Source organism: Jiella mangrovi, from assembly GCF_017815135.1.
GTDB classification, from domain to species: Bacteria; Pseudomonadota; Alphaproteobacteria; order Rhizobiales; family Rhizobiaceae; genus Jiella; species Jiella mangrovi.
Genome location: NZ_JAGJCF010000023.1, coordinates 1 through 56889, shown reverse-complemented (window position 1 = coordinate 56889; position 56889 = coordinate 1). Strand labels below are relative to the sequence as shown.

53 protein-coding genes (1 of these 53 only partly in view) are annotated in these 56889 nt (G+C 65.4%); 22 read left to right on the top strand and 31 right to left on the bottom strand.

Translation table 11 applies throughout. The annotated features are described in order from the left end of the window. The 3 genes in view from J6595_RS20765 to J6595_RS20755 are tightly spaced (each overlapping or abutting the next) and all read left to right on the top strand, a layout consistent with a single transcriptional unit that may run on beyond the window. Positions 1-150: the 3' portion of an NAD-dependent succinate-semialdehyde dehydrogenase gene (locus J6595_RS20765; protein ID WP_209597349.1), read on the top strand. Its footprint begins 1311 nt before the window's first position; the window shows 150 of its 1461 coding nt (coding positions 1312-1461); its start codon lies off the left edge, out of view; it ends in the stop codon at positions 148-150. Further along, a complete protein-coding gene (locus J6595_RS20760; RefSeq protein ID WP_209597347.1) occupies positions 147-1082 on the top strand; it encodes a PfkB family carbohydrate kinase in 936 nt (311 codons plus the stop codon). The genes J6595_RS20765 and J6595_RS20760 overlap by 4 nt, the downstream gene beginning before the upstream one ends. Continuing rightward, positions 1079-2119, top strand: a complete 1041-nt coding sequence (locus J6595_RS20755) for a tagatose 1,6-diphosphate aldolase (protein WP_209597345.1) — start codon at positions 1079-1081, stop codon at positions 2117-2119. The genes J6595_RS20760 and J6595_RS20755 overlap by 4 nt, the downstream gene beginning before the upstream one ends. A 343-nt stretch (positions 2120-2462) precedes the next feature. Here J6595_RS20755 and J6595_RS20750 read toward each other — a convergent pair whose 3' ends face one another. Next, positions 2463-2729 (bottom strand): hypothetical protein, encoded by a 267-nt coding sequence (locus J6595_RS20750; RefSeq protein ID WP_209597343.1) that lies wholly within the window; start codon positions 2727-2729, stop codon positions 2463-2465. 211 nt (positions 2730-2940) lie between these two features. On the opposite strand from J6595_RS20750, the gene hemF reads away from it, so the two are divergent. Together hemF and J6595_RS20740 are read left to right on the top strand one after the other, a co-directional pair. Further along, complete coding sequence (gene hemF, locus J6595_RS20745; protein ID WP_209597341.1) at positions 2941-3849, top strand: oxygen-dependent coproporphyrinogen oxidase; 909 nt, start codon at positions 2941-2943, stop codon at positions 3847-3849. Between the two features lie 104 nt (positions 3850-3953). Further along, positions 3954-4148, top strand: coding sequence for a DUF1059 domain-containing protein (locus J6595_RS20740; RefSeq protein WP_209597339.1), 195 nt, complete (start codon positions 3954-3956; stop codon positions 4146-4148). Positions 4149-4270: 122 nt separating this feature from the next. Here J6595_RS20740 and J6595_RS20735 read toward each other — a convergent pair whose 3' ends face one another. The 3 genes from J6595_RS20735 to J6595_RS20725 are packed head-to-tail and all read right to left on the bottom strand — an operon-like array spanning position 4271 to position 6749. Then, complete coding sequence (locus tag J6595_RS20735; RefSeq protein WP_209597337.1) at positions 4271-5527, bottom strand: CCA tRNA nucleotidyltransferase; 1257 nt, start codon at positions 5525-5527, stop codon at positions 4271-4273. Continuing rightward, positions 5524-6174, bottom strand: a complete 651-nt coding sequence (locus tag J6595_RS20730; RefSeq protein ID WP_425342194.1) for a CoA pyrophosphatase — start codon at positions 6172-6174, stop codon at positions 5524-5526. Before J6595_RS20730 ends, J6595_RS20735 begins: the two co-directional genes overlap by 4 nt. Before the next feature lie 5 nt (positions 6175-6179). Further along, positions 6180-6749, bottom strand: a complete 570-nt coding sequence (locus tag J6595_RS20725) for a DUF1285 domain-containing protein (protein ID WP_245198957.1) — start codon at positions 6747-6749, stop codon at positions 6180-6182. A gap of 213 nt (positions 6750-6962) precedes the next feature. On the opposite strand from J6595_RS20725, the gene J6595_RS20720 reads away from it, so the two are divergent. The 4 genes from J6595_RS20720 to J6595_RS20705 are packed head-to-tail and all read left to right on the top strand — an operon-like array spanning position 6963 to position 13831. After that, positions 6963-7970, top strand: a complete 1008-nt coding sequence (locus tag J6595_RS20720) for an AAA family ATPase (RefSeq protein ID WP_209597333.1) — start codon at positions 6963-6965, stop codon at positions 7968-7970. A gap of 13 nt (positions 7971-7983) precedes the next feature. Then, positions 7984-8898 carry a DUF58 domain-containing protein gene (locus tag J6595_RS20715; protein ID WP_425342191.1) on the top strand — a complete coding sequence of 305 codons (915 nt, stop codon included), beginning with the start codon at positions 7984-7986 and terminating at the stop codon, positions 8896-8898. Then, positions 8898-11750 carry a DUF4159 domain-containing protein gene (locus tag J6595_RS20710; protein WP_209597381.1) on the top strand — a complete coding sequence of 951 codons (2853 nt, stop codon included), beginning with the start codon at positions 8898-8900 and terminating at the stop codon, positions 11748-11750. The genes J6595_RS20715 and J6595_RS20710 overlap by 1 nt, the downstream gene beginning before the upstream one ends. Further along, positions 11747-13831 carry a hypothetical protein gene (locus J6595_RS20705; RefSeq protein WP_209597329.1) on the top strand — a complete coding sequence of 695 codons (2085 nt, stop codon included), beginning with the start codon at positions 11747-11749 and terminating at the stop codon, positions 13829-13831. Before J6595_RS20710 ends, J6595_RS20705 begins: the two co-directional genes overlap by 4 nt. Before the next feature lie 9 nt (positions 13832-13840). Here J6595_RS20705 and J6595_RS20700 read toward each other — a convergent pair whose 3' ends face one another. Further along, on the bottom strand, positions 13841-14344 hold the full coding sequence (locus J6595_RS20700; protein ID WP_209597327.1) for a GNAT family N-acetyltransferase: 504 nt from the start codon (positions 14342-14344) through the stop codon (positions 13841-13843). Between the two features lie 356 nt (positions 14345-14700). Here J6595_RS20700 and J6595_RS20695 point away from each other — a divergent pair, with 356 nt between their 5' ends. Next, on the top strand, positions 14701-15693 hold the full coding sequence (locus J6595_RS20695) for a glutathione S-transferase family protein (RefSeq protein ID WP_209597325.1): 993 nt from the start codon (positions 14701-14703) through the stop codon (positions 15691-15693). Between the two features lie 37 nt (positions 15694-15730). Here J6595_RS20695 and J6595_RS20690 read toward each other — a convergent pair whose 3' ends face one another. After that, the gene (locus J6595_RS20690) at positions 15731-16813 is read right to left on the bottom strand and encodes a helix-turn-helix domain-containing protein (protein WP_209597323.1); all 1083 of its coding nucleotides are present in this window, start codon (positions 16811-16813) and stop codon (positions 15731-15733) included. 149 nt (positions 16814-16962) lie between these two features. On the opposite strand from J6595_RS20690, the gene J6595_RS20685 reads away from it, so the two are divergent. After that, positions 16963-18063, top strand: coding sequence for an alpha/beta hydrolase family protein (locus J6595_RS20685; RefSeq protein WP_209597321.1), 1101 nt, complete (start codon positions 16963-16965; stop codon positions 18061-18063). On the opposite strand, the gene J6595_RS20680 is transcribed toward J6595_RS20685, so the two are convergent. Further along, positions 18054-18515, bottom strand: a complete 462-nt coding sequence (locus tag J6595_RS20680) for an NUDIX domain-containing protein (RefSeq protein WP_342453257.1) — start codon at positions 18513-18515, stop codon at positions 18054-18056. The two genes, J6595_RS20685 and J6595_RS20680, sit on opposite strands and share 10 nt — an antisense overlap. A 149-nt stretch (positions 18516-18664) precedes the next feature. Between J6595_RS20680 and J6595_RS20675 the strand changes: the two genes are divergently transcribed. Further along, positions 18665-19615, top strand: a complete 951-nt coding sequence (locus J6595_RS20675) for a metallophosphoesterase family protein (protein WP_209597319.1) — start codon at positions 18665-18667, stop codon at positions 19613-19615. A gap of 94 nt (positions 19616-19709) precedes the next feature. Here the strand turns inward: J6595_RS20675 and J6595_RS20670 are convergent, their stop codons facing one another. From J6595_RS20670 to J6595_RS20630, 9 genes are all read right to left on the bottom strand, one after another. Next, positions 19710-20480, bottom strand: coding sequence for a polysaccharide deacetylase family protein (locus J6595_RS20670; RefSeq protein ID WP_209597317.1), 771 nt, complete (start codon positions 20478-20480; stop codon positions 19710-19712). Between the two features lie 213 nt (positions 20481-20693). Continuing rightward, positions 20694-20960 (bottom strand): formate dehydrogenase subunit delta, encoded by a 267-nt coding sequence (locus tag J6595_RS20665; RefSeq protein WP_342453256.1) that lies wholly within the window; start codon positions 20958-20960, stop codon positions 20694-20696. Continuing rightward, entirely contained in the window at positions 20950-21849 is a 900-nt protein-coding gene (gene fdhD / locus J6595_RS20660) for a formate dehydrogenase accessory sulfurtransferase FdhD (protein WP_209597315.1), read from the bottom strand. The genes J6595_RS20665 and fdhD overlap by 11 nt, the downstream gene beginning before the upstream one ends. A 282-nt stretch (positions 21850-22131) precedes the next feature. Then, the gene (fdhF, locus tag J6595_RS20655) at positions 22132-24993 is read right to left on the bottom strand and encodes a formate dehydrogenase subunit alpha (protein ID WP_209597313.1); all 2862 of its coding nucleotides are present in this window, start codon (positions 24991-24993) and stop codon (positions 22132-22134) included. A 79-nt stretch (positions 24994-25072) separates the two neighbouring features. Then, entirely contained in the window at positions 25073-25336 is a 264-nt protein-coding gene (locus tag J6595_RS20650; RefSeq protein WP_209597311.1) for a CopG family antitoxin, read from the bottom strand. After that, complete coding sequence (locus J6595_RS20645) at positions 25323-25616, bottom strand: BrnT family toxin (protein WP_209597309.1); 294 nt, start codon at positions 25614-25616, stop codon at positions 25323-25325. Before J6595_RS20645 ends, J6595_RS20650 begins: the two co-directional genes overlap by 14 nt. 10 nt (positions 25617-25626) lie before the next feature. Further along, positions 25627-27180, bottom strand: coding sequence for a formate dehydrogenase beta subunit (locus J6595_RS20640; protein ID WP_209597308.1), 1554 nt, complete (start codon positions 27178-27180; stop codon positions 25627-25629). Then, positions 27177-27650, bottom strand: coding sequence for a formate dehydrogenase subunit gamma (locus tag J6595_RS20635; RefSeq protein WP_209597306.1), 474 nt, complete (start codon positions 27648-27650; stop codon positions 27177-27179). The genes J6595_RS20640 and J6595_RS20635 overlap by 4 nt, the downstream gene beginning before the upstream one ends. A gap of 188 nt (positions 27651-27838) precedes the next feature. Next, a complete protein-coding gene (locus J6595_RS20630) occupies positions 27839-28723 on the bottom strand; it encodes a LysR family transcriptional regulator (protein WP_209597304.1) in 885 nt (294 codons plus the stop codon). Positions 28724-28902: 179 nt separating this feature from the next. Between J6595_RS20630 and queF the strand changes: the two genes are divergently transcribed. Together queF and ribB are read left to right on the top strand one after the other, a co-directional pair. After that, a complete protein-coding gene (gene queF, locus J6595_RS20625) occupies positions 28903-29361 on the top strand; it encodes a preQ(1) synthase (protein WP_209597302.1) in 459 nt (152 codons plus the stop codon). Between the two features lie 119 nt (positions 29362-29480). Next, positions 29481-30614: a 3,4-dihydroxy-2-butanone-4-phosphate synthase gene (ribB, locus tag J6595_RS20620; protein WP_209597300.1), complete on the top strand. Its 1134-nt coding sequence runs from the start codon at positions 29481-29483 to the stop codon at positions 30612-30614. Positions 30615-30709: 95 nt separating this feature from the next. Here the strand turns inward: ribB and pcaQ are convergent, their stop codons facing one another. Continuing rightward, positions 30710-31633: a pca operon transcription factor PcaQ gene (pcaQ, locus tag J6595_RS20615; protein WP_209597298.1), complete on the bottom strand. Its 924-nt coding sequence runs from the start codon at positions 31631-31633 to the stop codon at positions 30710-30712. A gap of 91 nt (positions 31634-31724) precedes the next feature. Between pcaQ and pcaC the strand changes: the two genes are divergently transcribed. The 4 genes from pcaC (at position 31725) to pobA (ending at position 34750) form a co-directional block, all read left to right on the top strand. Beyond that, a complete protein-coding gene (gene pcaC / locus J6595_RS20610; RefSeq protein ID WP_209597296.1) occupies positions 31725-32129 on the top strand; it encodes a 4-carboxymuconolactone decarboxylase in 405 nt (134 codons plus the stop codon). Continuing rightward, on the top strand, positions 32126-32848 hold the full coding sequence (gene pcaH / locus J6595_RS20605; protein ID WP_209597294.1) for a protocatechuate 3,4-dioxygenase subunit beta: 723 nt from the start codon (positions 32126-32128) through the stop codon (positions 32846-32848). The genes pcaC and pcaH overlap by 4 nt, the downstream gene beginning before the upstream one ends. After that, entirely contained in the window at positions 32848-33474 is a 627-nt protein-coding gene (gene pcaG, locus J6595_RS20600; RefSeq protein ID WP_209597292.1) for a protocatechuate 3,4-dioxygenase subunit alpha, read from the top strand. The genes pcaH and pcaG overlap by 1 nt, the downstream gene beginning before the upstream one ends. A 67-nt stretch (positions 33475-33541) precedes the next feature. After that, a complete protein-coding gene (gene pobA, locus J6595_RS20595; protein ID WP_209597290.1) occupies positions 33542-34750 on the top strand; it encodes a 4-hydroxybenzoate 3-monooxygenase in 1209 nt (402 codons plus the stop codon). A 106-nt stretch (positions 34751-34856) separates the two neighbouring features. Here pobA and J6595_RS20590 read toward each other — a convergent pair whose 3' ends face one another. The 14 genes from J6595_RS20590 to J6595_RS20525 form a co-directional block, all read right to left on the bottom strand. Further along, positions 34857-35795, bottom strand: coding sequence for a divergent polysaccharide deacetylase family protein (locus tag J6595_RS20590; protein ID WP_245198951.1), 939 nt, complete (start codon positions 35793-35795; stop codon positions 34857-34859). A 354-nt stretch (positions 35796-36149) separates the two neighbouring features. After that, complete coding sequence (locus tag J6595_RS20585; protein ID WP_209597286.1) at positions 36150-37526, bottom strand: S41 family peptidase; 1377 nt, start codon at positions 37524-37526, stop codon at positions 36150-36152. Further along, positions 37516-39312: a murein hydrolase activator EnvC family protein gene (locus tag J6595_RS22895; protein ID WP_209597284.1), complete on the bottom strand. Its 1797-nt coding sequence runs from the start codon at positions 39310-39312 to the stop codon at positions 37516-37518. The genes J6595_RS20585 and J6595_RS22895 overlap by 11 nt, the downstream gene beginning before the upstream one ends. Positions 39313-39606: 294 nt before the next feature. Then, positions 39607-40089: a 23S rRNA (pseudouridine(1915)-N(3))-methyltransferase RlmH gene (gene rlmH, locus J6595_RS20575; protein WP_209597282.1), complete on the bottom strand. Its 483-nt coding sequence runs from the start codon at positions 40087-40089 to the stop codon at positions 39607-39609. Between the two features lie 52 nt (positions 40090-40141). Next, positions 40142-40603 (bottom strand): ribosome silencing factor, encoded by a 462-nt coding sequence (rsfS, locus tag J6595_RS20570; protein ID WP_425342193.1) that lies wholly within the window; start codon positions 40601-40603, stop codon positions 40142-40144. A gap of 38 nt (positions 40604-40641) precedes the next feature. Then, entirely contained in the window at positions 40642-41235 is a 594-nt protein-coding gene (locus J6595_RS20565) for a nicotinate-nucleotide adenylyltransferase (protein WP_342453258.1), read from the bottom strand. Positions 41236-41315: 80 nt separating this feature from the next. Further along, positions 41316-42602, bottom strand: coding sequence for a glutamate-5-semialdehyde dehydrogenase (locus J6595_RS20560; RefSeq protein ID WP_209597277.1), 1287 nt, complete (start codon positions 42600-42602; stop codon positions 41316-41318). Positions 42603-42614: 12 nt separating this feature from the next. Continuing rightward, a complete protein-coding gene (gene proB, locus J6595_RS20555) occupies positions 42615-43820 on the bottom strand; it encodes a glutamate 5-kinase (protein ID WP_209597275.1) in 1206 nt (401 codons plus the stop codon). Next, entirely contained in the window at positions 43820-44893 is a 1074-nt protein-coding gene (gene obgE, locus J6595_RS20550; protein ID WP_209597272.1) for a GTPase ObgE, read from the bottom strand. The genes proB and obgE overlap by 1 nt, the downstream gene beginning before the upstream one ends. A 107-nt stretch (positions 44894-45000) precedes the next feature. Continuing rightward, positions 45001-45573 carry a DUF3833 family protein gene (locus tag J6595_RS20545; RefSeq protein WP_209597270.1) on the bottom strand — a complete coding sequence of 191 codons (573 nt, stop codon included), beginning with the start codon at positions 45571-45573 and terminating at the stop codon, positions 45001-45003. Positions 45574-45641: 68 nt separating this feature from the next. Then, positions 45642-46232 (bottom strand): GNAT family N-acetyltransferase, encoded by a 591-nt coding sequence (locus J6595_RS20540; protein WP_209597268.1) that lies wholly within the window; start codon positions 46230-46232, stop codon positions 45642-45644. A gap of 130 nt (positions 46233-46362) precedes the next feature. After that, a complete protein-coding gene (gene rpmA, locus J6595_RS20535) occupies positions 46363-46632 on the bottom strand; it encodes a 50S ribosomal protein L27 (protein ID WP_209597266.1) in 270 nt (89 codons plus the stop codon). A gap of 77 nt (positions 46633-46709) precedes the next feature. Beyond that, on the bottom strand, positions 46710-47342 hold the full coding sequence (locus J6595_RS20530) for a 50S ribosomal protein L21 (RefSeq protein WP_209597264.1): 633 nt from the start codon (positions 47340-47342) through the stop codon (positions 46710-46712). 299 nt (positions 47343-47641) lie between these two features. Further along, the gene (locus J6595_RS20525; protein ID WP_209597262.1) at positions 47642-49609 is read right to left on the bottom strand and encodes a hypothetical protein; all 1968 of its coding nucleotides are present in this window, start codon (positions 49607-49609) and stop codon (positions 47642-47644) included. A 321-nt stretch (positions 49610-49930) separates the two neighbouring features. Here J6595_RS20525 and ahcY point away from each other — a divergent pair, with 321 nt between their 5' ends. The 4 genes from ahcY (at position 49931) to J6595_RS20505 (ending at position 56524) form a co-directional block, all read left to right on the top strand. Next, positions 49931-51331: an adenosylhomocysteinase gene (ahcY, locus tag J6595_RS20520; protein WP_209597260.1), complete on the top strand. Its 1401-nt coding sequence runs from the start codon at positions 49931-49933 to the stop codon at positions 51329-51331. Positions 51332-51594: 263 nt separating this feature from the next. Further along, positions 51595-54171 carry a sensor histidine kinase gene (locus J6595_RS20515; protein WP_245198949.1) on the top strand — a complete coding sequence of 859 codons (2577 nt, stop codon included), beginning with the start codon at positions 51595-51597 and terminating at the stop codon, positions 54169-54171. Next, positions 54168-55763, top strand: coding sequence for a tRNA (adenosine(37)-N6)-threonylcarbamoyltransferase complex ATPase subunit type 1 TsaE (gene tsaE, locus J6595_RS20510; protein ID WP_209597258.1), 1596 nt, complete (start codon positions 54168-54170; stop codon positions 55761-55763). Before J6595_RS20515 ends, tsaE begins: the two co-directional genes overlap by 4 nt. Before the next feature lie 8 nt (positions 55764-55771). After that, positions 55772-56524 carry a nucleotidyltransferase family protein gene (locus J6595_RS20505; RefSeq protein ID WP_209597256.1) on the top strand — a complete coding sequence of 251 codons (753 nt, stop codon included), beginning with the start codon at positions 55772-55774 and terminating at the stop codon, positions 56522-56524. Positions 56525-56889: the final 365 nt, after the last annotated feature.

Sequence of the window (56889 nt, the reverse complement as noted above, 5' to 3'; positions counted from 1 at the left end):
AGTGGCATCGTCGGCGTCAATTCGGGGCTGATCGCCAACGAGATGGCGCCGTTTGGCGGCTTCAAGCAGTCCGGTCTCGGCCGCGAAGGATCGAAATACGGGATCGAGGAGTATCTCGAGACGAAATATGTCTGCGTCGCCGGCCTATGATCGGTGACGCTCCCACATGGGCGCATGGGCAAGCCCGCGTCGCCTGTCTCGGGCTGTCGGCTCTCGACTACATCTTTGTCGTCGACGAGCTGCCCGGCCGTGGGAGCGCGAAGGTTCGCGCCGGTGACTTCGCGGTGAAGGGCGGCGGCATGGCCGCGACGGCGGCGGTCACCGTCGCCCGTCTCGGCGGCGCCGCGTCCTTCATCGGACGAGCCGGCGCGGACCGCGAAGGCGAAATGATGCGCGCCGAGCTTTCGGCGGAAGGCGTCGATGTCACGCATTTCAAGCTGTTCGAGGACGCGCGATCCTCGATCTCCGGCATCTTCGTCGGCAGAAATGGCGAGCGGCAGATCGCGAATTTTCGCGGTGCCGCGCTACCGGTGGAGGCCGACTGGCTGCCTTCTTCCGCATTTGCCGGTCTCGGCGCGGTGCTTTGCGATCCGCGCTGGCCGGAGGGCGCGCACGCGGCCTTTGCAGCCTGCCGCGACCTCAACATACCAACCATTCTCGATGGCGACGTCGCGACGGACGACGTCTTCGACGCGCTCTTGCCTCTCACCGACCACGCGATCTTTTCCGAGCCGGCGCTTGCGGCCTATGCGGGCCGTGCCGACGAAGCCGGCCTGCGCGAGGTCGCCGAGCGCCACGGTTGCGCGGTCACGGCCGTCACCCTCGGCGAGGCCGGCGCCATCTCAATCGAAGGCGGAGACATCCGCCACGCCAGCGCCTTTGCGATCGAGGCGGTCGATACCACCGGCGCGGGCGACGTTTTCCACGGCGCTTATGCCTACGCGATCGCGCGGCAGGCGCCGACGGCCGAGGCCATGACCTTCGCCTCCGCCGTCGCGGCCCTCAAATGCACGCGCCCCGACGGTCGCAGCGGAATTCCCACCCTTCAAGCAAGCCTGTCATTCTGGAGAACCCACTCATGACGACGATCGGAAAACTGCGCGGCCTGACCCGCCTTGCCGATGACGACGGCCATTTCACCATGGTCGCGCTCGATCAGCGACCGCCGCTGATCGCAGCGATCGCCAAGGCCAAGGGGATTGCGCAGGACGAGGTGTCCTTTGCCGACATGCTGGCCGCAAAACGGATGCTGGTGCAGGCGCTCGCCGCAGATGCCAGCTCGATGCTGCTCGATCCCAATTTCGCCGTGCCGGCAGCCCTCGACATCCTGCCGGCCCGCACGGGGCTGATCGTGACGCTGGAGGAACATCGCTTCGTCGATACACCCGGCGGCCGCTTCTCGCGCTCGATCGACAACTGGACGGTCGAGAAGATCCGCCGCATCGGCGGCGACGCGGTCAAGGTGCTCGCCTGGTATCGGCCCGACGCCTCCCCTGAAGTGCTCGAACATCAGAAGGACTATGTCCGCACCGTCGGGGCCGAGTGTCGCCGCCACGACATTCCCTTCGTCCTCGAGCTCCTCGTCTATCCGTTTCCCGATAGCGCCGATCACACCACCGATTACGTGGAATCGCCGGACAAGCGCGCCGAACTCGTCATCGAAAGCGTTCGGGAGTTCGCCAAGCCGGAATACGGCGTCGATCTCTACAAGCTCGAGACGCCCCTGCCCGGCTCACAGCTGCCGGACTACTCCGACACACCCGAATCCAAGGCCGCTGCCGCCGAGTTCGAAACCGTCGGCTCGATCTGCCGGACAGCCGGCATTCCCTGGGTGCTCCTGTCGGGCGGCGTGACACCGGATCAGTTCGGTCGCGTCCTGACCTATGCTTATGCTGCAGGCGCTCAGGGCTTCCTCGCCGGCCGGACGATCTGGCTCGATGCGATCCAGTCCGCCTTCCCGGACGAGGCGAAGGTTTTGTCGATGCTGAAGGCCGACGGCAAGCAGCGTCTGGCGCGCCTGACCGAGCTGACCCTCGAGCGGGCAAAGCCCTGGCGCTTTCCCGAGCAGGATCGTGCATCCTTCCGACGTGAAGGCGCCTTCGCCGCCGCCTACGCCTGACGGCCTCGCGGTTCCGTGTTCGGCGACCGGGGCGAGGCACGCGTCGTGCCGCCTGTTGAAATCGCGGGGACGCACTCGCCATGGAAGAAGACGGTGCCTCTGTCTCGAATGGCTGCGCTTTCACCCTTTGCGATCGAGCCGTCGAACACAAGCGCCCGGTAAGACTCGGCCTGACGGTCACGCGACTGAATCTGGACACTGAATCTGGAAAGGCCGGCCGATGCCGGTCATGCGGTGCACGTCACGTCTCGAATTCCGAATGATGTCTGCATCGCCCCGCCTTCGCAACGCGCGGGGTTCCAGTGCCGCGCCGATACGATCGGGCGCTGCGGCGTGACGCCCCTCAATCGGCGCTCGGCAGTCGGCGCATCGTAAACTCGATCCGGTCGCCCGGCAGCTGGCGCCAGCTCTCCACCTGCGTCCAGTAGGCCGCCTTCGGGTATCGTTCAAACCATTCGCGCGCCTTTGAGCGCGCCTCGCCGCGCTCCAGCGTGTAGGTCTCGCGCACGAAACTGTCGCTGCCGCGACCGGAGCCTTGCGGCTTATCATCGCGGTTTCGGCGCAGCTGCCGCTTCAACCCGTCGAGCGGTGGCCTTCGAAGCGAGGACATGGGGACTCCGGTCAAAAGCGGGTTTGTCTCGATCTCCGCGCAAGATAGTGTGAATCCGGCGAAATAACGAATCGGACGGATCGGGTATGGGTGTTGCGCTGCAGAGCACCGGCGTGATTGCCGGGCGCGGTCGCGGCCAGCCTTTGTTCCGAAAGCGTCAGCCCCGGCCACCGCGATGTCGCCTGTCCGGGGAGAACAGATAGAGCCGAAGATGGAACGACCTGATCTGCCGACTGGACTGCCCGAGGACATCGAACACAAGAAGGCGATGGCGCGGGCGTGGTTCGAAGCGCTGCGGGACCGCATCTGCGACGCCTTCGAGAAGCTGGAAGACGAGTTCGGCCACGAGTTCTCGGACCAGCCCGGCCGTTTCGAGCGGACCGAATGGTCTCGCGACGGCGATGGCGGCGGCGGCGTCATGTCGATGATGCATGGGCGTCTGTTCGAGAAGGTCGGCGTGCACGTTTCGACGGTTCACGGCGAATTCTCGCCCGAGTTTCGCAAGCAGATCCCCGGCGCCGAGGACGATCCCGAATTCTGGGCGTCCGGGATTTCGCTGATCGCCCATCTGCGCAATCCGAACGTTCCCGCCGTGCACATGAACACCCGCATGGTCGTCACGACGCGCCAGTGGTTCGGCGGCGGTGCGGATCTCACCCCGACCCTCGATCGTCGCCGCAAGGAGGACGATGCCGATACCGTCGCCTTCCACCGGGCCCTGAAATTCGTCTGCGATCGGCATCGCCGCGTCGCCGACTATCAAAAGCTCAAGGAATGGTGCGACGAATATTTCTATCTGCCCCACCGCCAGGAATCGCGCGGCGTCGGCGGCATCTTCTACGATTGGCTGCACTCGGCCGACGATGCCGGCGGCTGGGATGAGGACTTCGCCTTCACCCGGGATGTCGGCAAGGCATTCCTGGTCGTCTACCCCCACATCGTCCGGCAGAACGCGCCCTTGCCTTTCACCGAGGAAGATCGGGAAGAACAGCTGATCCGGCGCGGGCGCTACGTCGAATATAACCTGCTCTACGATCGCGGCACGCTGTTCGGACTCAAGACCGGAGGCAACGTCCAGTCGATCCTTTCATCCATGCCGCCGATAGTTAAATGGCCGTGACTTATTGATTCGATTGAAAAATTTTCACACAAAAATTGAACCGCTATATATTTTGCCGCGTTCTCCCCCCATATTAATGAAAGTAACAAACTGGGAGGAGCACCATGTACGAACTTGATTGCAGCACCGTATTTCCCGGATGTGAGCGCGTGATCCGTGCCGACAGCCCGGCCGGCGTCATTCGCCGCGCCGTCGCCCAGGCCAACGCGCTCGGCATCGAGCGGGTTACCCCCTCGATGCTGGATTCGATGCGCGAAAAGATGATCGAGCGGCCGGAAACGGCCGACCGCGCGGCCTGATCACCCGCATCCACGGCTGATCGAGCGGCGGCATCATCGAGGTGCCGCCGTTTTTGTATCGGGTCTGCTGAAACGATGAGATGTCGGTGCCCCAGGCGCCGACGACATCTCGCAAGTCGCGTCTAATTCCGGTCTTCCGCGGTGCTGCTCTTTGCGAGAAGCTCGTCGGCCGTCAGCGAAAACCCGCTTTCCGCCCAGATTCGTTTCAGCCTGTCGATTTCCTGGCCGAGATGCGGTCCTGCGGCATGCCCCCGCTGTTTGAGACCGTCGCCACTGATCGGAAACCGCGGCGGGACAAACGTTTCGGTGATCTCGAGCCGCGCCGAGAGCTTCGCCACCCGGTCGAGCGCCGCCAGATCCTGCCCGACCTTCGCCTGCGCCTTGGCAAGCGCCAGCCGCAAGACGTCCTCGCTTGCCTGGCGGTTGCCGAAGTAAAGCCGGGCTCTGAGGGTTCGCTCGGTTTCCTCTTCGGGCGGCGGCGGCTCGTTGGCAAAACCGAGCAGTCGGTCGCGTTCCTGATTGGCGAGCTTCAGGCGCCTGGAAAGCTCGCTCAGACGGGCGGGATCGGGTGGAACGATCGCCATCAGACGCAGCATTGCATCCGGCATCCAGCCCCTCGCCTGCTCGGCCGCGACCAGCCCGTGGATCTCGTCTATCCCCCATTTCTCGCTTTCGGGCAGGACGACCGTCAGCGCCCGGGTCTGACGCATCCACAAGAGCGCGCGCGAGGGATCAGGGGCTGCGAGCAGCTTGCGCATCTCGTTCCAGACACGCTCGGCGGACAGCTCGGTCAATCCGTCGCGCAGTCGCGTGACGGCTCGCAGACCGTCCGCCTCCGGCCGCCCGGTTCCATACCAGGCGAAGAACCGGAAGAAGCGCAGGATCCGCAGCCGGTCCTCGAGGATCCGCTGCTCGGCGTCGCCGATGAAGCGCAGATTGCCGCGCTCGATGTCGGCCACCCCGCCGACGAGATCGAGGACGTCACCCTTCGCATCGGCGTAAAGGGCGTTGATCGTGAAGTCCCGCCGCTCGGCATCGGCCTGCCAGTCCCGGCCGAAGGTCACGACCGCGTGCCGCCCGTCGGTCTCGATGTCGCGGCGCAGCGTCGTCACCTCGTAGGGCCGGCCGTCGGCGACGACGGTGATGGTTCCGTGCTCGATCCCGGTCGGCACGGCCTTCAGCCCGATCGCCTCGGCCCGTCGGATGGTCTCTTCGGGCAGCGTCGTCGTGGCGATGTCGATGTCGGTGACGGGGCGATCCATCAGCGTGTTGCGCACCGCCCCACCGACGACCCGCGCCTCCTCGCCCCCATCCGAAAGCGCGGCGAGCAGCGCCTGCAGCGTTTCGTTCTTCAGCCAGTCGGCGGAAATCCTGGTCATGCGTAATACCGTTCGTAAAGTGTTCGAAGAATGCCCGCGGTCACGCCCCAGATGAAGCGCTCGCCATAGGGCATCGTGTAGTAATGGCGCTGAAGGCCACGGAATTCCCGGCTCTCCTGGCGGTGATTGGCCGCATCCATGAGAAAGCCGAGCGGCACTTCGAAGACGTCCTCGACCTCGCCGGGATTGGCTTTCAGCTGGAAACCGGGTCGCACGATGGCGACGACCGGCGTGATGCGAAACCCCGTGGTCGTCAGATAGCGCGGCAGGCGGCCGATCGGCTCGACGAAGCCCGGATCAAGCGCCACCTCCTCGAAGGCCTCGCGCATCGCCGCGTCTTCGGGCGAGCGATCGTCCTCGTCGACCGCGCCGCCGGGAAAGGCGATCTGGCCGGAATGCTTGCGCAGCGACCTCGTGCGCGTCGTCAGAATGACCGTCGCGGCGTCCGCGCGATCGACCACCGGCACGAGCACGGCGGCCTCACGGGTCTCCGCCTGCTTCATCTCGGCCAGAAGATCGGGGTTCAGCCGATGGTCGCCATATTCGCCGGCCGCCTCCGGAGCGGACAACGCCCCGTCGCCGCGCCGCTCGCGCACCGCCAGCATCCTCCTGCGAAGATCGTCCGCCGTCAGCATTGACGCGTCGATATCGCTCACGCGGCACCTTCGGGCACGGCAAAGCGCGCTCCATTCGAAACGAGGAAGAACCCCGCCTCGTCTTCTTCCAGCAATTCGGCCAGATCGAAGGCCAGCGAGCGCGTGAGCGCAGCTTCCAGCCGTCCGCGAACGAGGAGATAGGGGCGAAACGCGCCGTCTGGGTCGCTCGCGAAGCGGATCGGATGGTCCGGCCCCGCGCTGACGACGTCGCCGGTGTCGGTGCGAAAGGTCAGTGTCTGCCCGGTGTCGGTCGCCTCGCGGCTCATCTCCACCGCGACGAAAGGCGCGTCCTCGACGGTGATGGCGAGCTTTTCGACGGGCGTGACCAGATAGGTCCGGCCGTCATCGTCCTTGCGCAGCACCGACGAGAACAGCCGCTTCAGCGCCTCCCGGCGAATCGGCGTTCCGTTGTAGAACCAGGTTCCGTCGGCCCTGATCACCATGTCGATCTCGCCGCAGAAATCCGGGTTCCAGCGCTCGACGGGCGGCGCTCCGCGGCCGGCCCGTTCGGCCCGCGACACCAGCGCTTCGAGGCTCACCGTCTGTTTGGATGGTTGATCGATCATGGTTTCCGTTTTGCCGGCGATAGCTGCCGGGATTGTGGCCGGTCTCATTTTCGCCTGCCTTCGTCCTCACGAAATAGTTGGACATTCGGCGCTTGCCACCGGGAAACCCGATCGTATTGATTGATCAGACCGTTCGATCCCGTACGCTGCTTTCGGGGCCCGTGAGTCGGCAGGCGGCGGCAAAATCCGGTTCCGGCATTGGAGATACCCGATATGACGATACTCACGCCGCAGGAATCGACCTTGAGCGAAGAGGCCATCGTCTCGCTCGCGGAGGCAGCCCTTGCCGACATCGCACGGGTGAAGGCATCCATCGGCAAGGTCATCTTCGGCCAGGAGAGCGTCGTCGAGCAGACGGTGATCGCCATCCTCGCCGGCGGCCATGCGCTTCTCGTCGGCGTGCCGGGCCTTGCCAAGACCAAGCTCGTCGATACGCTCGGCATCGCCATGGGGCTCGATGCGCGGCGCATCCAGTTCACGCCCGATCTGATGCCCTCCGACATCATCGGCACCGAGGTGATGGATCAGGACGAGACCGGCCGCCGCTCCTTCCGCTATGTGAAGGGCCCGGTCTTCGCCCAGCTTCTGATGGCCGACGAGATCAACCGTGCCTCGCCGCGCACGCAGTCGGCGCTTCTCCAGGCGATGCAGGAATATCACGTCACCGTGGCCGGCGAGCGCTATGACCTGCCGGCGCCGTTCCATGTGCTCGCCACCCAGAATCCGCTGGAACAGGAAGGCACCTACCCCCTGCCGGAGGCGCAGCTCGACCGCTTCCTGATGCAGGTGGACGTTCACTATCCCGATCTCGCCTCCGAGCGCCGCATCCTGCTCGAAACCGGCGGCGGCGAAGACCGCGCCGATCCGGTGCTCACGGCCGATCGCCTGCGCGAGATCCAGGGGCTGGTGAGACGCATGCCGGTGCCCGAAAGCGTCGTCGAGGCGATCCTGTCCCTCGTGCGCTCAGCCCGTCCCGGCGGCGGACACAAGGAGGCGGACGACCACATCGCCTGGGGTCCGGGCCCCCGTGCGTCTCAGTCGCTGATGACCTGCGTACGTGCGCGCGCTCTTTACGAAGGCCGGTTCGCCCCGTCCATCGACGACGTCCTGGCACTGGCCGAGCCGATCCTCCAGCACCGCATGGCGCTCAACTTCGCCGCCAGGGCCGAGGGCATGAGCGTGCGCGACGTGATTGCTACGCTCAAGCGCGACGTCGCATGATTCAGGAGCGGGCTTGATGCCGATCGGCTCCACCGTCGACCTCACCAATTCCTCCGACGCGCTGGTTCGCGCCCGGCAGCGCGCGGTCCTGCTCCCCGATCTCCTCGTCGAGGCCCGGCGTATCGTCTCGACGGTGATCGCCGGCTGGCACGGTCGCAGGCGCCGCGGCATCGGCGAGAACTTCTGGCAGTTCAGGCCCTTCGTCGATGGCGAGCAGGTCTCGCGGATCGACTGGCGGCGCTCGGCCCGCGACGATCACGTCTATCTGCGCGACCGCGAGTGGGAAGCCGCCCACACGGTCTGGCTCTGGGCCGATCCGTCGCCGTCGATGCGCTACCAGTCGGGCGCGGCTCAGGTCTCCAAGGAGTCCCGGGCCCTCGTTCTCGTTCTTGCACTGGCCGAGCTTCTGTCGCGCTCCGGCGAGCGGATCGGCTATCCCGGCGTCGTCGAGCCGGTCTCCGCGCGCAACGCGGCCGAAAGGGTGGCCGCGGCCCTGCTCAACGAACGCCCGGACACACGCTTTCCGCCGGACGACAGACTGCGCCGTTTCTCGGAGATCGTCATGGTCAGCGACTGCCTCGACCCGCTCGACGACATCCTCGCCTATGTCGACAAGGTCGGCCGGCGCGGCATTCGCGGCCATCTCGTCATGGTCGCCGATCCGGCCGAGGAGACCTTTCCCTATGCCGGACGCACCGAATTTCGCGATCCGGAGGGCGGCGGCCGCCTGACCGCCGGGCGCGCCGAAACCTTGAAGCAGGAGTATACCGAGCTCTACACGGCGCGGCGTGAGATCCTCTCGGAACATTGCCGCCGCCTGGGCTGGAGCTTCATCTTCCATCGCACGGACCGGCTCGCATCGGAGGCTCTGGTCGCGCTGCATACGCGCCTGTCCGGCGTTCCGCAGTCTGCGGGGCAACGCTCGTGATCGGTGGACTTGCGCTGAGCTTTGGGGCTCCCTTCGTTCTCGCAGGCCTTCTGGCGCTGCCGGTCATCTGGTGGCTCCTGAAGCTGACGCCGCCGCGCCCGCAGGTCGAGGCGTTTCCGCCGCTGCGGATCCTGCAACGGGTGCTGAAAAGCGAGGAAACACCGTCGAAGAGTCCCTGGTGGCTGACGCTGCTGCGGCTTCTTCTGGCGACGCTCGTCATCCTCGCTCTGGCGGCACCGACCCTCAATCCGAGCACCACGCTCATCTCCGGCTCCGGCCCCTTGGCCATTCTCGTCGACAATGGCTGGGCATCGGGCGCCGACTACGATCAGCGGCGCCGCTCGGCGGAGGAGATCATCCGCCAGGCGGGCGATGCGGGCCGGCCGGTGGTAATGGCGTTTTCGGCCGAAGGCGCCGATGACGACGCCTCCCCCGTCGAGGCCGCCGGCGCGCTGGAACGGCTTGCCGCGAGCCAGCCGCGTCCGGTTCCGACCAACCGCCTCGCAGCCGCGCGCCGGATCGCGACGGCGCTCGAAGGCGAGCGGCCCGGTTCGCTCGTCTTCCTCTCGGACGGGCTCGACAGCACGGACGCGGCGGAAGCCGCAAGCACCCTCGCCGCGCTGACCCCGACCCAGACGATCGTCTACGAGCCCTCGCTCGACAATGTCGTCGGCATCACCAATGCCGACAATTCGACCGAGGCTCTGGTCGTCTCGGCCGTCCGGCCGGCCGGCCTTGCGGGCGGCGCATTCAACCTCGTCGCCAGAGACGCGCAATCGCGAGAGATCGGCTCGGCGCCGATCGACTTTTCCGGCAGCGATGGCACCGGGGAGGCGCGCTTCCAGGTGCCGGTGGAGATGCGAAACGACATTGCCCGGATCGAAGTCGAGGGCGCGTCGACCGCCGGCGCTGTCCGGCTCCTCGACGATTCCTTCCGGCGCCGGCGCGTCGCCCTCGTGTCCGGCGAATCGGCGGATGCAGCGCAGCCGCTCCTGTCGCCGCTTTATTACATCTCCCGCGCCCTCGGCCCCTTTGCCGACCTCGTTCGCCCCTCGACCGCCGATCTCGCCAAGGCGATCCCGGAGCTTCTCGAGCGCAAGCCCTCGGTCGTCATCCTCGCCGATATCGGCGTCCTGCCGGAAGAGGCGCGCACGGGCCTTGAAAAATTCGTCGAAAATGGCGGCTATCTCGTCCGCTTCGCCGGCCCCCGCCTTGCCGCGACCACCGGCGAAGACCCGCTGGTGCCGGTGCGCCTTCGAGCCGGCGAGCGCCAGCTCGGCGGGGCGATGTCCTGGTCGGAGCCGCAAAAGCTCGCGCCCATGAGCGAGACCTCTCCCTTTGCCGGCATTGCCGTGCCGGAGGACGTGACGGTGTCGCGGCAGATCCTGGCCGAGCCCTCGGCCGATCTCGCCGATCACACCTGGGCAAGCCTTGCCGACGGCACACCCCTCGTCACCGCCCGAAGCCAGGGGGCCGGCACCATCGTCCTGTTCCACGTCACCGCCGAGGCGACCTGGTCCAACCTGCCGATCTCGGGTGCCTTCGTCTCCATGCTGCGCCGCATCGTCAGCCTCTCACGCGCCAATGGTGGCGCCCGCGACGGGCAGTCGGCAGCCGAGAGCCTGCCGCCCTACCGCCTGCTCGACGGCACCGGCCGGCTCGTCTCACCCGGCCCGGAGGCCCAGCCACTGGTCCTCGCCGCCGATCAGCCGGCGCCCGTCGATCTGAAGAACCCGCCGGGCCTTTACGGCAGCGAAGACGGCTATGTCGCGCACAATCTTTTCAGCCCCTCGGCGCGGCTCGCGGCGTTGCCGGCTCTCGATTTTGGCGCCGCCGCCGATCAGCGTCCCTATGCGAACGAGGACAGCACCGACCTCAGGCCCTGGCTCTTCGCCGCCGCCCTTGTGCTTTTCGCGCTCGATGCCTTCGCCATGCTCTGGCTGAATGGCGGCCTCGCCCGCTTCAAGGGGCGCCTGTCCGGCCGCCCGGCGGGGACGGCCGTGTCGATCGTCTTCCTCGCCCTGATCGGCACCGCCGCGGCCTTTGCCTTTCTCCAGGCGGCGGCGGCGCGCGCCCAGACGATCGAGCAGTCCCCACAGTTCGACGTCCAGAAGGCGATCGAGGCGACGGCCGAGACCCATCTGGCCTATGTCGAAACCGGCGACGATGCACTCGACGAACGTTCGCTCAACGGTCTTCGCGGCCTGTCGCAATATATCGCCGCCAAGACCGCGCTCGAGCCAGGCAAGCCGATGGGTGTCGATATCGCCACCGACGAGTTGTCCTTCTATCCCCTGCTCTACTGGCCGATCGACGCCGGCGATCCGATGCCGACGCCCGATGCCATCAGCCGTATCGACGCCTATATGAAGCAGGGCGGGACTGTGCTCTTCGACGTCAATGACGACGCGCTTTCATCGCTTTCGGGAACGGTTTCACCCGGCCAGCGCCGACTTCGTGACATTCTCGGCGATCTCGACATTCCCCCGCTGGAGCCGGTTCCCTCGGACCATGTCCTGACCAAGGCCTTCTACATTCTTTCGTCGTTTCCCGGCCTTCACTCGGATTCGCCGCTGTGGGTCGAATCCATGGTGCCCGACGCGAGCGGCACCGCCCGCCCGGCCAGAGGCGGCGACGGCGTCTCCTCGATCATGATCACGTCGAACGATTTCGCGGGCGCCTGGGCGGTCGATGACAAGGGCCTGTTCCTCTATCCGACCGATTCCTCCGACCCCTACCAGCGGGAATACGCCTATCGCGCGGGGGTCAACATCGTGATGTACGTCCTCACCGGCAACTACAAGGCCGATCAGGTCCACGTTCCCGCCCTTCTGGAAAGGCTTGGCCAATGACCTGGTCCATCGCCTTCGATCCGTTCTTCTCCTGGGTCGTCCTTGCCGTTCTTGCCGTTCCCGCGGCAGTTCTCGCGCTGGTGCTTCTCGTTGCCAGAACGCCCGGTGCCCTCGTGCGCATCCTGGCGATCGCGGCCCTGATCCTGGCGCTCGCCAATCCGGTGATGCTGCGCGAAGAGCGCGACCCGATGAAGAGCGTCGTCTCGCTCGTCGTCGACCGCAGCCAGAGCCAGTCGATCGGCGAGCGCACGGCCCAGACCGACAAGGCGGAAGCCGCGCTGAAAGCCAGCCTCGCCCGCTTCCCGGAATTCGAGGTCCGGACCGTCGAGGCGAAATCCGCCGGCACGCCGTCGAGCGATGCGACGACCGCCTTGTTCGGCGCCCTGTCGGATTCCCTGAAGGACGTCGCGCCCGGTCGAGTGGCCGGCGCGATCATGCTCACGGACGGGGAGGTCCACGACATTCCGGACGCCGCCGCCAAGCTCGGCTTCGATGCGCCGCTCCACGGGCTCGTCACCGGCCATGACGGCGAGTTCGATCGACGGATCGAGATCACCAACAGTCCGCGTTTTGGCCTCGTCGACGAAGACCAGAGGCTCACCTACCGGGTGATCGAGGACGGCGCCAATGCCGGCACGACGCCGGTGCCGGTTCAGGTTTTCCTCAACGGCGACCTCGTCACCCGCCAGCAGGCGACGCCGGGTGAGGATGAATCGATCAGTTTCAGCCTGCCGCGGGCCGGCAAGAACATCATCGAATTGAGCGTTGCCAGAGACGACCGCGAAATCACCGGCGTCAACAACAAGGCAATCGCCGTCGTCGACGGTATCCGCGAGAATCTGCGCGTTCTTCTCGTCTCGGGCGAGCCGCATGCCGGCGAAAGAACCTGGCGCAACTTGCTGAAATCCGACGCCATCGTCGATCTCGTGCATTTCACCATCCTGCGTCCGCCCGAGAAGCAGGATGGCACGCCGATCGACGAATTGTCGCTCATCGCCTTTCCGACCCGCGAGCTGTTCGTCGAGAAGATCAAGGATTTCGACCTGATCATCTTCGACCGCTATCAAGAGCGCGGCGTCCTGCCTTCGCTCTATTTCGACTACATCGCCCAGTATGTCGAAAATGGCGGCGCCATGCTGATCGCGGCGGGGCCGGAATATTCCGGCAACGAGTCGATCGCACAGACACCCCTGCAGTGGATCCTGCCGGCTCTGCCGACCGGCCAGATCGAGGAGAAGGCCTATTATCCCCAGGTCTCGGATCTGGGAAAGAAACACCCCGTCACGCGCAACCTGCCCGGCTCCAACACCGAGCCGCCCGGCTGGAGCCCCTGGTTCCGATCGATCGATGTCACCGATCCCAAGGGCGAAACGGTGATGACCGGGCCCGACGGAAAGCCGCTCCTCGTTCTCGATCGTGTCGGCGAGGGGCGGATCGCGCTGCTGTTGTCCGACCAGGAATGGCTGTGGTCGCGCGGCTTCGAGGGCGGCGGGCCGCATGTGGCGCTGTTCCGCCGTGTGGCGCACTGGCTGATGAAGGAGCCGGAGCTCGAAGAAGAGGCGCTCGACGCGGAAGCGCGGGGCTCCGACCTCGTCGTCACTCGCCAGACGATCGGCGACGATCCGGGTCCAGCGACGGTCATCACGCCCTCCGGCAAGGCCGAGACCCTGCCCTTGCGCAATATCAGTCCCGGCATCTGGGAGGGTGTTCTCAAAACCGACGAGATGGGTCTGTTCCAAGCCGCCAATGGCGATCTGCGCGCCCTTGGAACGGTCGGCCCGGTCAATCCGCGCGAGTATCGCGAGGCGATCTCGACGACCGACAAGCTGCAGCCGATCGCCGACGCCACCCGCGGCAGCGTCAGGCGGATCGGCACGTCGGGAAGCAGTGACGTATCCGTTCCGCGCATCGTCCCGATCAGCGGCCGGGCGGATGGCAACGGCCGCGACTGGATCGGTCTGAAGACCACCGACGAGACGATCCTGCGCGGCGTCGATCGCACCCCGCTTTTCGGTGGCTTTCTGGGCCTTGCCGTCCTGTTGCTGGCGCTGTCGGCCACCTGGTATCGCGAGGGGCGGTGAGCCTCGCCGTCACTCTCTTCGCCGAACCTCGCCGACGAGACCGTCCAGAGCGCCTTCGGCGAGCTCGAGCCCGAGGACCCGGCGCGGATCGACCGGGCCGGGCATGAGGATGGAGCCCGGCGGCAAAGGACGATAGCCGAGCGGCTGATAGTAAGGCGGGTCTCCGATCAGGACGATCGAACCCTCGCCCTTCTCCCGCGCCGCTTCCGCCGCACGCCGCATCAGGGCCTTGCCAAAGCCCCGGTTCTTGCACGTCGGCCGCACCGCCAGCGGCCCCAGCAGCAGTGTCGGCGTGTCACCCACCATGATCGGCGTCAGCCGAACCGAACCGATCACCTCCCCCTGATATTCGGCGACGAAGGACAGCGCCGGGTCGTGCGCCGTCATCTCGCGCACCCGCTCGGCAGCGCGGGTGAAGCGGCCCGGCCCGAAGGCCTCGTCGCAGATCGCCTCGATCGCGGCGTGATGGTCGAAAAGCTCAGGCGTCAGCCTGACGTCACTCAGGGAAAACATGGAATTGTCCGGGAAAAGATGATCGAGCGGTCTCGCCGCCCGCCTGCCGGACAAATCCCGACAGGCCGCCAACGACGGATGGTCAGCGCTGTCCAGCGCAGAGCCTCTTTCGTCGTCGCTCGATGGTCATTGAAGCTATCCCGATTCCAGTCCGACGGTGCCGTTAGCACCTTCCAGCCGCATGGTCCACCGTCTGTCGGCACCGCCGGCTTCGTCCATTGACGCTGTGTCGCTCCCCAATCTGGAACACCGGCCATTGCGTCTGGTTAGATACCCACGACATCCTAGCCCGCGGGCAAAGGCCGACCGACCGCCGGGCCAGCGGACAAAATCGAAATCTTCAGGAGGCGATTGCCATGGGACTTCTCGTCGACGGCAAGTGGCAGGACAAGTGGTACGATACCGACAAGACGGGCGGCAAGTTCGAGAGAACGAAGACGACGTTTCGTGACTGGGTGACGCCCGATGGATCGGACGGCCCCGACGGCCAGCGGGGCTTTCCCGCCGAAGCCGGCCGCTATCACCTCTATGTTTCGCTCGCCTGCCCCTGGGCTCACCGCACGCTCATCGTTCGCAAGCTGAAGAAGCTCGAAGACGTCATCTCGCTTTCGATCGTCGATTTCCATATGGGCGAGGAAGGCTGGGTGTTTTCTGATCGCCCCGGCGCCATCCCCGACAGCGTTCTGGGAAAGGACCGGCTCTACGAAGTTTATCTCGAAGCCGCTCCGGACTACACCGGCCGCGTCACCGTGCCGGCGCTGTGGGACAAGAAGGAAGGCACGATCGTCAACAACGAGTCGGCCGAGCTGATCCGGATCCTCAATACCGGCTTTTCCGACTTTGCCGACAACGCCGTCGACATCACGCCGCAGGAGCATCTCGCCGAAATCGACGAGATCAACGATCGTGTCTACGAGACGGTCAATAACGGCGTCTATAAATGCGGCTTCGCGACGAAGCAGGACGCCTACGAAAAGGCGTTTCATCCGCTCTTCGAGACCCTCGCCGTTCTGGAAGAGCGCCTTTCACGCCAGCGCTATCTGGTGCCGTCGAAGGCGCCGACCGAGGCCGACTGGCGGCTTTTCACGACGCTCATCCGCTTCGACGCGGTCTATCACGGCCACTTCAAGTGCAATCTGCGCCGCATTGCCGACTATCCGGCCATCGACGCCTACATGCGCGAGCTTTACCAGTGGCCGGGGGTCGCCGAGACGGTGAATTTCGAACACATCAAGGGCCACTATTACTCGAGCCACAAGACGATCAATCCGACCGGCATCGTTCCGCTCGGCCCCGAACTCGACCTCGGCGAGCCCCACGGCCGCGACGACGTTCCGACGTCGGCCTGATCGCCGGACGCTCGTCTCATCCCGCATCCGGCGCGGCTTACAGCCGTGACGGCTGCGGCAGCGAGTGAAAGTCCTGTCGCTCGAGCGCTCCGGTTGCCGCCGCCCACTCCGTCGGTGCCCGCCCGGTCACCCGGCGGAACTCGCGGTTGAAATTCGACTTGGTGACAAAGCCGCTGTCCAGCATCGCCTCGGTTACCGAGCGCCCAGCTTCCAGAGCCTCGCAGGCGGCGGCGACCCGAAAACCGTTCACATAGCGTGAGACATTCTCGCCGGTGCGGCGGTTGATAGCCTCCGATACCCGCTTGGCCGGCAGGCCCAACCGGCGCGCAATGCGGGCGAGCGTCAGCTCACTGTCGCGGTAGAGCCTCTGTCCGGCGAGAAGCTGGGCGGTGTCGGCCAAGATCGCGGCATCGCGTTCGCGTTCTGCCGCGCTTTCCGCCTCGGGTGCGTCCGGCCTTGCGGTGTCGCCTTCCGGCGCAGCTGCTTCCTCCGGCTCCTCCGCCGGTGGATGGAGGCTGCGCGACGATGCGAGAATGCCGATCCAAAGGAGCGTCGCGCTCGTTCCGAAACTCACGATCCAGGCCTTCAGCCATGCGCCGCCAGCGAGGACGGCAAGGGCGATCGCCATGTCGCTCAACGCCGACAAGAGCAGCATGACCGCGATCGCCCGCCAGACCAGCGGCGGCCAGTCGCCGGCATCGAGCCGCGCTTCGGGCAGAGCGTCGGCTCCCTCGCGCAAAGCCATCAGCATCGCGCCACCATAGCCGGCGAAGATCGCCACGACCGCGACGTCGATGACCTCACGGGCGGTCCAGACGCAGAAGCCGGTGAAGGCCGGGGCCAGAAGGTGCAGAAACCGTTCGGCGCCCGCTCGGCCGAGCCCTTGCGCCGACCGAAGCGCCAGAAAGGCGATCGGGGGGATCGTCACGGCCGTGATGGGCTGGAGATAGCGACAGCCTGGCAGCTGATAATACTGGCCCAGAGCGTTGACCACGCCCTGGACGATGCAGGCGGCAAGCAGGATCGCGAGCGGCGTCGAGATCCTGTTCGCAAGGAGCAGACGCGCCAGAAGATAGGCAAGAGCGAGAGAAACGACGATCGAGATGGGCAGGGCAAGCATCGGGCGCTCCGGTGATGTCAGTTCATCGATAGGCCTCGAACGGGTTCGGCGCGACCTCAAACCGGATCGAGGACGCGCAATCTCGGCTTCCACGGGCATCGATGACGGCGGCCATCCGGCCTTCGATCACCGTTCAAGGGACAGCCGACATGAATTTCCGCCCCATTCGCCTCGCCACACTTGCCGCAGCGCTTTGCGCCAGCCTTCCTGCTGGCACTGCACCTGCAGATGCCGCACCGACGCAAGCCGTGCCCATCGAGCCCATCGCCGGTTACGATCGCTTCGACATTCGTGTCGATCACCGTGCCGTCCTCGTCGCAGGCTCGATCTGGTATCCCGCGACGGCCCGAACCTTTACCGTCCCGGTCGGCGACAATGGGGTCTTCGAGGGAACGCCGGCCCTCCTCGGCGCGGCGGCGGCAAAGGGCAAGCATCCGTTGATCCTGCTCTCGCACGGTTCCGGCGGCAACATGGACGGGCTGGGCTGGCTGTCCTCGCAGCTGGCGCTGCGCGGCGCGCTTGTCGTCGCCGTCAATCATCCCGGCACGACGTCGGGCGATTCCTCGCCGCGCCGGCTCCCGCGCATCGACCAAAGGGCGAAGGATCTGTCCGCCGCCCTCGATGCCGTTCTTGCCAATCCGAGCTTCGGTCCGCTGGTCGATCAAAGCCGCATCAGCGCCCTCGGCTTCTCCCTTGGCGGGACCACCGTCCTCGACCTCGCGGGCGGGCAGTACGAACGCGCGAAGTTCCGGACCTACTGCCAGACTTTCAGCCAACAGGAGGACTGCGTCTTCTACCGCAGAGGCAGCGTCGATTTCGACCACCTTCCGCAGGAGATGGAGGCTGACGTTCGCGATCCCCGCGTCTCGGCAATCGTCGCGATAGATCCGGACCTCACCGGCTCACTGTCCGACAAGAGCATCCGGGCAATGAAACTGCCGATCCAGCTGATCAACCTCGGCGCCCCGGCCCCTTTTCCAGGCGTCGACGTTTCAGCCGCGGGCTCCAATCTCGTCGCCCGTCTCCCCGACGCCACCCACGAGATGATCCGCCCCGCTGGTCACTTCACCTTCCTCGGTCTTTGCAAGCCGGGCGCGCTACAGCTCTTGGAGGAAGCACAGGAGGATCCGATCTGCACCGACCCCGCCGGCTCCGATCGCGCGGCGATCCATGCCAAGGCAGTCGATGCGATCGCAAGGTTCCTCGGCCTGACTTCAGCTCCCGGCGAAGCGAAGGACGCTCACCAATAGGGATCGATCGGTTGCCGGCCGGCAAGTTCGTCGAGCCGGCGCCGCGTCGCCTCCGTCGTCCCCTCGGGGAGATCGTCGAGATCGAAGAACCCGGTCTCGGCGATCTCCCTGTCGGGCATCTTGAGCGCGCTTCGCCGGAAGCCGCCGCTACGGTAAAGGAGAACGTGATCGCGATTGGAGGCCGCGCGATTGAAATAGACGGAAACCAGCGTCGGCGGCTCGTCGAGCTCGACGTTCCCCTCCTCCAGCAGCTCGCGGCAGATTGCCTCAGCCGCCGTCTCGCCCGGATCGACGCCGCCGCCGGGAAGATACCAGCCGGACACATAGGTATGGCGCACCAGAAAGATGCGTTCGTCGGCATCGAAGACCGCCGCGCGCACACCAAGGGTCATCGGCCGCGCCAGAAGATGAGCGCCGTGCATCGCCGTAATCAGTAATTTCTGAAACCGCACGGTTCCGTTCTCTCTCGTCGTGTCTACAATTGATTCAACGAACGGGGCCGCGAAGCCGATCATCGCCGACGCCTGCGACAAAACACAAGGCTCGCCCGGTGGCCATCGATGCTGCCGGAAAAAATGCCGAATTCAGATCGAGGAAACGAATGTTCCGACTTGCCCATCTCTCCGACATCCATCTCGGACCGCTGCCGGAACTCTCCTTCCGCGAGCTCGCCTCCAAACGCATCACCGGTTACGTCAACTGGCACCGCAACCGACGCCGGGCAATGTTCGGCGATACGCTGTCCAATCTCGTCCAGGACATCAAGGACGAAGCGCCTGACCATGTCGCCGTCACCGGAGATCTGGTCAATCTGGGCACCAAGAAGGAATCGATCGCGGCCCGTCTGTGGCTGGAAGATCTCGGCACCCCGCATGACGTTTCGGTCGTGCCCGGCAATCACGACGCCTATGTCCCCGGCGCTCTGAAACGCTCCTACAAGGAGTGGAACGAATATATGGTCGGGGACAATGCGCTTTCGGCGGTCGGCAGTTCGTTTCCCTATATGCGCTGCCGTGGCCCGGTCGCCATCCTCGGCGTCTCGACGGCAGAGGCGACGGCGCCGTTTTTTGCGACCGGCACGTTCAAGCGGCGTCAGGCGCTGGCTCTCGCCGGCCTTCTGGAACGGGCGAAGGAAACCGGCCATTTCCGTATCGTGATGATCCACCACCCCCCGATCTCGGGCTCGACCTCGTGGCACAAGCGCCTGATCGGCAAGCAGTTCTTCTCCAAGGTGATGCGCGAGGTCGGGGCAGAGCTCGTGCTCCACGGTCATACCCATCTCGACACGCTCTACTGGCTCGACGGCCCGGAGGGCAAGATCCCCGTCGTCGGCGTTCCCTCGGCGAGCCAGGGTCCGGGCGGCAACACGCCGGCCTCGCGCTACAACCTGTTCGAGATCACCGGCGAGCCGGGCAGCTGGTCGCTGATCCAGCGCGAGCGCGGCATGCGCGAGCGCGAAAGCGGCATCGGCTGGGTGCGCGAAAGAGAGCTTCTGTCCGATGGCCGCGCGATCGACGCGGCTCCCCGCCAGGACGCCAAGGAGGCCGTCTGAGCCGTTCAGCCGGTGTTCCGACCCCGCTGACGTGGTCATGGCAGAAGGCCTGTCGCTTTGCGGGAGAGCCGCGACGTCGAGGACCCTTAAGCGCTCAAAGCCCTGCCACCTGTGGTGCCTGATCGGCCGGGACGAGGCGCACCACCTTGTAGCCGCGCTTTTCGAGTTCGGCGAGGAAGCCAGGCAGCATGGCCGCCGTCCTGTTCTGGATGTCGTGCATCAGGATGATGCCGCGCCCGTGCTTTTCAAGGGCCCGCAAAGTGCGGTCGCGAACCGCCGCAGGTCCATCGCGAAAGTAGTCCTTGGAATCGATGTCGACATCGATCGTGACGATACCCTCGCCGGCAAGGCGATGTCTCAGCGTTGCGGTATCGGCGAGATAGGGGAAGCAAAAGAAGGGCGCCGGCTTCAGGCCGATCGGCGCCAACGCCTCCGCGACGCTGATTTCGCCCTTGCGGATCTCGGCCATCGCAGCCGCATCGCTCATCGTCCTGAGGTTGGGATGGCGATAGGTGTGGGTGCCGATCGTATGGCCGGCCTCGGCGACGTCGCGGGCGATCTGGGGATAGGCCTTGGCCATCTGCCCGACCATCAGGAACGTCGCGCTGACGCCATAGTCGCCGAGGGCTTTCAGGATCTTGTGGGTCTTGCCCGGCATCGGGCCGTCATCAAAGGTGAGCACCACCTCCTTCGGCTCCAGCGCGATGTCGGAATATCGCGCGACGGCGATCGTCCGGCCCGAAAGCGTGGAGCCCACGGCCGGATGGAAGGATTCGAAGAACGGGAACGCAGTGCCGTTGTCGGCCGGCGTGTAGCCAAGGGCCGCGGTCTCGCTGATCACCACCGGCGTCGGCGAAAGGCGCATCGAGTAGCGCTCGTTTCCGGCACAACCTGCCAGAAGCGATGTTGCGAGGATGGCGGAAAGAAGAACTCGCGGGGAGCACATGGGGGCCGACCGGGGACTATTACGGATCCGGTCTTTGATAAGCCGTTAAGGTTAATCATCAGTTGCGCGCTCGAGCGCCCGCCCATCGAAGGCGGACCGCGAACAAGGGCTGAGGTTTGGCGGCGAAGGCCTTCAGGCGAGAGACGGATCGTTCTGGTTGGGAGCGCCGCTCCCCGTCGGCGCCTCCGGGCGCCGGATGGAATCCATCGCCTCGAGCACCAGTTCGTGCATGCCTTCGGTCCTGCCGCCGTCCACCCGCTCGAACAGCTGGCTGCGCATGCGCGGCTCCCAGAACTTGTTGATGTGGTCGGCGACGCCCTTCGAGCGCGCGCCTTCCTTCGCGGATTCGAAGAATTTGGCGATCTGGTTCGCCATATAGACGAGCTTGTCACGTTCCACGGGCGGCTCTCCCCTCAATCAGCTGCTGTTCATTGTCATCGACAGTCGGCGCCAGACCGGCCGCGCCCACGATTCTCTCGGGATGCGAAAACACCTCGAATTCCGCGCCGCGCACGACCGCAACGAGGGTGATCCCGGCCGCCTTTGCCTCGCCGATCGCCAGCGCCGTCGGGGCGGAAACCGCGGCAATCAGCCCGCATCCCATCCGCGCCGCCTTCTGGATCAGCTCGACAGAGACGCGGCTGGTGATGGTGAGAAACCCGTCTTTCGGATCGATCCCAACCCGGCCGAGATGCCCCGCGACCTTGTCCAGCGCATTGTGCCGGCCGACGTCCTCACGCGTCACGACGGGGCCCCTGCCCGGCTCGGTGTCCGCGCGATGAAAGGCCGCCGCATGGACGGCCCGCGTCAGCCGGCTGAGATCCTGCTCCCGCGCCATGGCAGCGACGGCGGCCGCAATTGCCTCAGGCCGGATCGACCTGGCCGCGCCCGTCTCGACCGTTGGAAGAACGGGAGCCGCCAGCTCAAGCGATTCGACGCCGCACAAGCCGCAGCCGACCGGCCCCGTCATCTGCCGGCGGCGGGCGACATAGGTCTTCGCCCGCGCTTCGACCAGCCGGATCTGGCAGTCGATGCCGACCTCGGTCTCGACGATCTCCAGATGCTCGATCTCGTCCAGCCGATCGACGATCCGCTCGTTGAGGACGAGGCCGATCGCCATGTCCTCGAGATCTGCGGGCGTCGCCATCATCACCGCATGGGTCGAGCCGCCGATCGAGATCGCCACGGCGATTTCAGCCGGGACGGCGCGGGTGCCCTGGTGAAAGGTCCCGCCCCGGAAGACGATCGTCTCGGCGTTTGTCGATGCGGTCTGATCGGTCGGGGTCATGGGCAGACGGACTTTCCGACCGGCCGGGCTGGAGGCCTCCTGAAAGAACGCGGGCGGCGGCTATACCCCCCTCTGCCTGCCGGCATCTCCCCCACAAGGGGGGAGATCGACGCGGCCTCGGCTGCCGCGCTCCAAATCATCGCTGGACAGTGCCGTGACGCAAGCCGGTATGGAGCCTGCATAGACGCGCCCGATCTCCCCCCTTGTGGGGGAGATGTCCGGCAGGACAGAGGGGTGTGCCTGCGCATCCGCTTATCGCCCGCTTGACGACGTCGATCCCAGCTACTCCGCCGCCTCGGCCGGCGCGATGCGACGGCTTTCCATCGCCAGCTCGCGGTAGTCGTCCTGCCATTCGGTCGGCCCGTTTGACGGCGAAATCTGCACCGCCGTCACCTTGTATTCCGGGCAGTTCGTCGCCCAGTCGGAGAAGTCGGTGGTGATCACGTTGGCCTGGGTCATCGGATGGTGGAAGGTCGTGTAGACGACGCCCGGCGCGACCCGGTCGGTGATCTTCGCCTTGATCGAGGTCTCGCCCGCCCGGCTCTGCAGCTTCACCCAGTCGCCGTCGCGCACGCCGCGCTGTTCGGCGTCGTGCGGATGGATCTCGAGAAGGTCCTCGTCATGCCAGACGACGTTGCCCGTCCGCCGCGTCTGGGCGCCGACATTGTACTGGGAGAGGATCCGGCCGGTGGTGAGCAGCAGCGGGAAGCGCGGTCCCGTCCGCTCGTCCGTCGCGACATATTCCGTCATGATGAACTTGCCCTTGCCGCGCATGAACGTGTCCACATGCATGATCGGCGAGCCTTCGGGATGCGCCTCGTTGCAGGGCCACTGCACCGAGCCCTTCTCCTCGAGAAGATCGTAGGTGACATTGGCGAAGGATGGCGTCGTCGCCGAAATCTCCGCCATGATCTCCGACGGATGGGAGTAGTTCATGTCCATGCCGATGGCCTGGGCCAGCATCTGCGTGACCTGCCAGTCCTCATAGCCGTTCTTCGGCGCCATGACCTTGCGCACGCGGTTGATGCGGCGCTCTGCATTGGTGAAGGTGCCGTTCTTTTCCAGGAAGGTCGAACCCGGCAGGAAGACGTTGGCGTAGTTCGCCGTCTCGTTCAGGAAGAGGTCGTGGACGATGAGGAGTTCCAGCGCGGCAAGGCCGGCCGAGACGTGCTTGGTGTCGGGATCGGACTGCAGGATGTCCTCGCCCTGGCAGTAGAGCCCCTTGAAGGTGCCCTCGACCGCCGCGTCGAACATGTTGGGGATGCGAAGGCCCGGCTCCTTGTCGATGGTGACGCCCCACAGCTCCTCGAAGGTCTCGCGCACGGCGTCCGTCGAGATGTGGCGGTAGCCCGGCAGCTCGTGCGGAAACGAGCCCATGTCGCAGGACCCTTGCACGTTGTTCTGGCCGCGCAGCGGATTCACGCCGACGCCCCGCCGGCCGATATTGCCGGTGGCCATGGCAAGGTTGGCGATGGCGATGACCGAGGTCGAGCCCTGGCTGTGCTCGGTGACGCCGAGGCCGTAATAGATCGCGCCGTTGCCGCCGGTGGCATAGAGCCTTGCGGCCTTGCGCACGTCCTCGGCCGGGACGCCGGTGATCGCTTCGACGGCTTCGGGCGAATGCCGGTCCTCGGCGACGAAGGCCGCCCATTCCTGGAACTCGTCCCATTCGCAGCGCTCGCGCACGAAGCTCTCGTTGACGAGCCCCTCGGTGACGATGACATGGGCGAGCGCGGTCAGCATCGCGACGTTGGTGCCGGGCGTCAGCGCCAGATGGTGGTCCGCCTTCACATGCGGCGTCTTGACGAGGTCGATGCGGCGCGGATCAATGACGATCAGCTTGGCGCCGGGCTCACCCGGCTTGCCGCGCAGACGCTTCTTCATCCGCGAGGCGAAGACCGGATGGCCGTCGGTCGGATTGGCGCCGATGACGAGGATCACGTCGGTATCCTCGACCGAGTCGAAGTCCTGCGTCCCCGCCGAGGTGCCGAAGGTGGAGTTCAGGCCATAGCCCGTCGGCGAATGGCAGACGCGGGCGCAGGTGTCGATGTTGTTGTTGCCGAAGCCCGCCCGCACCAGCTTCTGGACGAGATAGACCTCTTCATTGGTGCAGCGCGACGACGAGATGCCGCCCATGGCACCCTTGCCGTATTTCGCCTGGATGTCGTTGATCTTCGCCGCCGTAAAGGACAGCGCCTCCTCCCAGGAGACCTCCTTCCAGGGCTGCGTGTAGTGATCGCGGATCATCGGACCCAGGATCCGATCCTTGTGGGTCGCATAGCCGAGCGCGAAGCGGCCCTTGACGCAGCTATGGCCGCGATTGGCCTTGCCGTCCTTGTAGGGCACCATGCGCACCAGCTCCTCGCCGCGCATCTCCGCCTTGAAGGAGCAGCCGACGCCGCAATAGGCGCAGGTGGTGACGACGGAGTGCTCCGGCGTGCCGATCTCGATGACCGACTTTTCCTCCAGCGTCGCCGTCGGGCAGGCCTGGACGCAGGCGCCGCAGGAGACGCAGTCGGAGGAGAAGAAGTCGTCGAAGCTCGTGCCGGCGGAGATGATGGAATCGAAGCCCCGGCCCTCGACTGTCAGGGCAAAGGTCCCCTGAACCTCGTTACAGGCCCTGACGCAGCGCGAGCAGACGATGCATTTCGACGGATCGAACTGAAAGTAAGGGTTCGAAACGTCCTTCTCCTTGCCGAGATGGTTCTCGCCGTCATAGCCGTAGCGCACCTCGCGAAGGCCGACGGCGCCGGCCATGTCCTGCAGCTCGCAGTCGCCGTTGGCCGCGCAGGTCAGGCAGTCCAGCGGATGGTCGGAGATGTAGAGTTCCATCACCCCCTTGCGGATCGCCTTCAGCCGCTCGGTCTGGGTGGAGACCTTCATGCCCGCCGCGACCGGCGTCGTGCAGGAGGCCGGCGTGCCATTGCGCCCCTCCACCTCGACGACGCAGAGCCGGCAGGAGCCGAATGCGTCCATCATGTCGGTGGCGCAAAGCTTCGGAACCTGAACGCCCGCATCCATCGCCGCGCGCATCAGCGACGTGCCCTCCGGCACCGTCACTTCAACGCCGTCGATGGTGAGCGTCACGGTCTTTTCGGCCTTCGAAGCCGGTGTGCCGTAGTCGATTTCGCGAATGAGGCTCATGGTTTCCTCCCTGACACCAATTCGAACCGATCATTCGGGATCGGCGAATCGACGGTGAGACTGTTTGAGGGCGGCGCCTTCAGGCGACGCCGAGATCTTTCCTGACGAGGTCCATTATGTACTCGTCGATCGAAACGTTCTTCTCACGAGCCCTGTCGTCCACCCGGTAGAGCAGCTGGCTGGGCATCCTGATGCTGTAGAGGCTGTCGTCGCCGCGACGGCTGATCTGCATGGGCTTGAAACCCGAAAGGTCGTACTCCGACAGATCCGCCTCATCGACGAAGCGTTCGGCTTCCTCATCGGTCGCAAAGTGCGGTATCTGCTTGAGCTTAGTCTCGCTCATAAGTCCGTACCTCCTTCGAATGCATGTACCGGGCGCTGATCGGCCGGGCGTAAGACGTGTCGCCGCGCCGGCGAAGCGTGAAGACAACGAATATAGGTCGGCCCGACACGCTTCGCCCGATCGCTCGATATCGACGCTCCTGGGTCGAGTGGGTCAGATCTTCGAAGATCATCGGCGTCGCCCGCAAGGCGTATTCAGTATCGGCAATGGGCACGCCGTGCTTTCCGCACTTGTCACGATTGCCCTCGTCCCACTCGATGTCGTCGAAAATCGGCGTCATTCGATCGCCACTACTCCGCCGCGACCCGCATCGGCTCCCCGTGAAAATCCTCCGGAAAATGCCGGATCGCACTCATGACCGGGTAAGGCGTGAAGCCGCCCAGCGCACAGAGCGATCCGAACTTCATCGTGTTGCAGAGATCCTCGACCAAAGCGAGGTTCTCCGCCGGCCGCTCGCCGTCGATGATCTTCTTGACCGTCTCGTAGCCGCGCACCGCGCCCACCCGGCAGGGCGTGCACTTGCCGCAGCTTTCGATGGCACAGAACTCGAAGGCGAAGCGGGCCTGGGCCATCATATCGACGGTATCGTCGAAGACGACGATGCCGGCATGGCCGATCAGCCCGTCCTTCGCCGCGAAAGCCTCGTAGTCGAAGGGCGTGTCGAACAGCGATACCGGAAAGTATGCGCCGAGTGGTCCGCCGACCTGCGCAGCCCGCACCGGTCGTCCGGAGGCCGTACCGCCACCGATCTCGTTGACGATCTCGCCGAGCGTCATCCCGAAGGGCGCTTCGAAGAGACCGCCATGCTTGACGTTGCCGCCGAGCTGGATCGGGATGGTGCCCCGCGAGCGGCCCATGCCCATCTCCTTGTAGCCGTCGGCGCCCGCCGCCAGGATCTCCGGCGTCGAAGCCAGCGTGATGACGTTGTTGATGACCGTCGGCATGCCGAACAGGCCCTGGATCGCCGGAAGCGGCGGCTTGAAGCGCACCTGCCCGCGCTTGCCTTCCAGGCTGTCGAGCAGCGACGTCTCCTCGCCGCAGACATAGGCGCCCGCCCCGACCCGCACCTCGATGTCGAAGACGTGGCTCGACCCCAGCACCGAAGCGCCGAGAACGCCGCCCTCCTGCGCCCGGCGGATCGCCTCGCGCATGACGTCGATTGCGACGGGATATTCGGATCTGAGATAGATGTAGCCCTTGGTCGCGCCCGTCGCGACGCCCGCGATCGCCATGCCCTCGATCAGGCAGTAGGGATCGCCCTCCATGATCATCCGGTCGGCGAAGGTGCCTGAATCACCCTCGTCGGCATTGGCGACGATGTATTTGCGCGCGCCCGTGGCCTCGGCAACGGTCTTCCACTTGATGCCGGTCGGAAAGCCTGCCCCGCCGCGCCCGCGCAGGCCGGATTCGGTGACTTCGCCGACGATCGCGGCGGCGCCGATGCCGATCGCCCGCTCCAGCCCCTTCAGGCCGCCATGGGCCTTGTAGTCTTCCAGCGACAGCGGATCCGTGATGCCGCAGCGCTTGAAGGTGTGGCGGGTCTGGGCGCGAAAGAACGGGTGCTCCTCGACCTTGCCGATATGCTTGGGGTGCCCGGCACCCGACAGGATGCCGGCATCGACCAGCGCCTCGGCCTCGCCGGGTTCGATCGGCCCGTAGGCGATGCGCCCGTTCGGCGTCTCGACTTCGATCATCGGTTCGAGCCAGGCCATGCCCCGCGAGCCGTTCCGCACGATGTCGAAGGAGAGGCCGCGATTGGTCTTCAGTTGCTGAAATTCTTCCGCGATCGTGTCGGCGCCGCAAGCGACGGCGAAGGAATCGAGCGGGATGAAGAGCTTGCTCAAAGCCGTGCCTCCTCGACGAGCGCTCCGACCTTCGCCTCGGTGAGCCGGCCGATGATCCGCGCGCCCAGCATCGCCGAAGGCGCTGTCGCGCACAGCCCGAGACAATAGACGGCTTCGAGCGTTACCTGGCCGTCTGCGGTCGTCTCGCCAAAGCCGATGCCGAGGGCCTTTTCGAGCGCACCGGCAACGGCATCGGAGCCCGCCGCCTGACACGCTTCCGCCCGGCAGACCTTCAGGACGTGGCGGCCGGCCGGCTCTTTGCGGAAATCGTGGTAGAAGGTGACGACACCATGGACCTCGGCACGCGTGAGGTTCAGCTCGGCCGCGATCCGCCGCACGGCGGCCTCCGGCACGTGACCGAAGCGCTCCTGGACGTCATGCAGGATCGGTAGCATCGGACCTTCCAGCCCGCGCTTTTCCGCAATGATCTCAGCGACCTCGGCCTCGTCATATCTCGCCTGATAAACCAAGCGCTTGCCTCCCGGCCCTGGTTTTGAATTGTTCCAAGCACGGAACACCTCGATTGGCTGAAAATCAATCTGCAATCACCGTGCGCTGATAGATATTTTCTATCAAACCGACTTCGGGTTTTTGCCGGGTTGGAAAAGCGCGTCCCTCGCCCGATACAGACAGAGATCGACCCTTGCCCGATCGCCGGTCAAACCTCCCCGATCAACCGGGTCTCTGCCCAAAACGCGGCGACGATCGGCGGACGCAGCTCGCGCCTGGCGGTCACGAGACCGATGCGATAGCCGATGTCCGGCCCGGTGATCGGGATCGCGACGAGCGGATCGGCAAGGCCCAGAACCGCCGCCGAACGATGGGGCATGACCGTGGCGATGCCCGCGAGGCGGGTTTGCGACAAAAGCGCGATCATCGAATTCGATTCCATGACCGTGCGAAAATGCCGGCCGCCCGCGCCCAGATGGCGATTGAGAATCTGACGATTGTGCATGGTCGGGCTGAGAAGGCCGAGCTGCAGCGTCGCGACCTCTTCCCACAGGACCTCTTCGCGGTCGGCGAACTCGCTGCCCTGCCGGGTGACGAGGCAATAGCGCTCTTCGTAGAGCACGTGGGTGTCGAGCTTCTGCAGCCTTTCATCGTCGATATAGGTCAGGCCGATATCGATCTCGAAATTGCCGATGGCGGCGATGATTTCCGTCGCGGTCTGTGACGTCACGTCGAAGGTCACGTCGTCGTGCTTGCGGTGAAAGGGGGCAGTCAGGCGGGAGACGATCGCAAGGCTGGTGGGGACTGCACCGATCCGCAGATTTCCCGATAGGCCGCGCTTGGCGGTCTGAACCTCTTCGCGCATCGTGCGCACGTCGTCGGTGATCCGGCGCGCCCAGGCGAGCGCCCGCTCGCCCTCTTCCGTCAGCCCGCGATAGCGCGAACCGCGATTTACCAGCGTCGTGCCGAGCCGCCCTTCGAGCTGGCGGATGCCGGCCGACAGCGTCGGCTGGGTGATGCCGAGCCGATCCGCTGCCCGGCCGAAATGCCGCTCGGCGGCGAGCGCGATCAGATATTCCAGCTTGTCGATCATCTGCACTGTCTTTCTTCCGCGACCAGGCCCGCCGCCACAGCGCCAGCTGAGGCCGAGATCGACAGACATGATACGGCTGATGCTCCACCCGGCCCCATCGGACCACTTGCCAATGCGATCGGCAAGTCGCTTAGAGCCTGCTCGCAGACACGACGTTTGAAAATCCGGAGCGATCCACGATGTCCCACACGGAACTCTCGCAGCTCGGCCAGGCCACCCGCACGCCGACCTCCCCCGAAGAAGCCGTCCTCGAGACCGTCCCCTACACCCGCGGCGACGGACCGCCGGCGATCGTCCGCTTCACCTGCCCGGAATTCACCTCGCTCTGTCCGGTGACCGGCCAGCCGGATTTTGCCCACATCGTCATCGACTACGCGCCGGACGCGCGGCTGGTCGAATCGAAGTCGCTGAAACTGTTTCTCACGAGCTTCCGCAATCACGGCGCCTTCCACGAGGACTGCACCGTGATGATCGCCCGACGCGTCGTCGAGGCGACCAAGCCGCTCTGGCTGCGCATCGGCGGCTACTGGTATCCGCGCGGCGGCATCCCGATCGACGTGTTCTGGCAGACGGGGCCGGCACCTCAGAATGTCTATCTGCCGGATCAGGGCGTGCCGACCTATCGCGGCCGGGGATAAGGACGCGGGGGCCGGCTTATTGATCATTGCCGGCCTTGCGACGTAAAAGCGCGTCATCTCTCCCTCTTGCGGCCGGGCTTCGATCCGGCACCCGCAGATCATCATCGACAGGACCGACAATGACCGACCCGGATCTCACGCTCGATTCCATCGAAGATGCGATCGCCGCGATCGCAGAGGGTGAACTCGTCGTAGTCGTCGATGATACCGACCGCGAGAACGAGGGCGATCTGATCATGGCCGCCTCCAAGGCGACGCCGGAAAAGATGGCGTTCATGATCCGCCACACCAGCGGCATCATCTGCGTGCCGATGACCGGCGAACGCGCCGAGGCGCTGAACCTGCCGCCGATGGTCGCCAACAATCTCGATCCCATGCGCACCGCCTTCACCATCTCGGTCGATTACAAGGTCGGCATGACGACGGGCATCGCCGCCGAGGAGCGCGCCAACACCTGCCGCGCGCTGATGAACACCAATTGCGCGGCGAGCGACTTCATCCGCCCCGGCCATATCTTCCCGCTGATCGCCCGCGAGGGCGGCGTCCTCATCCGCTCCGGCCACACCGAGGCCGGCACCGATCTCGCCCGCCTCGCCGGCCTCGAGCCCGGCGGCGTCCTCGCCGAGATCGTCAATGACGACGGCACGGTCAAGCGCCTGCCAGAGCTCGTTCCCTTCGCCCGCGAACACGGGCTGAAGATCATCTCGATCGAGGATCTTATCTCCTATCGCGTGCGCCGCGAATCCTTCGTGACCTGCGTGCGGGAGGAGGAATTCAATTTCGCCGGTCTGCCGGGCCGGATCCGGGTCTATGAGACCCCGTTCGATGAGACCCAGCACTTCGCCTTCGTCCATGGCGACGTTCGCGGGCGCAGCAACGTGCCGACCCGCATTCACCGCGAACAGCCCATTGTCGACCTCATGTCCCGTGTCGGCGGCGGGCGGAACTGGGTCGATGTCACGGTCGACAAGATCAAGGCCGCCGGCCAGGGGATCGTCATGCTGCTGCGCTCGCCGCAGATCGACGAGTTCGAGGTGAGGCCCGATGCGGACGAAGGGCCCGTCACGGACGGCGAGCGACACCTGAGCGCGCGGCTTCGCCGTCAGCGCTGGCGCGAGGTCGGCGTCGGCGCGCAGATCCTGCGCGATCTTGGCGCGTCGTCGATCGCGGTCCTTGCCACTCACGAGCGATCCTATGTCGGCCTGACCGGCTTCGGCATCGAGGTCTGCGACACGATCCTGCTCAGCGAATGACGAAACTGCCCTGCGCCATTGGCCCTAAGCGGTGAGCGCGGATTCAAGGCCGTATACGCAGGCTCGGTAGCGGCCGTCGCAAAAGCGGCCAACGGTCAGCTTGCAGGATCGAGCTTCGTCACGGTCCGGCGAACCGCTTCCATGAACATGCGCAGCGCCGGCGAAGGATCGCCCTCCCCCCGCATGGTCAGCCCCACGGGTCCGAGGGTTTCGCGCGTCGGTATCGGCAGCTCGACCAGCATGCCCTCCGCCACGTCGAGCGCCACCACACCGGACGAGATGACCCAGACGGCATCCGTCTTGCGCACATAGGCGCGGCCGAAGGTTTCGGCGACGGTCTCGATCCGGTGGCCCGCGCGCCGGATGCCCTGGGCGATGAAGAACTGCTCCGCCATCACGCGGATCGCCGCGTTGCGATTGGGAAAGACGATCGGATAGTCGGCGATGGCCGAAACGTCCGCTCGGCCGACAAGCGGGTGGCCAGGCCGCACGACGAGAGAGATCCGTTCGGAATAGAGCTGGGAAAAGCTGAGATCGGCCATCATTTCCGGATTGCCGAGCCGGCCAATCACCAGATCGAGAGCGCCAGCCGCCAGCTCTGATAGAAGATAACCATTCGGTCCAGTTACGATTGCGAGACCGACTTCCGGCGCCACCCGGCCCATCTCGACCGCGGCCTCCGGGACGATGCGCGCGGCAACCGATGGGAGTGCCCCGATCGACAGTCTGAGACCGCCCGCCGCGAGCGTCTCGGAGACCCCCTCGATGCCCTGCCGAAGCGCCGCAAGGCTCGAGTTCGCATAGGCATGAAACATCTGGCCGACGGGTGTCAGCGATACGCCGCTGCGGCTACGCTCCATCAGCCGGGCGCCGAGCACCGCCTCCAGCTCCGCCAGCGTCTTCGAGACCGCCGGCTGCGACACATGCATCAGCTCCGCCGCCCTGCCGACACTCGCGCACCGTGCGACTTCGACGAAGGTTCTGAGGTGGCGAATTTTAATCCGGCGATCGATTTCCATAACTGACCGCTCATGTTAATTGCGCTTCTTATTCACTTTACATGACTTTTCGGCACTTTCATATTGCCGCCGTCAGGGAGCGAGGAGTGACATGCCAGAACGGCCGGACAATTCTTACGAGCGCGGAATGGCGACACGCCGGGCTGTGCTCGGCGCGGCGCATGTCGATGCCGCCCAGTCCTCGATCACGTCGATCGATCGCGATTTTCAGACCTTCATCACCGAAGGGGCATGGGGTTCGGTCTGGTCGCGGCCGCATTTCTCCAGGCGGGAACGCTCGATCGTGACGATTGCCCTGCTCGCCGCTCTCGGCCAGCACGAAGAACTCGCCATGCATATCCGCGCGACGCTGAACACCGGAGCAAGCCGGGAAGACGTGACCGAGGCACTGATGCATGTCGCCGTCTATGCCGGCGTGCCGGCCGCCAACCATGCCCTCAAGATCGCCAAGCGTGTCTATGGCGAGATCGACGACGCGAAGGGAGAAGCTCCATGAGCGGAGGTTCCTTTTATCAGCGGGATCGTCGCTGGCACCCTCCAGCCTATGATCCCGGCTACAAGACGAGCGTGACCCGTTCGCCGCAAAAGGCGCTGATTGCCCTCGACAACACCCTGTCGGAACTGACCGGGCCGGTCTTCGGCCACGACCTCCTCGGCCCTCTCGACGACGACCTGATCGCGAACTTCGCCAAGGACGGCGATCCGATCGGCCAGCGCATCATCGTCCATGGCCGCGTTCTCGACGAGGACGGCCGCCCCGTGCCGGGCGCGCTGATCGAAGTCTGGCAGGCCAATGCCGGCGGGCGCTACCGCCACAAGAAAGAGACCTACCTCGCGCCGCTCGATCCGAATTTCGGCGGATGCGGGAGGACGATTTCCGCCGAGGACGGCTCCTATCGGTTCCGCACCATCAAGCCCGGCCCCTATCCCTGGCCGAACGGCCCGAACGACTGGCGCCCCGCCCACATCCATTTCTCGATCTTCGGCCACGGCTTTGCCCAGCGGCTGATCACCCAGATGTATTTCGAAGGCGACCCCTTGATCTGGATGTGCCCGATCGTCGCGACCATTCCCGACAAGGCGGCGGTGGAGCGGCTGATCGCGCCGCTCGACATGGCCAACACGGTGCCGATGGATGCCCGGGCCTACAAGTTCGACATCGTCCTGCGCGGACGCCGCTCGACCCTGTTCGAGAACCGGATGGAGGGGAACTGATGGTCCAGCCCTTGAACCGGCTGAAGGAAAGCCCTTCGCAAACCGCCGGCCCCTACGTTCACATCGGCTGCACGCCGAATTTCAGCGGCGTCGAGAACGTCTTTCCCGAAGATCTCGGCAAGACGATGCTCAAACCCGAGACCAAGGGCGAGCGCATCCGCGTCGTCGGACGTGTCTTCGACGGCGTCGGCGCCGCGCTGAAGGACGCGCTGGTGGAAGTCTGGCAGGCCGATGCGGCCGGCCTTTATCCCTCGCCCCAGGAAAAGCGCGGCACGGCCGATCCAGGCTTTGCCGGCTTCGGCCGTTCGGCGGGCGACATGACGACGGGCGAGTTCGTCTTCGAGACGATCAAGCCGGGCAAGGTGCCGTTCAAGGACGGTCGTCCCCAGGCGCCGCACATCACCCTCTGGATCGTTGCTCGCGGCATCAATATCGGCCTCCACACGCGGCTTTACTTCGGCGACGAAGAGGCGGCCAACGACGCCGATCCGATCCTCTCGCGCATCGAGCACCGCGCCCGTGTCGCAACGCTGATCGCGCCGCGGACGATGGAAGGCGGCATGCCGACCTATCGCCACGACATCTTCCTGCAGGGCGAGAAGGAAACGATCTTCTTCGACATCTGAGGATCGGCGGCTGGGTCCGCGCAGCATGTGATCGGCGTTGGGCCGACATTCTTTCGAGGGAGGCGACATGAACACGAACCAGGATTCCGGTGCGATTCCGAAACGCACGCAGGTCGTGGTGGTCGGCGGGGGGCCGGCCGGCCTTCTCCTCGCCCTCCTCCTGCATCGCGCCGGCATCGACTGCGTCGTCCTGGAGCGGCGCACCCGCGACTACGTTCTGTCGAGGATTCGCGCCGGCGTTCTGGAACAGGGCACCACCGACCTCCTGCGCACCGCCGGTGTCGGCTCGCGGATGGATCGTGAAGGCCTCGTCCATGACGGTTTCGACATCGCCTGGCGCGGCGACAAGCTGCATATCGACCTGCGGGAGCTATCCGGCGGCAAGACGGTGATGGTCTACGGCCAGACCGAAGTGACCCACGATCTCTACGACGCGCTCGACGAAGCAGGTGTCCTCGTCGTTCACGAGGCCGAAGACGCAAAGCCGCAGGACCTTCAGACCGAACGCCCCTTCGTCACGTTCAGGACAGCCGACCAGGGCGAACAGCGCCTCGACTGCGACTTCGTTGCCGGCTGCGACGGGTTTCACGGCGTCTGCCGCACGACCATTCCCAAGGACAGGATCGAGACCTTCGAGCGGGTCTATCCCTTCGGCTGGCTGGGAATTCTCAGCCGCACACCGCCCGTTCAGGACGAACTCGTCTACGCCAACCACACGCGCGGCTTTGCGCTTTGTTCGATGCGCAATCCGCAGCTTTCGCGCTACTACGTCCAGTGCGACCTCGACGACAAGGTCGAGGACTGGTCCGACGAGCGGTTCTTCGACGAGCTCTCCGCCCGGCTGCCCGATCAGGTCGCCGCCAATCTCCAGCGCGGGCCATCCATCGAAAAATCGATCGCGCCCTTGCGATCCTTCGTGGCCGAGCCGATGCGCCACGGCAGGCTGTTCCTGGCCGGCGACGCGGCCCACATCGTTCCGCCGACGGGCGCCAAGGGCCTCAATCTCGCGGTCTCCGACGTCTATTATCTGTCGCGCGCCCTGATCGCCCATTACGTCGAACATGACGACGGCCCTCTCGACACCTATTCGACGGACGCCCTTGCGAGGGTCTGGAAGGCCGAGCGGTTCTCCTGGTGGTTCACCTCGATGATCCACCGGTTCGAGGCGGATGGCAGCTTCGGCCAGCGTATTCAGGAGGCGGAATTCGACTTCCTCGCCGGCTCGAAAGCCGCACAGACGGCTTTGGCGGAAAACTACGTCGGCCTGCCGTTCTGACCGCGTCGCGAAAACGCGCTGTCGGCTTTGCGACGTTCGGCAGCGATCGCGTGGCTGACCAGTCTTCAATCGCCTTCGGACCGATCGGGCTGCGATCTGCCGTTCGTCAGCGCACTTCGGGATCATAGGCGAGCGCGGAGACCGGCACGATTTCGATGCCGCGCTTTTGCGCCGGCGCGATCCAGGCCGCGATCGTGGCGATCGACTGGTCGAAGGCCGACGCGACGCCGATCGCCGAGCCTTGCGCCCGTGCGACCTTCTCCAGCATGTCGAGCTGGCGACGGATAGCGGCCGGATCGCGAGTTTCGTCGAGAACAATGTTGGCCGCCGCCGACGGCACGCCATCGGCGATGGCCGTATCCTTGCCGAGCGAGCGCATCGACGATCCGTCGTCGAGATACATCAGACCGCGGCGCCCGAGTTCGGCAATGAAGGGCGCCATGGCGGATTGGTCGCCCGTGAACCGCGCGCCCATGTAGTTCATTACGCCGACATAGTTGGTGATCTTGCCGAGGGAGGCAAAGAGCGAGGCGAAGTCGCCCGCCGCCGCATCCTTCACCGTCAGAGTGGTCTCGCCGGGATTGACCGCCGGATAGCCGAACGGCTCGAGCGGCACCTGGATCAACAGTTCGTGGCCGGCGCGCCTCGCCGCCTGCATCCAGCGATCCAGACTGTTGCCGGCCGGTGAAAATCCGAGCGTCACGCCGGCTGGCAGTTGCTCGACCGCGTCCATGCTGCCCGTCTGACTGATGCCGAGACCGCCGACGACGATCGCGATGCGCGTCGAAGGCTGGCCGCTGGAAGCGCCGCGATAGACATCGAAGGGGCGCCGCCCGTCGGCCGCGCGCACCGGCAACGGCCCATAGGGGCTGTCCTCGATCAGATCCGTGTCAGGAAGATAGGCGACGGCCGGAGACTGCCGGTAATCGTGGGGTTCCTCGACGCGAAACGTCACGACTCCGGTCGCGGAATCGGGGCCGATGATGGTCGGACCGGCCGATCGTTGCGCCAGTGGCGCTGCGACGACCGGGGCCTTGGTGGCCATTTTCCGTGCGGGCTCGGCGATGCCATCGGTTCGCGCGAGGACATCGATGAAGCGGCGTGAAGTGTCGGAATGAAGGGCCGTTTCGGCAGAGCCCCACAGGAGCACTGCCGAAACGGCCGTCAGAACCAGGGAAGACGCAGCCGGCAGCCGCGGCAATCTTCGCCGTGCCGGTCGATTGAGCCCCAGGGGCCGATAGAGTTCGCCTTCGATGGACATGACAGAACGAGTAGTCTGTCAATCTTTCGCGAGGCTCGCCGTTTCGAAACAGACGGCGAAAACGAAAAAACCCGGCCGCTTGTGCGACCGGGTTCTCATCGTAGATTCATGGGACGGGCGACCCAGTGCCCGCCCGGGTCAGTTCTTGGCGCTGTTGCTTGCGTCGGCGTCCGTCGCCGGCTTGGCGTTCGCCTCGCGCTTCGGCGGGAACATCGCGTTGGTCTTCTTGCCGTCGAGAAGATCGATCGCATACTGCAGCTGCAGATCGTCCTTCTTTTCCGGCGGAACGTAATCGAGCGAGCCGGAACCCTCGTCGGTCTCTTCCTTGCCGGTGATGTGCCCGCGCAGAGAAGACTCGCCGCGGACCAGCTCGTCCTCGCCGTCGAGGCCCATCTGATCGCGGATCTCCTTGGGGAGCGGCTGCTCGACGGTGATGTCGGGATTGATGCCCCGGCCCTGGATCGAGCTGCCGGACGGCGTGTAGTAGAGCGCCGTCGTCAGCCTGAGCGCACCGTTCTGGCCGAGCGGGATGATGGTCTGGACCGATCCCTTGCCGAAGGAGCGCGTGCCCACGATGGTCGCGCGGCGCTGATCCTGCAGGGCGCCCGCGACAATCTCCGAGGCCGAGGCCGAGCCGCCATTGACGAGGACCACCAGCGGCTTGCCGTCGATGTCGTCGCCCGAGCGGGCGTTGTAGCGCCTGGTTTCGTCGGCGTTGCGACCGCGCGTCGAGACGATCTCGCCGCTGTTGAGGAAGGCGTCCGAAACCGAAACCGCCTCGTCGAGAAGTCCGCCCGGATTGCGGCGCAGATCGAGGACATAGCCCTTCAGCTTGTCGTCGCCGACCTTTTCCTTGATGTCCGCGATGGCATCCTCGAGGCCGACGGTGGTCTGCTCGTTGAACTTCAGCAGCTTGATGTAGCCGACGTCACCCTCGACGGAATGGCGGACCGAGGGCACCTTGATCTCGGCGCGGGTCAGCGTCAGCCGAACCGGCTTCTTCGCGCCTTCGCGGATGATCGTCAGCGTGACGTTGGTGCCGATGTCGCCCTTCATCTTGTCGACGGCTTCGCCCAGGGTAAGGCCGCGGACCTGCTCGCCATTGATCTCGGCGATCAGGTCACCGGCCAGAACGCCCGCCTTGTCGGCCGGGGTACCGTCGAAGGGCGAGACGACCTTGACGAGTTCGTCCTGCATCGTGACTTCGATGCCGAGCCCGCCGAACTGGCCGCGGGTCTCGGTCCGCATCTCTGCGGCTTCCTTGGCGTTCATGTAGCTCGAATGCGGGTCGAGCGAGGTGAGCATGCCGTTGATGGCCGTTTCGATCAGTTTCTGATCGTCGGGCTTGTCGACATACTGCGCGCGAACGCGCTCGAACACATCTCCGAAGATCGCAAGCTGCCGATAGGTATCGGATCCGGCGGCGTTGGCGACGCCCTGGCTCTGGCTGACCACGGTCATTGCCGTGGCCCCCATCAGCGCACCGGCGAACAGTATCGAGAGCTTACGAATCATTCCTCGTCCTTCCAGAGGGTTCTTTCGTCCACCACGGGGTCGGATCGACCGGCTTCCCGTCCTTGCGAAATTCGACGTAGAGAGCGGGCTCGGCGGCGCCGAATTCCGCCACTTGAACACTTGCCAGCCGCCGCGCTCCCATCAGCGCGACCGGCTCCCCTGACGAAACGAACTGGCCACTCGTCACATCAATGCGGTCCATCCCGGCCAGGACGACATGATAGCCATCGCCGACGTCGAGGATCAAGAGCTCACCATAGGATCGGAAAGGCCCCGCATACAGAACGCGGCCGTCTGCCGGCGCGATGACGACGTCGCCCGCCCGCGAGGCGAATGACACCCCGGTGGAGGGTCTGCCGATGTCGTCCGTCTGTCCGAATCCGATGATCTGTCTCCCGAACACGGGTTTCGACAAACGAGCCTTGAGTGTCGAAAATGCGGCGGATGGCTCCAGTAACGCCGTGTTGTTTCTCAAAGCGGCGATGTCATAGGGGGCTTTTTCGCCAGCGCCGGGCTCGAGAGCGGCGACCTCGGTCTCCCTATCAGCCGTTTCGGATCCCCCGCCGGCTGCATCGTCCACCACGGCCTGCCCGGTTCCAGACGATGCCGCGGGCTCGCGGGCAGATGTCGATCCGGCATCCCGCGAGGCCATCTCCGTTTCGGGCGCGCCCGCAGGCGGCTCGCCGACGGCTGACGTGTTCGCTTCGGCGGGCCCGTCCGTCGAGGCGACGACGCGCGCGGCTTTCTGCGCGCTTTCGCGGCTCCGGGCGAGAGCGAGCTTCTCGCCGGCGGCGGCAGCGTCGCGATTGGCCTTTGCCTCGCGCGCCTCTGCCTCGGCGATGCGGCGCTCCTCGGCCTCGCGCGCCGCGACCTCGCGGGCCCGCGCTGCGTCCGCCTCGGCCTGCAGCGACGAGATCAGATCCTTCAGGTCATCGGCCTTGCGCGCCAGCTCGGCGGCTCGGGCCGTCTCGGCCTCGCGCTTTTCGCGGCTGTCCGCCTCGATCCGGCGCTTTTCCTCAAACAGGCGGGACAGTCGCTCCTGCTCCTCGCGATGCTGCTTGATCTGGCCGGCATAGCGGTCCTTTTCGGCAACGATCGACGCCTTGACGGATGCCAGCCTGTCGAGGTCGGCGACCAACGTCTCGGTCTCCTTGCGCATGGTCGGAACGACGGCGCCAAGCAGGATCGCGCTGCGAACGGCGCCGAGTGCGTCGCGCGGGCGCACGAGCAGCGCCGGCGGCGGCTTCGAGCCCATGCGTTCGAGCGCCGCGAGAACCTCTGCCAGGACGTCGCGGCGGGCGATCAGCGAAGCGCGGATCGTGTCCTCTTTCCCCGCGAGGGCGGCAAGCCGGCCTTCCGTCGCATCGAGATCGGCGCTGATCTTGCGCTGCGCATCGCTCGCCTTCTTCAGCGCCGCCTGAAGCTTGTCGCGATCGGCGGCAATCGCGGCGATTTCATCATCGAGCGAGCGGATGGTCGCGGTCGAGAGCTTGATGCGCGAAGCGAGAGCAGCGAGTTCGGCTGCCGTTTTCTTCCGCCGGGCCTCGATGGCGTTTGCGGAAGACGAATCAGGGTTCTCGGCGCCTGGGGTCGATGGGTCTGCGGCGGGGATCGCGGCGACGGTCGTTTCGTCGATCTCGGCCTCGAGCGGTGTTGCCGCGGGCGAGCCCGCCGCCATAAGGACGGCGAGAAGCACCACACCGGCAGGCGCCGCGGCAAGGCGTATGCCCCTTCCGCGTACAGAGAGGCTTTTAGCACCTCTGCCGGTTCTCGATCCTGCCGTCACGCCGCTTCGTCCTGTCCTCGATCCTTCGACGATAGAGTCGGGCCGTTAACAATCGATCAACCATGGTCCGCCACGAGGCGCCCCTTTGCCGCCAATCGCTGGTGCCTCGACCGAAAGCCCGTTCGATCGAACACCCTTCGATAGCACGATTTGCACGACCAACTCTGTGATCGCATCGCGACACAGCGAAAATGCCGCAAGATCGTGTCGTCATGGCAATGCTGAAAGCCGGCGCGAGCGTCGCCCCCATGCCGCTCGGGCACACAGGCTGGACGCGATGGGTGAGAAACGCCCTCAGGCCCGGTGATACGGATGTCCGGAGAGGATCGTCACCGCGCGGTAGAGCTGCTCGGCCAGCATCAGCCGGGCGATCTGGTGGGGAAAGGTCATCCGGCCGAACGACACGGCCTTCTCCGCGCTTGCAAGAAAGTCCGGGTCATGGCCGTCCGGCCCACCGAGAAAGAATCCGGCCTCGGCCCGACCTTCGTCGCGCAGCCGTCCGAGAAAGGCAGCGAACTGTTCGGAAGAAAGATTTTCGCCCCGCTCGTCGAAGACGATGCGAACACAATCGGCGCCGACACTCCCCGCCAGCCTGGCGGCTTCGTCCTTGCGCCGTGCGGCCACGGTCTGCAGACGCGACTCGACCGTCTCCCGCACGCCGCGGAGATCGAAGGCCACCTGACCGCCAGACTTCGACAGCCGGTCGAGATAGCGCTCGACCAGAGCCTGATCCGGGCCTTTCTTCATCCGCCCGACGACGGCAATCGTCAGCTTCATCCGGCGCCTCCGAGGGAGGGGCCGGTCCTTGAACGCCCAGCTGCCGCGTCGATCAATGGACCGTCGCGTCTCCGGCGTCGCCGACGGTCCACATCTTCTCGATATTGTAGAAGCTGCGGATTTCCGGGCGGAAGATATGGACGATGATATCGCCCGAATCGATCAGCACCCAGTCGCCGTTCTGGAGACCCTCGACCTTGGCGTTGCCGAGACCCTGCTCCTTGAGCAGTCGCAGAAGATGGTCGGCAATGGCAGTGACATGGCGATTCGAGCGTCCGGAGACGACGACCATGTAGTCGGCGAGCGCCGACTTGCCCCTGAGATCGATGGAGACGATTTCCTCGCCCTTGGAGTCGTCCAGACTCTGCATGACGAGGTCGATGGCGGTCCCGCCGGCCGAAACGTCGGTCGCGGGCGCTTCAGAAGGTGAAGTCTCGAAGACTCCCTTCGCTTGTGCCGCTTGTCTCAGTGTCGTTTTCCCTTTCCTTGGGTCGACTGCCCGGCTCGCAATGATACCGGTGGCTTAAATGTAGGCGGTCTACCATGTCCGTTTCAAGACGGAACGTGAACCGCCTCTCGAAGACCCGTCGAAGATGTGCCGTTGCGCGGTCCGAACAGGAACGTCCAGGCCGGCGCCTGACGGTAAGGCAGGACCCTTGCGTCTTCCTGTGCGACCCGCGCGAAGGCATAGCGGCGGGCAAAGGGCGAGGCGAGTGCCGGGAAGGTGCTATGCGGCCGATCGACGATCGCGATCGGCACGTTGTCGGCGATCCAGCGCCATTCCTGCCAGCGATGGAACGTGGCCATGCTGTCGGCCCCCATCACCCAGACGATCTTCAGATCCGGCCGCCGCAGCTTGACGAGGGCCAGCGTGTCGGCGGTGTAGCGGACGTTGTAGCGCGCCTCGAAGGCGGTGACGTCCGAGCGCGCCGGCGACGCCATCTGGCGGACCATGGCGATCCGTTCGTCCAGCGGCCGAAGCGCACCATGGTCCTTCAGCGGATTGCCGGGCGTGACGATCCACCAGATCCGGGTGAGGCCGAGGCGGCGCAATGCGGTCTCGGCGACCAGCCGGTGCCCGTCATGCGGCGGATTGAACGAGCCGCCGAAGAGACCGACGGTCATCTGCCGGTTGCCGGGCGGGATCGACAGGAGAGCTGCCTGTCTCGCTCCGTCCCAACGAGAGCTCAGGCAGGCATCGCCCGCATCGGTTTTCCCAAGGCTCGTCAAGGCCGCGTCTGTCCGCTGCCGCGGACGCGGTAGTTGAAGCTCGTCAGCTGCTCGACGCCCACCGGCCCGCGCGCATGCATCTTGCCCGTGGCGATGCCGATCTCCGCGCCCATGCCGAATTCGCCGCCATCGGCAAACTGGGTCGAGGCGTTGTGCAGGAGGATCGCCGAATCGATGCCGTTCATGAAGGTTTCGACGGCCGCCGCATCCTCGGCGATGATGGCCTCGGTGTGGTGGGAGGAATAGGTCTCGATGTGATGGATCGCATCGTCGACACCATCGACGAGTGCGACGGAAATGATCGCGTCGAGATATTCGGTGGAAAAGTCCGCATCATCGGCCGCTTCAGCCGAAGGATAGAGCGCGCGGACCTCCTTAGTCGCCCGAATCTCGCATCCCCTGGCCGCCAGCGCCTCGAGGATCGGGACGAGATGGGTCGAGGCGGCGCGGCGATCGACCAGAAGCGTCTCGGCTGCGCCGCAGATGCCGGTGCGCCGCATCTTGGAATTGACGACGAGCTCGACCGCCATTGCGAGATCGGCCGAACGATCGACATAGACGTGGCAAAGCCCCTCGAGATGGGCGAAAACCGGGACGCGCGCCTCGTCCTGAACGCGCGCCACAAGCGAGCGCCCGCCGCGCGGCACGATGACGTCGAGATTGCCGGAAAGGCCTTTCAGCATCTCGCCGACCGCCGCCCGGTCCGTCGTCGGCACGATCTGGATCCCATCCTCGGGAAGCCCCGCCGCCTTCAGCCCCGCCACGAGAGCGGCATGGATCGCCCGCGAGGAATGCGCAGAATCGGACCCACCGCGCAGGATCACCGCGTTCCCCGCCTTGAGGCAGAGGGCGCCCGCATCGGCCGTGACGTTCGGACGGCTCTCATAGATGACCCCGACGACGCCGAGCGGCGTCCGCACCCGCTCGATCTGCAGGCCGTTCGGTCGCTCCCAGGCGGCGATCGTCTCGCCGACGGGATCGGCGAGTTCGGCGATCGTGCGAAGCCCTTCGGACATGGCGACGATGCGTGCCGGATTGAGGGTCAGCCGGTCGATGAGAGCTGCGCTCGTCCCGTTCTCCTGCGCCCGCGAGACATCTGCGCCATTGGCTTCAAGGATCGCGGGAATTGCAGCGTTCAGCGCATCGGCCATGGCGATGAGTGCCGCGTTCTTGGCGGCCGCCGGCGTGATTGCGAGCTGGCGGGAGGCAGCGCGCGCCCGCTCGCCAAGGTCCTGCATCAGCCTTGCGATCTCGTCTTGCGCCGTATCAATCCTGTCGAGCACGTTCCGTCTCCCTCATTTCGCCGAGACCATGTCGGGGTCACGTCTGTCGCTTACGCCATCGCCGGGCAGATGGCCGGCGGTCTCCGCGCCGGCGGTCTCGACGACATGGTCGAGCACCAGATCGTCGCGATGGATCATCGCCGCCCGCGCCTCGTAGCCAAGCGCCGCGCTGACGGCGGAGCTGCGAAGGCCCAGGATCTTCCTGGCGTCGCCGGCATCATAGGCGACGATCCCGCGCGCGACCGGCGAGCCGTCCTGCCGGGTGATCAGCACGGAATCGCCGCGCGAGAACATGCCATGTACCGATACGACGCCGGCCGACAGCAGGCTCTTGCCGGAGATCAGCGCGGCAACCGCGCCCTCGTCGACGACGAGCGTCCCGTGCATCTGCAGATGGCCGGCGATCCAGCGCTTTCTGGCGCTGCGCGGCGTGCCGGACGGCAGGAACAGCGTCGCCCGCTCGCCGCGTTCGATGGCCGAGAGCGGATAAAGCCGCTGTCCGGCGGTGATGATCATCGCCGTTCCCGAACCCGTCGCGATCTTGCCGGCATCGACCTTGGTCTTCATGCCTCCGCGCGAAAGCTCCGATCCGGCCGCACCCGCCATCGCCTCGATCTCGGGCGTGATGCTCTCGACCACCGGAATATGCGTCGCCGTCGGATCTTCGGCAGGGGGCGCGGTGTAGAGCCCGTCGATGTCGGAGAGAAGGACGAGGAGGTCGGCGTCAATCATGGTGGCGACCCGTGCCGCCAGCCGGTCGTTGTCGCCATAGCGGATTTCGCTCGTCGCCACCGTGTCGTTCTCGTTGATCACCGGCACGGCGCCCATGTCGAGAAGCGTCGCCAGCGTGGCGCGGGCATTGAGATAGCGGCGGCGCTCCTCTGTGTCCCCGATGGTGAGGAGGATCTGGCCGGTCTCGAGCCCGTGCCGGCCCAGGATCTCGGAATAGGTCCGCGACAGGGCAATCTGGCCGACGGCCGCGGCGGCCTGGTTTTCTTCGAGTCTCAGCGGCCCGCGCGGCATCTTCAGGAGCTTGCGCCCCATGGCGATGGCGCCGGAGGAAACCACCAGGATCTGCTGACCCTGGCCCGTGAGCCTTGCAATGTCCTCGCCAAGGGATTCGAGCCAGGTCCGCTTCATGCCGCGATCGCGATCGACCAGCAGCGACGAGCCGATCTTGACGACGATCCGGCGATGGCCTTCGAGCAGATTGACCATCACACGCGTCTCTCGGTGCGATCTCCCGACGACACGGGGGCGTCATCATCATCGTCATCATGGTCGTCGGCGTCGGGCGACGCGGTGAAGCCGGCGATCTCCGCGCGCATGCGCCGGAGCGCCTCGGTCATCCCCTCGCCGCTGACCGACGACAGCGCCAGGGGCTCGACACCCGCCGCCGCGGCGAGTTCGGCAAGCTTCTCCGCCCTCGCCTCGCCCGCCAGCGTATCGATCTGTGACAGGGCGACGATCTCTGGCTTTTCGGATATGCCGTGGCCATAGGCCTCGAGTTCACGGCGCACGGTACGGTAAGCCTTGCCGACGTCCTCTTCCATCGCCGAGACGAGATGGAGAAGGATCGACGTCCGCTCGACATGGCCGAGGAACCGATCGCCGATACCGACGCCCTCATGGGCGCCCTCGATCAGACCCGGAATATCCGCAATGACGAATTCGGCGTCGTCGACCTTGGCGACGCCAAGGCCCGGATGCAGCGTCGTGAAGGGATAGTCGGCGATCTTCGGCCGGGCCCGCGTCACCGAGGCGAGGAAGGTCGACTTGCCGGCATTGGGCAACCCGACGAGACCTGCGTCCGCGATCAGCTTCAGACGCAGCCAGATCGTCAGCTCCTCGCCGGGAAGGCCGGGATTGGCGTGGCGGGGGGCCTGGTTCACCGAGGACTTGAAATAGGCGTTGCCGAAGCCGCCATTGCCCCCGGCGGCGATCCGGTGCCTCTCGCCGACGGTGGTGAGATCGCAGATCAGCGTCTCGTTGTCCTCGGCGAAGACCTGCGTCCCCGCAGGAACCTTCAAGGTCACGTCGGCGCCCCTGGCGCCGTTGCGGTTGCGGCCCATGCCGTGTGTGCCGGTCTTGGCCTTGAAATGCTGCTGGTAGCGGTAGTCGATCAGCGTGTTGAGCCCGGCCACCGTCTCGATCCAGACGTCGCCGCCGCGGCCGCCGTCGCCGCCGTCCGGGCCACCGAACTCGATGTATTTCTCCCGGCGGAACGACACCGAGCCGGCGCCACCATCACCGGAGCGGATGTAGACTTTCGCCTGATCGAGAAACTTCATCGTCGTACCGTATGCGTCCGCTGAGGATAAAGCCTTGCCTCGCGTCGCGCCCTTTCGTCCAAACTGTCGGGCGGCATCGTGCCTGCCCGGATCATGATTGCGAGCCGTTACCGGTCCCGCTCACTTTCTGATCGCCGTCCACGCCGGAAGATGACGTTTGAGGTCGCGATCGCCAACCCGAATTTCGAGATCGTCACCCGGTTCTCGATCGTTCGCGGTCCGACTTGCCGCATGACATGGCGGAACCCGAGAAGCGTCTGCCCACCGCCCGGCGCATATCCGTCATAGGCAAGGACGACGCCGCCTGCAAAGGAATAGCCTTCGACATGAACTTTCGGCGCCATCGTTCCATCGCCGAGTTCGGTTTGAACGGTCCCCCGATATCGCCCGTCGGCGGATCGGGTCAGGTCCCAGCGCTGGAGGCGAGCGCCGTCTTCAAAATGGAACCGTTCGTCGAGTTGCAGCCGGTTTCCCGTCGCCCTGCCCTCGAAATTCGCGCTGAACCGCTCGGTCGAGACGAGCAACGTCGTGATCGTCCCGCGCGACGTCGCCCGCCCGTCGAAGAAGGCGATGAGCGACAGGGGCCTTGCCGCCGCTTGAGAAGACGAAAGGGCCACGCGCGGGCTGGCAGTTCCGGCCGCGGCAGCGAAGGGCGCGTTCACAGCCGCAATGAGAACCATCGCCGCCGCTGCCGCTGCCAATCGCGCTCGGCGCACCTGGCGCCTCATGCCTGCCCGACAGCGCCGTTTCATCGCGACGCTCCCCAGGATTTCAGCGACTGCCAGCAGCTGCGATCGAGGCTGAAATTCTCGGAAGCGACCCGGCCCGCCGCATCGGTGTCGATCATGCCAGAGCCCGTGAAGCGAAAGCCGCACTTCCAGATGACCCTACGAGACGCTTCGTTGATGACCCGGCAGTGAGCGGTGATCTCGTCGAGGCAAAGGGCAGTGAAGCCGTAATCGATCGCCGCATGGGCCGCTTCGGTCGCGTAGCCATTGCCCCAGAACGGACGTCCGATCCAGTAGCCGAGTTCGCCGCTTCCGGCACGATGCATTCCATTACCATGAATGCCGCAGATGCCGACGATGTCGCCGCTCGTCTTCAGGCAGATCGCAAACACCGCTTCGCCCCCGCGATCGTGGATGAAATCCTCGGCATCCTCGATCGTGTAGGGCCACGGCGCCCGGGAGAGCATCTTGACGACGTCGTAGTCGTCGAGCAGCGCGGCGATGGCCTCGGCATCGTCCAGCACCGGCGGTCTCAGCCGCAGCCTCGGGGTGACGAAGGCCCTGGGCGAAAGCGCCCTCTGCCCAGGCCTTTCCGTCATCTCTTCGGTCATCGCGTCGTCCTTCCGTTCAAGCGAAAAGGGGAGACGGCGATCCATCTCCCCTTTCGCTCGATCCGTCAGGCGATGCCTTCGGGCCTCTCAAGCGCCGGGTCGTTGGAACGCCGGCGCTTGGAAGCTCCGGTCATTCGGCGGCTTCTGCTTTCGGCATTACTGCAATGAAGGTGCGGCCATTGGCCTTCTTCTGGAACTCGACCGTTCCCTCGGCCTTGGCGAAAAGGGTGTGATCGCGGCCGAGGCCCACATTGGCGCCCGGATGCCAGCGCGTGCCGCGCTGGCGCACGAGAATGTTGCCCGCGATAACGGCTTCGCCGCCGAATTTCTTCACGCCGAGGCGTTTGGACTCCGAATCGCGACCGTTGCGCGAGGAACCGCCAGCTTTCTTATGTGCCATCGTTCAATCTCCTTGCCCTTGTGGGCAGCGGACCATCCGAAGAGGTCCCGTCAATACCGTTGGTGACTGCCCGCGCCTTACTTGGCGGCGAGCGCCTTGGCCTGCTCACGCCAGTCGGTGATCTGCGCCGCGCTGAAAGGCATCTCGGCGTCGATACGCTCGATATCGGCGTCGGTGAAGGCCGCGATCTGAGCGTAGGTCATGATGCCCTGCTCGTTCAGCTGCTTCTCCGCGACCGGGCCGACACCCTTGATCGTCGTCAGCTTGTCCTTGGCGCCTTCAGGCGCCGTGAACATCGGCGTCACGACGACCTCGGTCACGTCAGCCGACGCATCGGCCTCGGCCGGCTTGGTCTCCGCCTTCTCGGCCTTCGCAGCGGCCTTTGCCGGCTTGCCGGAGGGCTTCTTGCCGTCGGTGAGGATCTCGGCAACGCGGATCATCGTCAGGTCCTGGCGATGGCCACGGGTGCGCTTGGAGTTCTGCCGGCGGCGCTTCTTGAAGGAGATGACCTTCTTGCCACGGGTCTGCTCGACGATCTCGACGGAGACGCTGGCGCCTTCGACGAAGGGCGCGCCGATCGAGGAGCCGACCATCAGCACCTCGTTGAGCGTGACGAGATCACCGGCCTCGCCGGGGATGCGCTCGACGGTGAATTTGTCTTCTGCGGCAACGCGGTACTGCTTGCCGCCGGTCTTGATGACTGCGAACATTTTTTCTCCGTTCGTCAGACCAGCTCTCGTTCCGCGAGGGAGACGGGCCGTCTTCTTGTTCAGTCGGTTGCGGAATAGGCGAATGGGGTAAGAAAACACCTGCCCCACGGAATGCCGATCGTATAGACGCCAGCCCCAAAAGCGTCAAGAACGTGAAGCGTCTCTGTTACAATACAGCCCGGTTCGACGTTCCGTCATCAGCCCGCCCACCGGTGAACGCCTCCTCCCGCCATCCCAAATCGAGCGCGGCAGCACGAAAACTTCCCTTTGGGGGGCGATTGTCTTTGATGACTCGCCGATCAGTTTGCCGGCAAGGGGAGAGAATAGGCAAAGGCCTTTCCATGGGCGCCCTCACCGCCCTCCACCGGCTCGACCGCATCTTCCTGCGAACGGGTCTCCTTTGTCTGCGGCGACCGCGGCGCGGGGATTGCGCCGCTCCTGCCGCCAGTTGCGGGCTCGCCAGTTGCGGGGTCGCCGTCCTGGAAAGATCCCTCGGAGGCAGGCCCCGCATCGCTGGGCGCGCCAGCTGGCGCTGGCGCACTCGCACCCTCGTCCGCCGCGTCAGGCGAACGGCTTTCGCCGGTGGCGGGAGTGTTGCCGGCGCCTTCGCTGGCGCCCTCACCGGCAGTCGTCGGCGCGGACATATCGTCGCCGAGGATCAGCGCCCAGAGATCGTCGGTTGCCTTGCGTGCCCGGTCGAGCGGCAGAACCAGCTTGCCGCTGCCGGCAGCCCGGGTCAGCTCGTCGCGCAGCTTGGCGGCGGCCCGATCGCCGCCGGCGGCCGCGATCGCCGACCAGCCATAGGCGCGCATGATGTTGCGGGGCATTTCGGAGCCCTCGTAATAGGCGTAGGCAAGGCGCCGGATCGTATTCCAGTCGCGGGTGCGAAACGCCTCGATCTCGGCGGCGCGCTGGCGCTGTCCGACGGGTGTCTGCCGCCAGGTCGCGACGGCCTCGTCCTCGGCCCCGACGATTTCCGACGGGCTGAGCCGACGACCGATGGCTGCCAGGCTCTCGGCAGAGAACGGCAACCCGTCCGCCAGTGCCAGATCGAGCGAGACATAGGTCGGGACGAGCTTTTCCTGGGCAATGCTGACATAGGGGTCGATGGCGATCGCATGGGCCAGCAGCGCCACGGCCGCCCGGTTGCCGTCCATGGCCGCCGGCATCATCAGATCGAGAGCCCGGCCGATGTCCTGCGGTATGCCGCGGCCATTAAGCAGCGTATCGGCCAGAGCGAGCTTCCTCGCAAGCGGCGCGTCGGCGGGGAGCGAAAGCTGCGTCGGCGAAAGCAGCGCCTGCTTGACCACGGAGCCGTTGACGACGGTCGGATCGAGATCGGCGATGTCTTTGGCATCGATGGCGCCATCGGTGAGCCGTGAAAGCTCGAATGGCTGCTGCGGCCGCAACGCGACCGACAGCCGGCCCGGCGCCTTGAGAAACGCCTGCAGCGCGGCCGACCAGTCGCGCGCCTTCCGCTGCAGTTCCGGCGTCGGGCCTCCGGGCAAATTGTCGAACATGCCGGCGAGCGCCGCACCGGAAATCATCATGGCAGCGCTTTTCGCCGCCTGGGCATTCAGCCCCTGCTCGCGTCCCAGGACATCGTAGAGCGCCTCCGTCAGCCCCATGTCCGAAAAGGCGATATCGGCCGAGGCGAGGGTCCCGCGAATTTCCGGCTGGTTACTCGCCGGCCTGTCCGTGGTCTCGAGTTCGGAGAGCGGCGCGAGAATGTGAAAGCCGCGCAGATCGGCATCGAGATCGAAGGCGCCGATCCCGTCGAACCGCGCCGTCGCCTGCAGCACATAGTCGGCCCGCGGTGCATCGAGGGCGAGATCGACGGTCAGATGGCCGGTGACCGTCTCCCGGCCGAGCTTGTCGAGCACCTGCCGCACGGTTGGATCGAGCGGTAGCTGCCGGGTGTCGATCGCCATGCCGTCCAGGATCATCTGATCGGATGCGATGCGCATCTGGCCGATCCGGAAATGCACGTCGCCGCGATCGACGGCAAGGCCCGTCACGACTAGCGAGCGCGTGATCGGATCGTAGCGGCGGTCCGAATAGGTGATCTCGGCGATGCTGCGAAGGGATGTGACGGCGAAGTCGAACAGATATGGCGTGTAGGGAAGAACCAGGTCGGCCAACCCGCCCGCATTCTCCGCGACAACGACGGGCGCAGGGCTTTCAGCCGTCTGGGCGCCTGCAGATCCGGTGGCCATTGCGACCGAGATCGCGGTCGCCGCGAAAGTCGCGACGAATCTTGGCGTCATCGTCATCCTCCCAACTCCGGCCGGCACGGACGCGAAACATGCCGGATACGCAACGCAAGCAGTTCACTCCAGTGCCGACCGCAACCCCCAGCCTTCTTCTTCCAGAGGCTGGATTCGGATGCCGGCATCGGCCCTCAGAACCGCGGGGATACTAGACCGGAGCGCGGAGGATTCCCAATGCGGAAAATGCCGATCAAGACATAAACAAATGTTTATATCCTCTTGTGGCATGTCCCGGGCACTGCTACAGCGAGCGCAAGCATTCGGGGGCGCCGCGCGCCCCGCTTCGACCAACCGCATTCTCAAGGGAGTTCCCGAACCATGAGCGAACAGACCGACTACATCGTCAAGGACATCGCGCTCGCCGACTACGGCCGCAAGGAACTGGACATCGCCGAGACCGAAATGCCGGGGCTGATGGCCTGCCGCGAGGAGTTCGGCGCCGACAAGCCGCTGAAGGGCGCGCGGATCACCGGCTCGCTGCACATGACGATCCAGACGGCCGTTCTGATCGAGACGCTGGTGGCGCTCGGCGCCGAGGTTCGCTGGGCCTCCTGCAACATCTTTTCCACCCAGGACCACGCCGCCGCCGCCATCGCGGCTGCCGGCATCCCGGTCTTCGCCATCAAGGGCGAGACGCTCGAGGAATACTGGTCCTACACCGACAAGATCTTCCAGTGGCCGGACGGTCAGCCGTCGAACATGATCCTCGACGACGGCGGCGACGCCACGATGTACATCCTCACCGGTGCGCGCGCCGAGGCCGGCGAGGACGTCCTGTCCAATCCGGGCAGCGAGGAAGAGACGATCCTCTTCGCGCAGATCAAGAAGCGCATGGCCGAGACCCCGGGCTTCTTCACCAGACAGCGCGACGCCATCAAGGGCGTCACCGAAGAGACCACCACCGGCGTCAACCGTCTCTACCAGCTGCAGAAGAAGGGCCTCCTGCCCTTCCCGGCAATCAACGTCAACGACAGCGTCACCAAGTCGAAGTTCGACAACAAATACGGCTGCAAGGAATCGCTGGTCGACGGCATCCGCCGCGGCACCGACGTGATGATGGCCGGCAAGGTCGCCGTCGTCTGCGGCTATGGCGACGTCGGCAAGGGCTCGGCCGCATCGCTCCAGGGTGCGGGCGCCCGCGTGAAGGTGACGGAAGTCGATCCGATCTGCGCGCTGCAGGCGGCGATGGACGGCTTCGAGGTGGTGCAGCTAGAGGACGTCGTCGCCTCGGCCGACATCTTCATCACCACCACCGGCAACAAGGACGTCATCCGCATCGAGCATATGCGCGAGATGAAGGACATGGCGATCGTCGGCAATATCGGCCACTTCGACAACGAGATTCAGGTCGACGCCCTGAAGAACCTGAAATGGACCAACATCAAGCCCCAGGTCGACATGATCGAGTTCCCCAAGGGGAACCGCATGCTGCTCCTGTCGGAGGGTCGCCTCCTCAATCTCGGCAACGCCACCGGCCATCCGAGCTTCGTGATGTCGGCCTCCTTCACCAACCAGACCCTGGCGCAGATCGAGCTCTTCACCAAGGGCGATCAGTACGAGAACCAGGTCTACGTCCTGCCCAAGCATCTGGACGAAAAGGTCGCACGCCTTCACCTCGGCAAGCTCGGCGCAAGGCTTTCGGAACTGTCCGAAGAACAGGCCGCCTATATCGGCGTCACGCCGCAAGGCCCTTACAAGCCAGAGCATTACCGCTACTGATTTGCACCACAGCCAATCAGCGATTCAGAAGGTCCGGCGAGGCGCAAGTCTCGCCGGGCTGATTTCTTTCAATCTTAGTTAAATATTGAGGATTGCGCCCGAGTCGCCAGCCGCTAATATGGTCGAATCATGGCTTTGAGATGCGGACCTGAAAGCCTGATCGAGATGCGTTGAGTTCAGTCTCGACAGCAACGGCAAAACGAGGGCAGGCTCACATGTCGAAAGACATCCGACCCGGGCGCGGGGGCGCCACCGGGTTGCGCATGGATTCCGAACGCACAGCCGGATCGACGCGTCTCGTCGATACCGTGACCGGACGAGGGGCGGCACCGGCCCTTCTCACTTTCGCCATTCTCCTGCATGCGGCGCCCGCCGCAGCGGCGACACCGGGCGACGCCTTCGATCTCGGCGGCATCCTGTCGGAAAGCGACATCGTCTACCTCGCCGCTTTCGCCTTCATCGTCGGCGCGGCGATGCTGGCAGCGACCTTCATCGTTCGCCAGAGGACCGCTCTTGCTGCCGAGAGCGACGCCCTGCGAAACGAGCTTCACCAGGCGCGGATCGAGGCGGATGCGAGAACCGCCCTGCTCGTCGCCGGCGACGAACGCATCCTCGTCTTCGCCGGAGCCGACAAGCCGGAGGTGATCGGCCAGATTCACACGACGCGCAAGGTGCCCTCCGATCCCGAGCGGTTCCTGGTCTTCGCCGACTGGATGCCGGCCGATTGCGTTGCGGTCCTCGAACAAGCCATCGGCGAACTGCTCGAGCATGCCAAGCCGTTCCGTGTCGCGATCGACATCGACGCAGAATGCGTCATCGAGGCATCCGGACGCACCTCGGGCGGACTGGCGATGGTCCGATTCAATGTCCTCGAGGGGCTGCGCAAAGAGCTCAACGATCTCTCCACCTCGCATTCGCGGGCCCTGAGCACCGTCGAAACGCTGCAGCAACTCTTCGACAAGGCGCCGCTCGCAATCTGGCTGCGCGACCGCAACAGCCGGCTGAACTGGGTCAATGCGGCCTATGCGACAGCCGTCGATGCACCTTCGGTCGACGTCGCGCTGGAGCGGCAGCTCGAATTTCTCTCCGCCCAGGATCGCCTGCGCATCGCCAGGAACCTTGCCGAGGGTCAGACATTCGAAGCCAAGCTTTCGACCGTTGTCGAGGCGGACCGCCGCAACTTCAACGTGGTGGAGACGGTCGGGCCGCTCGGCTCTGCGGGTCTTGCGATCGACGTGTCGGAAACCGAGCAGGTGCGCATGGAGCTGCACCAGACGATCGCCAGCCAGTCCGACACGCTCGACCAGCTCGCCACGGCCGTCGCGCGCTTCGACGAGAAGACGCAGCTCGCCTATTACAACACCGCCTTCCAGCGGCTGTTCGATCTGACCAATGCCTATCTCGAGACCGGGCCGGACCACATCGCGCTGCTCGATCATCTGCGCACCCGTGGCATCCTGCCGATCGAAAAGCTCGCACGCTCGGAAATGCGGGAGCAGGACCTTGCCGCCTATCGGGCCGCCGAGCCGACCGAGGCGATGTGGCATCTCGCCGACGGCCGCACGCTTCGCGTCATCGCGACGCCCCAGCCGCGCGGCGGCGCGACCTGGGTCTTCGAGGACATCACCGAGAAGCTGGAACTCGAAAGCCAGGTCAAGGCGACGGTCCGCCTGCAGCGCGAGACGATCGACTATCTCAGCGAAGCGGTCGCGGTGTTCGGCAGCGACGGGCGGATGCGTCTTTCCAATCCCGCTTTTGCCGAGATGTGGGGGATCGATCCCGAAAAGCTGCTCGCCTCGCCGCGCATCCACGCACTTGCCGATCTGGCCACGGCCAAGGTCGAGCGGACGATCGGCGTCAACGGCAACCGCGAGCCAGGCATGCCCGAGGGCTGGCAGCTCTTCTGCGAGCAGGTGACCGCCTTCGACGAGCACGGTCGCGAAACGCTGCGCGGCGAAATGAGCCTGTCCGACGGCCGCACGTTCAACTATGCGATCGTGCCGCTGCCGAACGGGCTGACGATGCTGACCTATGCCAATATTTCCGAGGCGCGCGCCGCCGAGCTGGTCCTGCGCGAAAGAAACGACGCACTGGAGCAGGCGAACCGCATCAAGACCGATTTCGTCCAGCACGTGAACTACGAGCTGCGCTCGCCTTTGACCAATATCATCGGCTTCTCGGCCCTCCTGCGCTCGCCGGAAACCGGGCCCCTGACGGAGCGCCAGAGCGAGTATCTCGACTACATCTCCTCCTCGACCTCGACCCTCCTCACCATCGTCAACGACATTCTCGATCTCGCCACCGTGGATGCTGGCATCATGGAGCTCGACCTGTCCGAGGTGGACATCGAGCGAACGGTCGAGCAGGCGGTCGATGGTGTCCGCGATCGCTTCGAAGCCGCCGACATCTCGCTTGAAATCGACCTTGCCGATGCCGGAACGCGCTTTTTCGCCGATGGACACCGGCTCACCCAGATCCTCTTCAATCTCCTTTCCAATGCCGCGAATTTCGCTCCGGCGGGCTCGGCCGTCGCGGTGCGCGCCTGGCGCCATCAGGGCATGCTGTCCTTCGAGGTGTCCGACCGCGGGCCAGGCATCGCGACGAACCAGGTCGAGAAGATCTTCGAGCGCTTCGAGGCCAATCCGAGCGGAGGCCGCCAGTCCGGCGCCGGGCTCGGCCTGTCGATCGTCAAGAGCTTCGTCGAACTCCACCAAGGCCAGGTCGAGGTTCGCTCGGCGCCCGGTAAAGGCACCAGCTTCACCTGCCACTTCCCGCTCGGCACCTTTCCCCCGGACGAGGAAGCCGGCCGACAGGGCAAGTTCCGGGACGCCGCGGAATGACGGCGCCCGGCCGCGCCAGCGATTTGCCCGGTAAAGGGCCGCAAACGCTTCAGGCCTCGCTTCCCGTCTTGCATCGCCTGCACCTTGCCGATGACGCCGCCACGCGGATGCTCGGTGCCGACCTCGCGATGGTCCTTGCTGCCGGCGACGTCGTCGCGCTGTCGGGCGATCTCGGCGCCGGCAAGTCGACGCTGGCACGGGCGGTGATCCGGGCGCTTGCAGGCAACGGGGACCTCGAAGTCCCCTCGCCCACCTATACGCTGGTCCAGCCCTACGAGACCGAGCCGCCGGTTGCCCATTTCGATCTTTACCGGCTTGCCTCCGGCGACGAGCTCGACGAACTCGGCTTCGCCGAAGCCGCCGAGGCCGGCATCGTCCTCGTCGAATGGCCGGACCGGGCGCCTGACGCCCTCCGGGCCGCGACCATCACTATCGATCTCGCCGTCGATCCCGAAGGTGGCCGGCAGGCAACGATCGGAGCCGGGGAACGCGCCGCTGCCCGCCTCGAGCGGACATTGGCGATCCGCGATTTCCTTTCCGTCGCAGGTCTTGCCGAAGCACCACGCCAGCGCTTCTTCGGCGACGCCTCCAGCCGGCGCTACGAGACCGTTGCAAGCGGCGACGAAACCCTTGTCTTGATGGACGCGCCTCGCCAGCCGGACGGCCCGCCGATCAAGGACGGCCTTCCCTACAGCCAGATCGTACATCTCGCCGAAGACGTCACCCCTTTCGTGGCGGTGGCGACGGCGCTGAGAACGGCTGGCTTCGCCGCCCCGGCGATCCACCACGCCGAACTCGACCAGGGCCTGCTCCTGATCGAACATCTCGGAGCCGGCCAGATCATCGACGAAGACCGCCGGCCGATCCCCGTGCGCTACCACGAGGCCGCGCTCTTTCTGGCGGACCTTCACGGTGTCGCCTGGCCCTCCGAACTCGCGATCGCGAACGGCCCCGTCCACCGCCTGCCGCATTACGACCGCCGCGCCATGCTGGCCGAGGTCGAGCTCCTCATCGACTGGTATCTGCCCGATCACACGGGCCGTCCGGCAACGGAAGACGAACGGGAACTCTTCGGCGAATGCTGGGCTGCCATCCTCGACGAACTGAAAGACGGCGAGACGAGCCTCGTCCTTCGCGACTACCATTCTCCCAACGTGATCTACCGGCCGGATGCCGAGGGCATTCTCAAGATCGGCCTGATCGATTTCCAGGACGCGATGATCGGCCCGTCGGCCTATGACGTCGCCTCTCTCGCCCAGGACGCGCGCGTCGACGTCCCGGCCGAACTCGAAGCGGCCCTGACGGCGGCTTATCTCGAAAGGCGGCGCAAGGAAGATCCGGGCTTCGACGGCTTCGCTTTCGAGCGCGACTATGCTATTATGGCGGCCCAGCGTGCTTCGAAAATCCTCGGGATCTTCGTTCGCCTTCTTAAAAGAGACGGCAAGCCGCAATATCTCCGTCACATACCGCGGATTAAGGGCTATCTCGCCCGAACGCTCGGTCATCCGTCGCTGTCGGCCCTTCGCCACATTTATGGCGAGTGGGGCATTCTCGACGCAGACGATCCCAAGCGGCACCGCTCGAACGACTGATGAACCCAATGACCCTTCGCAGCAAAGACGCCTCCTTCAAGCCCAAGACCGCGATGATCCTCGCCGCCGGTCTCGGCAAGCGCATGCGCCCGATCACCTCAACCATGCCCAAACCACTGATCGAGATCCGCGGCCGGGCGCTGATCGACTACGGCCTCGATGCCCTCGCCCGAAACGGCGTCGAGCGCGTGGTTGTCAACGTCCACTACATGGCCGACCTGATGCGCGCCCATCTGAGGAAGCGCAAGGACATGGAGATCGTCGTCTCCGACGAAACCGACCTGCTGCTCGATTCCGGCGGCGGCATCGTCAAGGCGCTGCCCGAACTCGGCACCGATCCATTTTACGTGCTGAATGCCGACACCTTCTGGATCGACGGCTATCGCGACAATCTCGATCTCCTCGCCGAACTCTGGGAGCCGGCGAGGATGGACGTCTCGCTGCTGATCGCCGAAATGCGCCAGTCCACCGGATATGACGGCAATGGCGACTTCGTGATGGACCCCTCCGGCCGCCTCAGCCGCGTGCCCGAGCGGGTCGTCTCGCCTTTCATCTATGCCGGCGGCGCGATCATGAAGCCGGAGCTCTTCGAGGGGATGAAGCCTGAGAAGTTCTCGCTGAACCGGATCTTCGACCAGGCGATCGAGGCCGAGCGCCTCTCCGGTGTCCGGCTCGACGGCGTGTGGATCACCGTCGGCACTCCGTCGGCCATTCCCCTCGCCGAGGCCGCCTTCGTCGCCAGCGCCAGCGCGGCGGCTTGAGAGGGCCGACGGCGCCAGGCGCGAAAGATGAACTGTAGTCAACGTCGGGACCGTTTCAACGAGATCGATAAGTCACCAGCGAATTTCCCGACGACCTCCGTCGATTCGACATGTTGTACCAGAAATAGCCGGAAACATTGCCGCTTCGTCCTGCTCGGGCCCCGTCCCGAGCATCCAGTCCGGCACCGGAAAAAGTTCATTTTTGTCAACGGAATCGGGCTGTAGCCACGATGCTCTAGCAACTGTGTTCATTCGAACGCCTTTCTGTCTCTCTGCATGGCGTTGAGAACAGTGAGAAGCTTTCTGGCGACGGCGATGATGCCGACTTTCTTCGATCCCGATCTTTCGGCGACGGCTTGAAAGAA

What these genes read in the sequence shown, in the direction of transcription:
- pcaQ (WP_209597298.1), bottom strand. Translation starts at nt 31,633, where the DNA reads ATGGAAATCGATCGCCGGATTAAAATTCGCCACCTCAGAACCTTCGTC.
- J6595_RS20720 (WP_209597333.1), top strand. Translation starts at nt 6,963, where the DNA reads ATGACGATACTCACGCCGCAGGAATCGACCTTGAGCGAAGAGGCCATC.
- rpmA (WP_209597266.1), bottom strand. Translation starts at nt 46,632, where the DNA reads ATGGCACATAAGAAAGCTGGCGGTTCCTCGCGCAACGGTCGCGATTCG.
- J6595_RS20650 (WP_209597311.1), bottom strand. Translation starts at nt 25,336, where the DNA reads ATGAGCGAGACTAAGCTCAAGCAGATACCGCACTTTGCGACCGATGAG.
- hemF (WP_209597341.1), top strand. Translation starts at nt 2,941, where the DNA reads ATGGAACGACCTGATCTGCCGACTGGACTGCCCGAGGACATCGAACAC.
- J6595_RS20590 (WP_245198951.1), bottom strand. Translation starts at nt 35,795, where the DNA reads ATGGCCACCAAGGCCCCGGTCGTCGCAGCGCCACTGGCGCAACGATCG.
- rlmH (WP_209597282.1), bottom strand. Translation starts at nt 40,089, where the DNA reads ATGAAGCTGACGATTGCCGTCGTCGGGCGGATGAAGAAAGGCCCGGAT.
- ribB (WP_209597300.1), top strand. Translation starts at nt 29,481, where the DNA reads ATGACCGACCCGGATCTCACGCTCGATTCCATCGAAGATGCGATCGCC.
- pobA (WP_209597290.1), top strand. Translation starts at nt 33,542, where the DNA reads ATGAACACGAACCAGGATTCCGGTGCGATTCCGAAACGCACGCAGGTC.
- J6595_RS20645 (WP_209597309.1), bottom strand. Translation starts at nt 25,616, where the DNA reads ATGACGCCGATTTTCGACGACATCGAGTGGGACGAGGGCAATCGTGAC.
- pcaC (WP_209597296.1), top strand. Translation starts at nt 31,725, where the DNA reads ATGCCAGAACGGCCGGACAATTCTTACGAGCGCGGAATGGCGACACGC.
- J6595_RS20760 (WP_209597347.1), top strand. Translation starts at nt 147, where the DNA reads ATGATCGGTGACGCTCCCACATGGGCGCATGGGCAAGCCCGCGTCGCC.
- J6595_RS20505 (WP_209597256.1), top strand. Translation starts at nt 55,772, where the DNA reads ATGACCCTTCGCAGCAAAGACGCCTCCTTCAAGCCCAAGACCGCGATG.
- fdhD (WP_209597315.1), bottom strand. Translation starts at nt 21,849, where the DNA reads ATGACCCCGACCGATCAGACCGCATCGACAAACGCCGAGACGATCGTC.
- J6595_RS20690 (WP_209597323.1), bottom strand. Translation starts at nt 16,813, where the DNA reads ATGCTTGCCCTGCCCATCTCGATCGTCGTTTCTCTCGCTCTTGCCTAT.
- J6595_RS20540 (WP_209597268.1), bottom strand. Translation starts at nt 46,232, where the DNA reads ATGACCGAAGAGATGACGGAAAGGCCTGGGCAGAGGGCGCTTTCGCCC.
- J6595_RS20525 (WP_209597262.1), bottom strand. Translation starts at nt 49,609, where the DNA reads ATGACGCCAAGATTCGTCGCGACTTTCGCGGCGACCGCGATCTCGGTC.
- J6595_RS20685 (WP_209597321.1), top strand. Translation starts at nt 16,963, where the DNA reads ATGAATTTCCGCCCCATTCGCCTCGCCACACTTGCCGCAGCGCTTTGC.
- J6595_RS20750 (WP_209597343.1), bottom strand. Translation starts at nt 2,729, where the DNA reads ATGTCCTCGCTTCGAAGGCCACCGCTCGACGGGTTGAAGCGGCAGCTG.
- J6595_RS20725 (WP_245198957.1), bottom strand. Translation starts at nt 6,749, where the DNA reads ATGATCGATCAACCATCCAAACAGACGGTGAGCCTCGAAGCGCTGGTG.
- J6595_RS20755 (WP_209597345.1), top strand. Translation starts at nt 1,079, where the DNA reads ATGACGACGATCGGAAAACTGCGCGGCCTGACCCGCCTTGCCGATGAC.
- pcaG (WP_209597292.1), top strand. Translation starts at nt 32,848, where the DNA reads ATGGTCCAGCCCTTGAACCGGCTGAAGGAAAGCCCTTCGCAAACCGCC.
- J6595_RS20670 (WP_209597317.1), bottom strand. Translation starts at nt 20,480, where the DNA reads ATGCGCCTTTCGCCGACGCCGGTGGTGATCAGCGAGACCGCGGCCCTT.
- J6595_RS20735 (WP_209597337.1), bottom strand. Translation starts at nt 5,527, where the DNA reads ATGACCAGGATTTCCGCCGACTGGCTGAAGAACGAAACGCTGCAGGCG.
- pcaH (WP_209597294.1), top strand. Translation starts at nt 32,126, where the DNA reads ATGAGCGGAGGTTCCTTTTATCAGCGGGATCGTCGCTGGCACCCTCCA.
- ahcY (WP_209597260.1), top strand. Translation starts at nt 49,931, where the DNA reads ATGAGCGAACAGACCGACTACATCGTCAAGGACATCGCGCTCGCCGAC.
- obgE (WP_209597272.1), bottom strand. Translation starts at nt 44,893, where the DNA reads ATGAAGTTTCTCGATCAGGCGAAAGTCTACATCCGCTCCGGTGATGGT.
- J6595_RS20515 (WP_245198949.1), top strand. Translation starts at nt 51,595, where the DNA reads ATGGATTCCGAACGCACAGCCGGATCGACGCGTCTCGTCGATACCGTG.
- J6595_RS20705 (WP_209597329.1), top strand. Translation starts at nt 11,747, where the DNA reads ATGACCTGGTCCATCGCCTTCGATCCGTTCTTCTCCTGGGTCGTCCTT.
- tsaE (WP_209597258.1), top strand. Translation starts at nt 54,168, where the DNA reads ATGACGGCGCCCGGCCGCGCCAGCGATTTGCCCGGTAAAGGGCCGCAA.
- J6595_RS20695 (WP_209597325.1), top strand. Translation starts at nt 14,701, where the DNA reads ATGGGACTTCTCGTCGACGGCAAGTGGCAGGACAAGTGGTACGATACC.
- J6595_RS20740 (WP_209597339.1), top strand. Translation starts at nt 3,954, where the DNA reads ATGTACGAACTTGATTGCAGCACCGTATTTCCCGGATGTGAGCGCGTG.
- J6595_RS20675 (WP_209597319.1), top strand. Translation starts at nt 18,665, where the DNA reads ATGTTCCGACTTGCCCATCTCTCCGACATCCATCTCGGACCGCTGCCG.
- J6595_RS20545 (WP_209597270.1), bottom strand. Translation starts at nt 45,573, where the DNA reads ATGGTTCTCATTGCGGCTGTGAACGCGCCCTTCGCTGCCGCGGCCGGA.
- queF (WP_209597302.1), top strand. Translation starts at nt 28,903, where the DNA reads ATGTCCCACACGGAACTCTCGCAGCTCGGCCAGGCCACCCGCACGCCG.
- J6595_RS20630 (WP_209597304.1), bottom strand. Translation starts at nt 28,723, where the DNA reads ATGATCGACAAGCTGGAATATCTGATCGCGCTCGCCGCCGAGCGGCAT.
- J6595_RS20700 (WP_209597327.1), bottom strand. Translation starts at nt 14,344, where the DNA reads ATGTTTTCCCTGAGTGACGTCAGGCTGACGCCTGAGCTTTTCGACCAT.
- J6595_RS20530 (WP_209597264.1), bottom strand. Translation starts at nt 47,342, where the DNA reads ATGTTCGCAGTCATCAAGACCGGCGGCAAGCAGTACCGCGTTGCCGCA.
- J6595_RS20585 (WP_209597286.1), bottom strand. Translation starts at nt 37,526, where the DNA reads ATGATTCGTAAGCTCTCGATACTGTTCGCCGGTGCGCTGATGGGGGCC.
- fdhF (WP_209597313.1), bottom strand. Translation starts at nt 24,993, where the DNA reads ATGAGCCTCATTCGCGAAATCGACTACGGCACACCGGCTTCGAAGGCC.
- proB (WP_209597275.1), bottom strand. Translation starts at nt 43,820, where the DNA reads ATGGTCAATCTGCTCGAAGGCCATCGCCGGATCGTCGTCAAGATCGGC.